50 protein-coding genes (1 of these 50 cut by a window edge) are annotated in these 56555 nt (G+C 70.6%); 22 read left to right on the top strand and 28 right to left on the bottom strand.

The window, feature by feature from the left end:
- The 3 genes from ACWDRB_RS40950 to ACWDRB_RS40960 all read left to right on the top strand — a co-directional run.
- Window positions 1-385, top strand: the 3' portion of a protein-coding gene (locus tag ACWDRB_RS40950; RefSeq protein WP_449903151.1) for a hypothetical protein. It extends 113 nt beyond the left edge of the window; 385 of the gene's 498 nt are visible here — the last part of the coding sequence; the start codon falls outside the window, past its left edge; it ends in the stop codon at window positions 383-385.
- Between the two features lie 314 nt (window positions 386-699).
- The gene (locus ACWDRB_RS40955; protein ID WP_449903153.1) at window positions 700-1005 is read left to right on the top strand and encodes a hypothetical protein; all 306 of its coding nucleotides are present in this window, start codon (window positions 700-702) and stop codon (window positions 1003-1005) included.
- Between the two features lie 86 nt (window positions 1006-1091).
- On the top strand, window positions 1092-2735 hold the full coding sequence (locus tag ACWDRB_RS40960; RefSeq protein ID WP_449903156.1) for a hypothetical protein: 1644 nt from the start codon (window positions 1092-1094) through the stop codon (window positions 2733-2735).
- On the opposite strand, the gene ACWDRB_RS40965 is transcribed toward ACWDRB_RS40960, so the two are convergent.
- Together ACWDRB_RS40965 and ACWDRB_RS40970 are read right to left on the bottom strand one after the other, a co-directional pair.
- A complete protein-coding gene (locus ACWDRB_RS40965; RefSeq protein ID WP_449903158.1) occupies window positions 2736-2918 on the bottom strand; it encodes a hypothetical protein in 183 nt (60 codons plus the stop codon).
- Window positions 2915-4111: an MFS transporter gene (locus ACWDRB_RS40970; RefSeq protein WP_449903160.1), complete on the bottom strand. Its 1197-nt coding sequence runs from the start codon at window positions 4109-4111 to the stop codon at window positions 2915-2917. The genes ACWDRB_RS40965 and ACWDRB_RS40970 overlap by 4 nt, the downstream gene beginning before the upstream one ends.
- A gap of 69 nt (window positions 4112-4180) precedes the next feature.
- Here ACWDRB_RS40970 and ACWDRB_RS40975 point away from each other — a divergent pair, with 69 nt between their 5' ends.
- On the top strand, window positions 4181-4663 hold the full coding sequence (locus ACWDRB_RS40975) for a MarR family winged helix-turn-helix transcriptional regulator (RefSeq protein WP_449903162.1): 483 nt from the start codon (window positions 4181-4183) through the stop codon (window positions 4661-4663).
- Window positions 4664-4715: 52 nt separating this feature from the next.
- Here ACWDRB_RS40975 and ACWDRB_RS40980 read toward each other — a convergent pair whose 3' ends face one another.
- Both ACWDRB_RS40980 and ACWDRB_RS40985 read right to left on the bottom strand, forming a co-directional pair.
- A complete protein-coding gene (locus ACWDRB_RS40980; RefSeq protein ID WP_449903165.1) occupies window positions 4716-6890 on the bottom strand; it encodes a discoidin domain-containing protein in 2175 nt (724 codons plus the stop codon).
- Between the two features lie 45 nt (window positions 6891-6935).
- Entirely contained in the window at window positions 6936-9896 is a 2961-nt protein-coding gene (locus tag ACWDRB_RS40985; protein ID WP_449903167.1) for a discoidin domain-containing protein, read from the bottom strand.
- Between the two features lie 341 nt (window positions 9897-10237).
- On the opposite strand from ACWDRB_RS40985, the gene ACWDRB_RS40990 reads away from it, so the two are divergent.
- From ACWDRB_RS40990 to ACWDRB_RS41000, 3 genes are all read left to right on the top strand, one after another.
- Window positions 10238-11587 (top strand): DUF1996 domain-containing protein, encoded by a 1350-nt coding sequence (locus ACWDRB_RS40990; RefSeq protein ID WP_449903169.1) that lies wholly within the window; start codon window positions 10238-10240, stop codon window positions 11585-11587.
- A gap of 90 nt (window positions 11588-11677) precedes the next feature.
- Window positions 11678-12289 carry a DUF305 domain-containing protein gene (locus ACWDRB_RS40995; protein WP_449903171.1) on the top strand — a complete coding sequence of 204 codons (612 nt, stop codon included), beginning with the start codon at window positions 11678-11680 and terminating at the stop codon, window positions 12287-12289.
- Between the two features lie 130 nt (window positions 12290-12419).
- On the top strand, window positions 12420-13466 hold the full coding sequence (locus ACWDRB_RS41000) for a LacI family DNA-binding transcriptional regulator (protein ID WP_397370485.1): 1047 nt from the start codon (window positions 12420-12422) through the stop codon (window positions 13464-13466).
- Window positions 13467-13480: 14 nt separating this feature from the next.
- Here the strand turns inward: ACWDRB_RS41000 and ACWDRB_RS41005 are convergent, their stop codons facing one another.
- The 12 genes from ACWDRB_RS41005 to ACWDRB_RS41060 form a co-directional block, all read right to left on the bottom strand.
- Window positions 13481-15139 carry a beta-N-acetylhexosaminidase gene (locus ACWDRB_RS41005; protein WP_449903174.1) on the bottom strand — a complete coding sequence of 553 codons (1659 nt, stop codon included), beginning with the start codon at window positions 15137-15139 and terminating at the stop codon, window positions 13481-13483.
- 135 nt (window positions 15140-15274) lie between these two features.
- A complete protein-coding gene (locus tag ACWDRB_RS41010) occupies window positions 15275-16522 on the bottom strand; it encodes a carbohydrate-binding protein (RefSeq protein WP_449903176.1) in 1248 nt (415 codons plus the stop codon).
- Between the two features lie 14 nt (window positions 16523-16536).
- Window positions 16537-17139 carry a GNAT family N-acetyltransferase gene (locus ACWDRB_RS41015; RefSeq protein WP_449903178.1) on the bottom strand — a complete coding sequence of 201 codons (603 nt, stop codon included), beginning with the start codon at window positions 17137-17139 and terminating at the stop codon, window positions 16537-16539.
- Window positions 17140-17148: 9 nt separating this feature from the next.
- On the bottom strand, window positions 17149-21006 hold the full coding sequence (locus ACWDRB_RS41020) for an alginate lyase family protein (protein WP_449903180.1): 3858 nt from the start codon (window positions 21004-21006) through the stop codon (window positions 17149-17151).
- Window positions 21003-22073 carry a dihydrodipicolinate synthase family protein gene (locus tag ACWDRB_RS41025; protein ID WP_449903182.1) on the bottom strand — a complete coding sequence of 357 codons (1071 nt, stop codon included), beginning with the start codon at window positions 22071-22073 and terminating at the stop codon, window positions 21003-21005. Before ACWDRB_RS41025 ends, ACWDRB_RS41020 begins: the two co-directional genes overlap by 4 nt.
- Entirely contained in the window at window positions 22073-23092 is a 1020-nt protein-coding gene (locus ACWDRB_RS41030; protein ID WP_449903184.1) for an NAD-dependent epimerase/dehydratase family protein, read from the bottom strand. The genes ACWDRB_RS41025 and ACWDRB_RS41030 overlap by 1 nt, the downstream gene beginning before the upstream one ends.
- Complete coding sequence (locus ACWDRB_RS41035; RefSeq protein WP_449903187.1) at window positions 23089-23865, bottom strand: sugar phosphate isomerase/epimerase family protein; 777 nt, start codon at window positions 23863-23865, stop codon at window positions 23089-23091. The genes ACWDRB_RS41030 and ACWDRB_RS41035 overlap by 4 nt, the downstream gene beginning before the upstream one ends.
- A complete protein-coding gene (locus tag ACWDRB_RS41040; RefSeq protein WP_449903190.1) occupies window positions 23862-24881 on the bottom strand; it encodes a Gfo/Idh/MocA family protein in 1020 nt (339 codons plus the stop codon). The genes ACWDRB_RS41035 and ACWDRB_RS41040 overlap by 4 nt, the downstream gene beginning before the upstream one ends.
- A gap of 25 nt (window positions 24882-24906) precedes the next feature.
- Window positions 24907-25752, bottom strand: coding sequence for a carbohydrate ABC transporter permease (locus ACWDRB_RS41045; RefSeq protein WP_449903192.1), 846 nt, complete (start codon window positions 25750-25752; stop codon window positions 24907-24909).
- Window positions 25745-26635 carry a carbohydrate ABC transporter permease gene (locus tag ACWDRB_RS41050; RefSeq protein ID WP_449903195.1) on the bottom strand — a complete coding sequence of 297 codons (891 nt, stop codon included), beginning with the start codon at window positions 26633-26635 and terminating at the stop codon, window positions 25745-25747. The genes ACWDRB_RS41045 and ACWDRB_RS41050 overlap by 8 nt, the downstream gene beginning before the upstream one ends.
- A 35-nt stretch (window positions 26636-26670) precedes the next feature.
- Window positions 26671-27993, bottom strand: coding sequence for an ABC transporter substrate-binding protein (locus ACWDRB_RS41055; protein ID WP_449903197.1), 1323 nt, complete (start codon window positions 27991-27993; stop codon window positions 26671-26673).
- A gap of 64 nt (window positions 27994-28057) precedes the next feature.
- Complete coding sequence (locus ACWDRB_RS41060; RefSeq protein WP_449903200.1) at window positions 28058-29125, bottom strand: GntR family transcriptional regulator; 1068 nt, start codon at window positions 29123-29125, stop codon at window positions 28058-28060.
- Window positions 29126-29313: 188 nt separating this feature from the next.
- On the opposite strand from ACWDRB_RS41060, the gene ACWDRB_RS41065 reads away from it, so the two are divergent.
- The 3 genes from ACWDRB_RS41065 to ACWDRB_RS41075 all read left to right on the top strand — a co-directional run bounded on the left by ACWDRB_RS41065 (window position 29314) and on the right by ACWDRB_RS41075 (window position 31980).
- On the top strand, window positions 29314-30453 hold the full coding sequence (locus ACWDRB_RS41065; protein ID WP_449903202.1) for a mandelate racemase/muconate lactonizing enzyme family protein: 1140 nt from the start codon (window positions 29314-29316) through the stop codon (window positions 30451-30453).
- A 180-nt stretch (window positions 30454-30633) separates the two neighbouring features.
- The gene (locus ACWDRB_RS41070; protein ID WP_449903205.1) at window positions 30634-30981 is read left to right on the top strand and encodes an STAS domain-containing protein; all 348 of its coding nucleotides are present in this window, start codon (window positions 30634-30636) and stop codon (window positions 30979-30981) included.
- Between the two features lie 144 nt (window positions 30982-31125).
- Window positions 31126-31980 (top strand): hypothetical protein, encoded by an 855-nt coding sequence (locus tag ACWDRB_RS41075; protein WP_449903208.1) that lies wholly within the window; start codon window positions 31126-31128, stop codon window positions 31978-31980.
- A gap of 56 nt (window positions 31981-32036) precedes the next feature.
- Here the strand turns inward: ACWDRB_RS41075 and ACWDRB_RS41080 are convergent, their stop codons facing one another.
- Entirely contained in the window at window positions 32037-33506 is a 1470-nt protein-coding gene (locus tag ACWDRB_RS41080) for an MFS transporter (protein WP_449903210.1), read from the bottom strand.
- A gap of 65 nt (window positions 33507-33571) precedes the next feature.
- Between ACWDRB_RS41080 and ACWDRB_RS41085 the strand changes: the two genes are divergently transcribed.
- Window positions 33572-34552 (top strand): helix-turn-helix transcriptional regulator, encoded by a 981-nt coding sequence (locus tag ACWDRB_RS41085; RefSeq protein ID WP_449903213.1) that lies wholly within the window; start codon window positions 33572-33574, stop codon window positions 34550-34552.
- A gap of 2 nt (window positions 34553-34554) precedes the next feature.
- On the opposite strand, the gene ACWDRB_RS41090 is transcribed toward ACWDRB_RS41085, so the two are convergent.
- Window positions 34555-36255, bottom strand: a complete 1701-nt coding sequence (locus ACWDRB_RS41090) for a sensor histidine kinase (protein WP_449903215.1) — start codon at window positions 36253-36255, stop codon at window positions 34555-34557.
- 562 nt (window positions 36256-36817) lie between these two features.
- On the opposite strand from ACWDRB_RS41090, the gene ACWDRB_RS41095 reads away from it, so the two are divergent.
- Both ACWDRB_RS41095 and ACWDRB_RS41100 read left to right on the top strand, forming a co-directional pair.
- Window positions 36818-37459 (top strand): response regulator transcription factor, encoded by a 642-nt coding sequence (locus ACWDRB_RS41095; protein ID WP_350735980.1) that lies wholly within the window; start codon window positions 36818-36820, stop codon window positions 37457-37459.
- A gap of 403 nt (window positions 37460-37862) precedes the next feature.
- A complete protein-coding gene (locus tag ACWDRB_RS41100; protein WP_449903218.1) occupies window positions 37863-38927 on the top strand; it encodes an LLM class flavin-dependent oxidoreductase in 1065 nt (354 codons plus the stop codon).
- Between the two features lie 276 nt (window positions 38928-39203).
- Here the strand turns inward: ACWDRB_RS41100 and ACWDRB_RS41105 are convergent, their stop codons facing one another.
- On the bottom strand, window positions 39204-39641 hold the full coding sequence (locus tag ACWDRB_RS41105) for a hypothetical protein (RefSeq protein ID WP_449903220.1): 438 nt from the start codon (window positions 39639-39641) through the stop codon (window positions 39204-39206).
- 210 nt (window positions 39642-39851) lie between these two features.
- On the opposite strand from ACWDRB_RS41105, the gene ACWDRB_RS41110 reads away from it, so the two are divergent.
- Both ACWDRB_RS41110 and ACWDRB_RS41115 read left to right on the top strand, forming a co-directional pair.
- On the top strand, window positions 39852-40136 hold the full coding sequence (locus ACWDRB_RS41110; protein ID WP_449903223.1) for a hypothetical protein: 285 nt from the start codon (window positions 39852-39854) through the stop codon (window positions 40134-40136).
- Window positions 40137-40278: 142 nt separating this feature from the next.
- Window positions 40279-41184: a TNT domain-containing protein gene (locus ACWDRB_RS41115; RefSeq protein ID WP_449903225.1), complete on the top strand. Its 906-nt coding sequence runs from the start codon at window positions 40279-40281 to the stop codon at window positions 41182-41184.
- A 73-nt stretch (window positions 41185-41257) separates the two neighbouring features.
- Here the strand turns inward: ACWDRB_RS41115 and ACWDRB_RS41120 are convergent, their stop codons facing one another.
- The 4 genes from ACWDRB_RS41120 to ACWDRB_RS41135 form a co-directional block, all read right to left on the bottom strand.
- Window positions 41258-41464, bottom strand: coding sequence for a hypothetical protein (locus tag ACWDRB_RS41120; protein ID WP_449903227.1), 207 nt, complete (start codon window positions 41462-41464; stop codon window positions 41258-41260).
- A 366-nt stretch (window positions 41465-41830) separates the two neighbouring features.
- The gene (locus tag ACWDRB_RS41125) at window positions 41831-42355 is read right to left on the bottom strand and encodes a DoxX family protein (protein ID WP_449903230.1); all 525 of its coding nucleotides are present in this window, start codon (window positions 42353-42355) and stop codon (window positions 41831-41833) included.
- Window positions 42356-42465: 110 nt separating this feature from the next.
- Window positions 42466-43134, bottom strand: coding sequence for a CBS domain-containing protein (locus ACWDRB_RS41130; protein WP_449903233.1), 669 nt, complete (start codon window positions 43132-43134; stop codon window positions 42466-42468).
- A gap of 96 nt (window positions 43135-43230) precedes the next feature.
- Window positions 43231-44073, bottom strand: coding sequence for a universal stress protein (locus tag ACWDRB_RS41135; protein WP_350735998.1), 843 nt, complete (start codon window positions 44071-44073; stop codon window positions 43231-43233).
- 125 nt (window positions 44074-44198) lie between these two features.
- Between ACWDRB_RS41135 and ACWDRB_RS41140 the strand changes: the two genes are divergently transcribed.
- The gene (locus tag ACWDRB_RS41140) at window positions 44199-44867 is read left to right on the top strand and encodes a helix-turn-helix domain-containing protein (protein ID WP_449903236.1); all 669 of its coding nucleotides are present in this window, start codon (window positions 44199-44201) and stop codon (window positions 44865-44867) included.
- Window positions 44868-44871: 4 nt separating this feature from the next.
- Here the strand turns inward: ACWDRB_RS41140 and ACWDRB_RS41145 are convergent, their stop codons facing one another.
- Both ACWDRB_RS41145 and ACWDRB_RS41150 read right to left on the bottom strand, forming a co-directional pair.
- Complete coding sequence (locus tag ACWDRB_RS41145; RefSeq protein WP_449903238.1) at window positions 44872-46284, bottom strand: WS/DGAT/MGAT family O-acyltransferase; 1413 nt, start codon at window positions 46282-46284, stop codon at window positions 44872-44874.
- A gap of 109 nt (window positions 46285-46393) precedes the next feature.
- Window positions 46394-47272: an EamA family transporter gene (locus ACWDRB_RS41150; protein WP_449903240.1), complete on the bottom strand. Its 879-nt coding sequence runs from the start codon at window positions 47270-47272 to the stop codon at window positions 46394-46396.
- 68 nt (window positions 47273-47340) lie between these two features.
- Between ACWDRB_RS41150 and ACWDRB_RS41155 the strand changes: the two genes are divergently transcribed.
- The 6 genes from ACWDRB_RS41155 (at window position 47341) to ACWDRB_RS41180 (ending at window position 53822) form a co-directional block, all read left to right on the top strand.
- Complete coding sequence (locus ACWDRB_RS41155) at window positions 47341-48210, top strand: LysR family transcriptional regulator (protein WP_449903242.1); 870 nt, start codon at window positions 47341-47343, stop codon at window positions 48208-48210.
- A 282-nt stretch (window positions 48211-48492) separates the two neighbouring features.
- Complete coding sequence (locus tag ACWDRB_RS41160) at window positions 48493-50001, top strand: ABC transporter substrate-binding protein (RefSeq protein WP_449903244.1); 1509 nt, start codon at window positions 48493-48495, stop codon at window positions 49999-50001.
- Window positions 49983-50960, top strand: coding sequence for an ABC transporter permease (locus ACWDRB_RS41165; RefSeq protein ID WP_449903246.1), 978 nt, complete (start codon window positions 49983-49985; stop codon window positions 50958-50960). The genes ACWDRB_RS41160 and ACWDRB_RS41165 overlap by 19 nt, the downstream gene beginning before the upstream one ends.
- Window positions 50957-51826: an oligopeptide ABC transporter permease gene (opp4C, locus tag ACWDRB_RS41170; protein WP_449903248.1), complete on the top strand. Its 870-nt coding sequence runs from the start codon at window positions 50957-50959 to the stop codon at window positions 51824-51826. Before ACWDRB_RS41165 ends, opp4C begins: the two co-directional genes overlap by 4 nt.
- The gene (locus ACWDRB_RS41175; RefSeq protein ID WP_355199696.1) at window positions 51823-52803 is read left to right on the top strand and encodes an ABC transporter ATP-binding protein; all 981 of its coding nucleotides are present in this window, start codon (window positions 51823-51825) and stop codon (window positions 52801-52803) included. Before opp4C ends, ACWDRB_RS41175 begins: the two co-directional genes overlap by 4 nt.
- The gene (locus ACWDRB_RS41180) at window positions 52800-53822 is read left to right on the top strand and encodes an ABC transporter ATP-binding protein (RefSeq protein WP_449903252.1); all 1023 of its coding nucleotides are present in this window, start codon (window positions 52800-52802) and stop codon (window positions 53820-53822) included. Before ACWDRB_RS41175 ends, ACWDRB_RS41180 begins: the two co-directional genes overlap by 4 nt.
- A gap of 3 nt (window positions 53823-53825) precedes the next feature.
- On the opposite strand, the gene ACWDRB_RS41185 is transcribed toward ACWDRB_RS41180, so the two are convergent.
- From ACWDRB_RS41185 to ACWDRB_RS41195, 3 genes are all read right to left on the bottom strand, one after another.
- Entirely contained in the window at window positions 53826-54947 is a 1122-nt protein-coding gene (locus ACWDRB_RS41185; protein WP_449903255.1) for a CU044_5270 family protein, read from the bottom strand.
- Entirely contained in the window at window positions 54944-55480 is a 537-nt protein-coding gene (locus ACWDRB_RS41190) for an RNA polymerase sigma factor (RefSeq protein WP_350736030.1), read from the bottom strand. The genes ACWDRB_RS41185 and ACWDRB_RS41190 overlap by 4 nt, the downstream gene beginning before the upstream one ends.
- Window positions 55481-55558: 78 nt before the next feature.
- On the bottom strand, window positions 55559-56500 hold the full coding sequence (locus tag ACWDRB_RS41195) for a LacI family DNA-binding transcriptional regulator (RefSeq protein ID WP_449903257.1): 942 nt from the start codon (window positions 56498-56500) through the stop codon (window positions 55559-55561).
- Window positions 56501-56555 lie beyond the last annotated feature (55 nt).

Below are 56555 nucleotides of genomic sequence, written 5' to 3' on the forward strand. Positions count from 1 at the left end.
CGGCAGCGGTTTCCGCAGGGTGGCGCTGGGCACCATGCCGGTGGCCGACCAGACGAACACCGTCCGGGGCCATGTCCACCTGCTCTACAACGCGTCCACCGGGGAGCACTGCGTCGTCACCGGCAAGTCGGATTTCGTGGGCACGCCCACCAGCACCACGGCGACCCTCCTCGTGAAGAACATCGCCTTCGCCGGCCCCCTCAAATACGAGGATTCGGGAAACTTCAAATACTATGCGGGGCCGGTGAAGGCGAATGCCCACGGCAAGTGCGTCAGGTTCCAGGGGACGATCAGCTCTCCCGGGTCCGCGATCCGAGCCTCCGGCGGTTGGGGATCGTTCGGCGACTGCGGCAGGCAGCCCAATCGTCAACGAGGCATCCGTTAGTGGCCATGAACGGCCGGGCCGCACTTCGTCCCTGTACGGGGGCGACGAAGGCGGGCGGCAGGCCCGGGACGGGGATGGGGCGGTCGAGAGCGCCCCAGCGTGCGCCGGGGTGCCGGGGCCCGGATCGGCAGGTGACCGGACATGACGAACCCGATCACCCTCCGCCACGGACCCTCTCGATCGGGTCGGCGGCGCGGCGTCTCGTCGGCGGCATGGCGACCGACCAAGGCAGGTGACGCTGCCCGCCGCCGGGCCGTCTCTTGTCGAGCTGGACGACGACCTCTCGGAGCGTCGCCTGGCCGCGCATCGCCTCCGTGGAGATCGTCCCCGTCACCGGTTCCAAGCCCCGTCTCGCCCTGGTCCTGCGCCCGGTGTTCGACTACACCGCCCCTGATCCCTTCGCCGGGCAGCGCCCGTCGTGGACCACCGCCCGCTCCCCGTGGCGCGACAAGGGCACCGACACCATCGGCCTGTGCTGCCTGGACGAACTCAACACCACTCCCGGCCACTTCGCACCCCGGCCCGCGACTCCTGGCCAGCGACATTCAACAGATAGTCGATATCTTCAACCGGACGTGGCTAACTTCGTACCATCGCGCTGCCCCAAGCAGGAGAACTAGGGCGGAGACTTATCAGTCTTGTAGATCCTTGCAACAGGTCGTATAGTTCCCATCCAAACGAGCGCCGGAGAAAGGACCGATCCCCCTTGGCAGAGCCGGAGGTCGCGCTTCACCTCACCCTCGCCCCCACCGCCGACACGGTCACCGTGACGGCCCGCTTCGGCGGCCTGGACGGCTCCGCCGGACGTCCCTTCCTCCAGGTGCCGAGGATCATCGCCAGCGTCAGCGGCCAGGACTACCACGCGGAGGACGTGATCGCCCGCGACGAACGCGGCGAGTTGCACCTGACAGAGGGCACGAGCGACCCGGAAGACGTCGGCGCGCTCTTCTCCGCACGGACCTTCATCCCGGCCCGGGACACGGTCGGGGAGGTCACGCTCACCTACCGCGCCACCATCGTCCCGGCGTTCTCCCCACGGCGGCCGGGGCCGTCCTTCGACCTGCGGGGCATCGACGGCGGGTTCGCGGGCGCGTTCTCCACGTTCCTCATCCTGCCTGCCGACCTGAGCGTTCGCCTGCGCCTCGCCGTCGCCTGGGCGTTCGAGGACGGGGAGGCGCGGGGCTTCACCACGCGCGGGGCAGGCGACTTCACGGCGGACCTGACGGTGCCCGAGGTGCTGATGACGTTCCTGATCGCCGGACCCGTGCGGACCCTTCCGGAGAAGGCGGGGAAGGCGCCGTTCAACGCGTACTGGATCGGCGAGCCTCCGTTCGCCGTGGAGGACGCCATGGCCTGGTGCACTCGGGCGCACGAGGCGCTGACGGCGTTCTTCCGGGCACCGTCTCCCGCGCCCTACCACTTCATACTCCGGCCGCACCCCAACCGCCGCGACGGAGGCGCCGCCACGAACGACGGCTTCATGCTGGAGTACGGCACCGGCCCGCACACCGAGGCGGCCCGGCGCTACATGTTCCTCCACGAAATGGTCCATCACTTCGTCGGCACGCTCGACGGGCCGCCGGGCAGCACCTCGTGGTACAGCGAAGGGCTCGCCGAGCACTACAAGATCAAGATCGCGGCCGAGGCGAAGCTGCTGGACCGGCACGCGCACGAGGCCGAAGTGCGGACGATGACCCATGCCTACTACACCAGCCCGCGCCTCGGCCTGCCCTACGCGGAGGTCCCCGGGCGCTACTGGTCCGATTCGCACGTCCAGGGCATCGCCTACAACCGCGGGTTCATGTACTTCGCCGACCTCGACGCCCTGATCCGCGAACGGAGCGGCGGGAGCCGGTCGCTGGACGATCTCGTTCTCGCGATGGTCGAGGACCGCCGCGCCGGCCGCCCGTGCGACGAGGCGCTCTGGCGCGCGAAACTACGGGCCGAGCTGGGCGAGGCCGGCATCACGCACTTCGAGCGCATGCTCGCCGGGGACGTGATCGTGCCCCCGGACGAGGCCTTCGGAGCGGACCTGACCCGGGTCCGGCGGCGGACGGAGGTGCGCAGGCTCGGCTTCACCGACCGCTCGCTGACGAACCCGCCCCTCGTCATCGCCGGTCTCGAGCCCGCCTGCCCGGCGGCTGCCGCCGGCCTTCGTGAGGGCGACGCGGTGATCGCCTTTCACGGCGCCGAGCCGTCGGTCCTGCACAGCACCGAGGCGCTGGTCCTGGAGCCGGAGGTCACGATCGTGGTCGCCCGGGAGGGCGGGCCTCAGCCGATCACCTTCGCCACCTGGGCGGGCGGCGTACCCGAGCACGTCTGGGAGCAGCGGGAGGTCGAGCACCGCTGATCAGCTGCCGACAGCGCGCAGGCCGCTGCGCACCACCGGGTGCTCGTCGGCCGGCACGATCCTGATCATGCGGCCACTGCCGGCGTCGGGGCCGCCGCCCGCCCGTTCGGGCCGTGGCGGCGGACCTTCGGCCGTGACCGCGCCCTCGCGTCCTGCCGCCAGAGCGACTCTTTCGGACCTCAACCCCGACGGACGGTCACGTGACCACCCGCTTCGGACGTTCTGGGGCCGCGGCGGGGAATGGTGGCGATCGCGGCCAGGTTCGCCACGGCGACGGCTATGGCGCCGGTCAGCAGCAGCCCCCGCGCGCCGGCCACCCCCGCCAGCGGCGCCGCCATGGCCAGCCCGAACGGCCGGGTCGCGAACGAGATGAGCTGGTCGAACGACCGTACTCGGCCCAGCGCCGCTTCGGGGATCTCGTCGGCGATCACGGTCTCCCACAGCGGGCTGAGCACGCCGAGCCCGAACATCGCCACGAAGTACGCCCCCGCGATCATCCACGCGCTCGCCGGCAGCGCCAGGGCCGCCATCGGCAGCACGTACAGTGCCGCACCCACCTGCACGGCCACCAGCGGCCGCCGGATGGGCAGCCTCGGCGCCGCGAACACCCCCGCGACCAGCCCCACCGTGCCACATTGCACGATCAGCACCCAACTGGCCTCACCGCCCAGCTCCTTGACCGCCGCCAGCGGGCCGAGCGTGAGAAAAAGCCCGGCCATGAAGTGCCACACCCCGTGGGCCAGGACCGTCGCCAGGAACCACGGCCGCCGCCGTACTTCGCCCCATCCCTCTCTCAGGTCGTTGAGAAACGTGGCGTTCTGGGCGCTGGGGCGCTTGGCCGTACGTACTCCGCCCAGGGTGAGCGCCGAGCAGGCGAACAGCGCGGCCGTGAGCAGCGCGGCACAGCCGGGGCCGGCCAGCAGCACCACGCCGCCCGCCAGGGCGGGAGCCAGCACGGCGGCCAGGCTGGTCGCGACGCCGAGCCGGGCGTTCACGCGTAGCCGCTCCGGCCCGGGCACCGCGGCCGCCACCAGCCTCGGCACCGCCGGCAGCCCGAACGCGACCGCGACGCCCGCCAGCACGGCCAGCACAGCCAGGTGAGGCACACTGGCGGCACCGGTCAGCAGCTCGATCGCGATGGCGGCCTGCGTCAGGCCGCGCACCAGGTCGGTGACCAGCGCCAATCGCTCGGGTCTGACCCTGTCGGCCACCACCCCGCCCACCGGCAGGAACACCAGCAACGGAATCGCCTCACACGCCAGCACCATGCCGACGGACCCGGCATCACCGGTGGCACGCAGCACAGCGAGGGTGATCGTGGTCGGGATCAACGCGGTGGCCAGGGCGGACACGGCCCGGCCGATCAGCAGTCTCATGGTCCGCCAGATTATTTCGCCAGCTAATATTTCGTCAACTAAATACTCGCTGGCGTATCGTTGCTGTCTGTGGACTCAGTGGATCGTCATCTCGCCCGGTGGCGGGGCAAGGCGCCGTACGACGAGCGGGTCGAGGCGGTCGTGACGCGGATGCAGTTCCTCGTCAAGCACCTGCGCCAGACGAAGGAGGCGGCGCTGGCGCAGGTGGGGATGCAGGACTTCGAGTTCGAGACGCTGCACCGGCTGGTCGCCCATGGCGGGGGCGCGACGCCGTCCGAACTGGCGGTCGAGCTGATGCTCTCGCCCGCCGGGATGACCGGACGGCTCGACACGCTGGAGAAGTCCGGGCTGGTACGGCGGCTGCGCAGCGCGGAGGACCGGCGGCGGGTGGACGTGGAGCTGACCGACAAGGGCCACGAGCTGTGGCTGGAGGCCATGCGGATCCGGGCGGAGGTGGAGGCGGAGATGGTCTACGTTCTGGACGCGCAGGAGCAGGAGACGCTGGACGGGCTGCTCAGCCGCCTCTTGGAGAACGTGGAGTCGAACCGCTGACCCACACTTCCCCGCGACGTGCCGGGCCACCCCGCCCGGCACGTCGCACGGGTCACGGATAGGTGGTGACCGTCGAGGGGATGGTGTCGGGTCCGTAGGCCGGGGCGCCCGTGTCGTTGATGACGTGGTTGTATCGCCCCTTGCCGCCGAGGGAGACGACCAGGATGCTGTGGAACTTCACGCCCGCCTTCACCGGGACCTCGAAGCCGTGGTCCACCTGGATGCTGGGGTCGCCGGTGAACACGCAGTAGCTGCCCAGGCCCCAGCCCTCGTGGGTGTTCACCGAGGGGGCGACCTTGTAGGCGGCCCAGCCCTTGACGCTCCCGTTCATGTACGCCGCCTGGTTCGGCGGGTCGTACGGCAGCTCGTTCTGGAAGAAGATCGTCCGCCCGCGCTCGCCGGACCACTCCACGTTGTACTTCTTGAAGTGCTCCACGAACAGCCCGGTGGCCAGCACGTCGTCGCCGTACACGCGAAGGCCGTAGTCGGCGGCGTTGACGTCCCAGCCGACGCCGTCGCCGTGGTCGGCCCGCCAGATCCAGGTGTGGTCGATGACCGTGTCGTCGGCGTACACCACCACGCCGGCCGTCGCCTTCCCGGCGAACTGCCCGCCGATCCGGGCGAACACGTCCTGCACGGTGATCGGATTCGCCGAGTGGTCGGTGTGGACGCCCTGGCGGCCGATCTCCAGGAGCGTCGGCGAGTTGACCGTGCCGGCGTCGATCAGGAAGCCGGACAGCTTCACCCCGTCCACGTCCGCCACCCGCATGGCGGTGACGCCGTTGTCCGGCACCAGCGTCGCCAGGCCGAGGCCCATGACGATGGTGTCCGGCCTGGTCACCTCGACGGTCTGGTCGAGGTGGTAGATGCCGGGCGTGAACAGCAGGTGCAGCCCCTGCGCGATCGCCTGGTTGAGCGTGGCGGCGCTGACCCCGGGCTTGGCCACGTAGAACTGCGTGAGCGAGACCGACGTGCCGGGGGTCGGGCCGTTCGCCCAGGTCGTGCCGCGGGCGTTCGTGCGCTTGCCGGGGACGAACACTGCGGGGTCGTTCCCGTTCAGGTAGAGGTACGGCTTCTCGCGGCTCACCGGGGTGGTGTCGAGCGTGGTGTAGCGCGGCTCGGGGAAGCTGGTGGCCGGCGCGCCCTGCACGCCGGAGAACACCATGTTCCACACGCTGTTGGACCAGCCGCCGATCGAACTGTCCCGGGTGTACCACTGCTGCTGGGAGTACGACCCGACAGTGCCGTCGATCTTGCTGTCGGAGATGTAACCACCGGACGCCCAGCCGTACCCGGACGGCGCGAGGTTGAGCCCGCCGCGGATGTGCATGCGGCGGAACGGCGCGGCCTGCGCGACCGCCCACCGGTTGGTGCCGTCGTACGGCGTGACCGCGAGGTTCTCGGTGGAGCGCCAGAAGTTCTGGGTGGCGTTGCCGTTGAACCAGCCCGCGTCCACGCTCACGCCCTTGACGGTGACGTCGTCGGGGTTGCGCCCGAGGCCGTGCACGGAGGTGTAGAAGCCGGTGTTGACGTTGACGTCGTAGCTCCCGGGCTTGAACAGCAAGGCGTACCGGCCGGTGCCGAACTGGGCGGCCTCCTGCTGCTTGAAGATCTGATCGATCTGTCCCTGGATGGTCGCCGACGACATGGACGGGTCGAAGACCTTGACGTTCGGGCCGAGGTCGCCGCCGCCGGGCAGCTGCGTGCCGCCGCCCGTCACGTGCACGGCTACCTCCCACAGCGAGTAGCCGTAGCCGGTGCCCCGGGCGGTGCCGTTGATCCGCAGGTAGCGGCCCGAGCCGGTGACGTCGTAGGAGGCGTTGCCGCCGGTGCCGCCGGTCACCGTCTTCAGCACGCTCCAGGTGGTGCCGTCGGCGGACGCCTGGATGGTGAAGTCCTTGCCGTAGGCGGCCTCCCACGACAGGTCGACCTTGCAGATGTCGCGCACCGCGCCCAGATCGACCTGGATCCACTGCGGGTCGCTGAACGCGCTCGACCAGCGGGTTCCGGGGGCGCCGTCGAAGGCCGCCGAGGCGGGGGTGCCGGCGCCCTCGATCGACGAGGCGGTGGCCGGCCTGTTCAGCGCGGCGTTGGCGGACTGGCAGTCGGCGAGGACGGCAGCGCCGCCCTGGGAGATCGAGGAGGCGGACGCGGGCGTGACCACCGCGGGCGTGACCAGCAGGGCGGCCAGGATCGCGAGCCCGGCCGGGTTTGACCTGTGTCTCATGTCCTTCGCTTTCATCGGAGGTGGTGGAGCGGGTCACCGGGCGCGTCAGCTGTAGACGCCGAACTCCCACAGCGAGTAGCCGTACGCGGTGCCTCGCTGGGTGAGGTTCAGCCGTACGTACCGGGCGGAGGCGTTCAGGGGGATCTGGTCGAAACCGCCGTCGCCGGTGGTGGTGCCGTAGGCGGTGGCCCAGTCGGTGCCGTTGGCCGAGGTCTGGATCTGGTAGGCCTTGCCGTAGGCGGCCTCCCAGCCGAGCTGGACCTGCTTGAGCGCGGCGACCTGGCCGAGGTCGACAGTGATCCACTGGGGATCGGCCCACTCGCTGGCCCACCTGGTGGTGAAGCTGCCGTCGGTGGCGCGATCAGGGGTGAACGGCCCGCCGTCGCCGGTCGGCTGGAAGCTGGAGGCGGTGGTGGGCTTCCCGCGTGCCACGTTGGTCCCGTCCACGACCGGCGGGACCACGCGGAACGAGCGTTGCTCGATGCCGACGCCGCCCTGGCCGTCGTAGGCGTAGACGTAGACCTTCCACACGCCAAGCTGCTCGGGGGCGGTCACCGAGAACCGTCCCGGGCCGGTCTGGGTGAAGGAGACGTGCCGCAGTCCCCGGTTCCCGGTGACGTGCTTGTCGCTGAACATCAGGTTGTAGCGGATCGGGTCGCCGTCGGGGTCGGTGGCCACGGCGTCCACCGTGAAGGCGCGCCCGGCGGGCACCTCGGTCTGCGAGCCGACGGCCATCGAGGTGATCCGCGGCGGGGTGTTCGCGGAGGACTGCCCGGTGTAGGCCTGCTTCAGCGCGTGGTACCCCAGCCGCCGCCACCCTCCAGTGAGGACGTTCAGCCAGACCCCGCCGAAGTCGTTCTCCAGCCCGTAGTTGAAGGCGGTCATGCCGAGCGCCACCCCGGGATGGCCGCGGATCGCGGTCCAGCTCGCGCTGTACATGTCGCGTTTCTGCAGGTCAGTCGGCTCGGTGGGTTGCCCGTTGACGTCGTTCGCGACCTCCCACTCGCCGTCCGGGCCGGCCTCGGTGACGATGTACGGCTTGGTTTGGCCGCCCTTGGACCAGTCGTCCTTGACCCTCTTGAGTGCGCCGTAGGCGTTGACTGCGAGCAGGTCGAGCGCCGGGGAGTACGCCTTGTAGTACGGCCAGGCGCCGGTCCAGGCGTCGGTGGAGGTCACCGGATGGTTCGGGTCGGCGGCGTGGACCGCCTCGGCCACCTCGTCGACGAACCTGGCGTAGGCCACCCGCCGCTGCTCGACGACGTCCGCGGGCAGCCCGTGGTCCTGCATGGTGAGGATGACCTCGTTGCCGACGTCCCACATCAGCACGCCCTGGCGGTTCTTCAGCGCGTTCACCCGGGCGACGATCTCGTTCTTCACGCTCGTCTTGTAGGCGGTGTCGTTCACGTAGTCGGCACCCTGGTTGAGCCAGTGACCGACGATGACCTTGATGCCGTACCGGGCGGCGGTGTCGAGCAGCGCGGGGGTGGCGGTGTCGTCGACGCCCCAGATCCGGATCGTGTTGACGCCCATCGCGGCCAGGTCCCGCATGTACGCGTCGGCCGCTCCCTGCGGCGGGCCGTAGGTCACACCCTTGACCAGGTAGGGCGACCCGTTCACCTGCAGCTGCCAGTTGCCCTGCGAGCCGGTGACCTTCACCGTGCTCGGCCCGGCGGGAACGGGCGGGTCGGTCATGGCGGTGGGCGTCGTGCCGGACCGCCGTTCGACCGCGACGCGGTCCACGCTCAGCACGCCGCCGGAGGTGGTGGCGGCGACCGGCGTGGTGCGGCCCGCGATCGCGTCGGGCAGGGAGCCGCCGATCGCCAGGTCCAGGCGCAGGTAGAAGCCGTGGTGGACGGCGGCGTTCCAGGCTGCCACGCCGACCTGGCTCTGGCGCACCACCCAGGTCTGCCTGCCGTCGAGGTAGAAGCGGATCTCCTCGTCCGTCATGGTGCGGTCGATGACCTGCGCGTAGTCGTGGTAGTCGCTCTGGCAGCCGCCGCAGGTGGCGAAGCCGCTGGTGCGGCCGTCGTACTCGTTGCAGGCTCCGCCGGGGGCGGTGCCGCAGTGCAGGGTGTTGGCGAGCTGGTCGCGGCCGTTGACGTCGGTCATGATGTCGGTCTCGCCGATCGACGGCCAGTTGGTGTGGTTGCCCCGGAAGGCGGCGCCGGTCGCGCGGAAGCCCGGCCAGTAGCCGAGCGCGCCGGGGACGTCGGGCTGTTTGACGCGGGCGCTGAACCTCAGCATCTCCCCCGGCCTCGGCTCGAAGTCGGTGCGCTGCGTCTCGACCCGGCCCGAGGTCCAGGCGCCGGAGGCGTCCCTGATCGCCTTGATGTTCAGATGGCCGGAGCCGTCGAGGGACACGTTCGCCGTTGAGGCGCTCATCGTCTCGACCTCTCCGGTACCCCACTTCGCCGGGCCGCCCGGATACTGGGTCCCGGTGCGCAGGATCCAGTCGCCGGCCGCGGGGGAAGTGCCGGCCTGGCCGGTGAAGTCGTCCTTCCACACCTCCGTCCAGTCGCCTCCCGGAGGTCCGCCGGTCTGGCCGTAGACCTGGAACTCCCACAGGGAGTAGCCGTAGCCGGTGCCGCGCGCCGTGCCGTGCATGCGCACGTACCGGCCGCTGCCGGTGACGGCGAGGGTCTGCGTGCCGCCGGCGCCGGCGGCGGTCTGGTAGACGTCGGTCCAGTTCGCGCCGTCGGGCGAGGTCTGGAGGGTGAACGCCTTGCCGTACGCGGTCTCCCAGATCAGGACAACCCTGCTGATCGTCGCCGGGGCGCCGAGGTCGACCTGCAGCCATTGGGGGTCGCTGAACGAGCTCGACCACCGGCTGGCGGTGTCGCCGTCGACGGCGGCCGCGGCGGCGTAGGCGGCCCCCTCCGACGAGGACGCCGTCGCCGGCTTCCCCTGTGACAGCAGGGTGTCGGCCGCGGCGGCGGGGCCGGGCCAGGCCAGGCCGGAAAGGAGCAGCCCCACCAGGGTGACGACGACCAGGGCCGGTCGCGACAAGCCGGGACTTCGAGCTGGACGCACTGTCTCTCCTCCGAACATGGGGGTGGTCGCCGCACCGGCGACAGAGGGAGAGCGCTCTCCGTACCGGCGAGAGTGCCCGGCAAATCGGACCCAGTCAAGGCCCATTTCCCGCGATCTGGAAATCCGCCGCTCACTCGTGCGAAACATCCAACTCGAATGTACGCAGGTCGTGGCTTTGAGCGGATGCCAGTGTGCCGTCCGGGTGAACTTCTCCTTCCGGTCGGAGTCATCGCGCCTTGACAAGCGCGACCCGGCGTACGACTCTCGTTGGAGAGCGCTCTCCTTGCCGGTCCGACGGTTCCCCCCAAGGAGAGATCATGAAATCCTCCCGAAGACCCGCCAGGCTCAACCTGGCCCTGTTCGCCGGCGCGCTGGCCACGGTCGTCGCCACCGCGCTGCTCGTGATCGCGCCGGCCCGCGCGGCGGACGCCCTGCTCTCGCAAGGCCACGTCGTCACCGCCTCCTCGGTGGAGGGAGCGGGATACGGCCCCGGGGCCGCCGTCGACGGCGACACCGCGACCCGCTGGTCCAGCCTCGCGGCCGACCCGCAGTGGCTGCAGGTCGACCTCGGCGGTCCGGCGACCATCTCCCAGGTCCTGCTGGTCTGGGAGGGCGCCTACGGCAAGGCGTTCAAGATCCAGACCTCGCCCGACGGGCAGAGCTGGAGCGATGTCTACTCCACCACGTCCGGCACCGGAGGCAGCCAGACCCTCCAGGTGTCCGGCACCGGCCGGTACGTGCGGATGTACGGCACGGCGCGCGGCACCGGCTACGGCTACTCGCTGTGGGAGTTCAAGGTGTACGGCGCCGGAGGCGACGGGACCACCCCCAGGCCGAGGCCGACCTTCACCGACCAGGTGACGCACCACGAATTCCAGGCCAACTGCTCCTGGACGGCCAACCGTCCCGACGACCCCATCGTCTACCCCGGCCTTCCCGGCGCGTCCCACATGCACACCTTCGTCGGGAACAGGACGACGAACGCCGCCAGCACGGCGACCTCCCTGCTCGCCGGCGGCACGTCCTGCACCAACCCGCACGACCGGTCCGCGTACTGGTTCCCCAGCTTCTACAAGGGCGACCAGTTGATCCAGCCGACGGGGAACCAGGTCATCTACTACAAGTCCGGGATCCTGGAGTACTGGCGGGTCCAGCCGTTCCCGCAGGGGCTGCGCTTCGTCGTGGGCAGCCCGACGGCGACGCTGGAGCAGTTCCGTGACTCCCCTGGCGCGGTCGAGGGCTTCGAGTGCGGGGACATCTCACACAGCTGGGACATCCCGCAGTCGTGCGCGGCGGGTACCCAGGTGAACGTCCGGTACCAGGCGCCGAGCTGCTGGGACGGCGTCCACCTCGACAGTGCCGACCACAAGAGCCACATGGCCTACCCGGCCGGCGGCTACTGCCCGGCCAGCCACCCGGTCGCGGTGCCGATGCTGGAGTTCAAGATCGCCTTCCCCGCCGGCGGCGACCTGTCGCAGGCGCGGCTGGCCAGCGGGCGCGGTTACACCTGGCACTACGACTTCTTCAACGCCTGGGACGACCCCGCCATCCTGGACGCGCTGGTGACGCACTGCATCAACGGCGGCCTGCAGTGCGACCCGCGGGGATACGACCAGTACAAGCCGCACCGCGGCGCCGCCCTCACCGAGAACTTCGAGCTGCCCTGACCCCCGCCCGGCTCACCCGGGGACATGATCACCGTGCCGGGCGCCGTGACCCGGTGCCCGGCACGGCCCGACCCGATCGAGGGACTTCGCATGAGACACGGCCCCGCGGTCCTGCTCCTGGTGCTCGGGGCGGCGGTCGCCCTGGTGGGAGGCTGCCTCGCCCGTTCCGCCGGACCTGGATCACACGACCGGCATGCCTCGCATCCGCCCGCTGCCGGCGCCGTCCTGCCCGCCACGGCCGCCGGGTTCAACGCCACCGACACCGCCTGGCTGCAACTGATGATCGCGATGGAGGAGCGGGCGCTGCTCCTGCTCGACCTCGGTGCGGAACGCGGGGGTTCGCCCGCCGTGCGAGGGCTGGCGGGCCGTCTCCGGCAGGCTCACGCAGCGGAGTTGCGACGCCTGCGGGCCGAGCTCGGCCGTACCGGACTGCCTGCGCGGAACCCGCACGAAGGGCACGACATGCCGGGCATGGCCACCCCGGACGAGCTGGCGGCGCTCGGGGCCGCCACGGGCGGCGCCTTCGACCGGCTCTTCCTGACCCGGCTGCGCGAGCACGTCGAGCAGACGGCCCTGGTGTCCCGATCGGAGCAGGTCTCCGGGGCGGACCGCGCCACCAGGGACCTCGCCGCCGCGATCGTGCGAAGCCGGACGGCCGAGCGCGGCCTGCTGACCGAGATCGAGACCGGGTCCGGGCATTGACGCTCTCCGCCACGACGGGGAGGCCGGTGCCGGGTTCGAAGGTCGCTCTCCCGGATACGAAGGGAACCTGTGTGACCGACGACGACATCGCATTGGAGAGCGCTCTCCCCCTCTCTGCTATAAAGCCCACATGACCCCTCGTCTCCCGGCATCGCAATCCCTCCCCACCCTGGAAGACGTGGCGCGCGTGGCGGGGGTCTCGCGCGCCACCGTCTCCAGGGTGATCAACGGCATCCGCAACGTCGACCCCGCGATCCAGGAGAAGGTGCGCCACGCCATCAGCGCGATCGGATACGTGCCCAACTCGGCGGCGCGGTCTCTGGTGACGAGGAGGACCGGCGCGATCGGGCTGGTCGTCTCCGGTGCCGGGGACGGCGACGACGATCAGCGCTTCACCGTCTTCACCGACCCGTTCTTCGGACGTGTGGTGGCCGGCGTCGTGAGCTTCCTGAGCACGCGCGGCGTGCATCCCACCCTGATGTTCGCCGAGACCGACCAGAGTCGCGACCAGATCGTCACCTATCTTCGGCAGGGCAACGCCGACGGGGCCGCGCTGGTGTCCACCCACGCCGAGGACCCCCTTCCCGCGCTCCTCGTCGAGGCGCGGGTGCCGACGGTGCTGTTCGCCAAACCGGCCCGGCCCATCCCCATCAGCTACGTCGACGTCGACCACCGGGCCGGGGCGAAGCTCGCCGCCGACCATCTGTGGGCACTGGGACGGCGGCGGATCGCCACGATCTCCGGCCCGCTCGACGTGCCCGCGAGCCAGGAGCGGCTGGCCGGCTTCCGCGACGCCATGGCGGCGCACGGCCACTCCTACATCCCCTGCGCCGAGGGCGGGTTCACCTACGGCAGCGGGGAGGCCGCCATGGAACGACTTCTGGCCGAACATCCCGACCTCGACGGCCTGTTCGTGGGCAACGACCTCATGGCCCAGGGGGCCCTTCCCGCGCTGCGGCAGCACGGCCGCCGGGTCCCTGAGGACGTCGCGGTCGTGGGCTTCGACGACAGCAGCGTGGCCACCGCCTGCCGTCCGCCGCTAACCACGGTCCGCCACCCGGTGGAGGACATGGCCGCCGAGATGGCCCGCCTGCTCCTGGCCCGCATCGAGGAGCCGGGCCTTCCGCCGACCTCGGTGATCTTCGATCCGGCTCTCGTCGTCCGCCAGTCCGCCTGACCTCCGCCGCGGCCCTACGGGGTGTGTCCCGTCAACGACCGTACAGCCGTGATCCCCGGAGGGTATGGCCGGCCGGTGATGCGGGCGATGTGGGCGTCGCGTTCCACCTCGGTCCTGGGGCGTCCGGCGATCCCGGGCCGTTGTTGCCAGGGTTCCGGGCCCTGCGGCCGGCGGAACTCGATCCCCATGGCTTCCAGGCGCAGCAGGTGGGTTTCCATGCGCTCGCGGAAACCGGGCAGGTCACGCAGGCGGGCCGGAGTCCACAGGACTTCCGCGATCGCCGCCAGGCGGGGGAAGGCGAAATAGTCGACCACACGTCCGGAGTCCATGTACTCCGTCCAGACGTTGGCCTGGCCCCCGATCACATGGCGGGCCTCCTCGGGAGAAAGCTCCGCGGGCACGGGCTCGAAGGCGTAGACGCGGTCGAGGTCCAGGACGACGGACTGCGGTATCGGCTCGGTGTCCAGGTCGGACTGCCGGTAGTCGAGATAGGCGTGGTTGTCGGGGCAGCTGATCACGTCGTGTCCCCCGCGGGCCGCGACGACGGCGCCGGACATGCCGCGCCAGGACAGGAGCGTCGTCCCGGCCGGCAGGTCGCCTTCGAGCAGGTCGTCCCAGCCGAGCATGCGGCGGCCGTGCCCGGCCAGGTGGCGGCCGATGCGTCCCAGGAACCATCCCGGCAGCCGCTCCACGCTGTCGAGCCCGAGCTCGGCGGCTCTGGCCCGCGAGGCGGGATCGTCGCGCAGGCGGGTCTTCGGGGCCTCGTCGCCGCCCACGCAGACGTACGGCGACGGGAACAGGTCGATCACCTCGTCCAGCACGTCGCAGAAGAACCTGACGGTGCGCTCCTCGGCGTTGAGCACATGATCGTCGATGCCCCAGCGGGTCCACACCGGCAGTCGCTCCGCCCCGGCACCCAGTTCGGGGTAGGCGGCCAGGGCGGCGCGGACATGGCCGGGCATCTCGATCTCCGGCACGACGGTGATGAAACGTCCGGCGGCGTAGGCGACGATCTCGCGGATGTCGTCATGGGTGTAATAGCCGCCGTGCGGCCGGCCGTCGGTGCCCGCGTCCGGCCCGGAACCTAGCTGCGTCTCCGTACGCCACCCTCCCACCGAGGTCAGACGGGGGTAGCGGCCGATCTCCAGACGCCAGCCCTGGTCGTCGGTGAGGTGCAGGTGGAGCCGGTTGAGCCGGTGCGCCGCCAGCTGGTCGATGAACCTGAGCACGCCGTGCACCGGCATGAAGTGCCGTGCGACGTCGAGCAGGACGCCGCGCCACGGAAACCGCGGCGCGTCGGTGACGGTGGTCGCGCCGATGACCCAGTCCGTGCCGGGGGTGATGGGTGAGCGGCGGTGTACGGCGGGCGGCAGCAGTTGCAGCAGCGTCTGGCAGCCGTAGAACACGCCTGCGGGGTCGCCGCCCTCGATGCGCACGTGGTCGGGGGTGACCCGCAGCCGGTAGGACTCGGGGGCGAGATCGGGCTCGAGTTCCAGCCGGATCGATCCGGACGCCGACTCGCGCAGGGGCAGCCCGGTCCCCGCACGCAGGGCGCCCTGTAACCACGCCAGGACTCCGTGCAAGGCGTCCGGCGCCGTCAGGCCGGTTTCCGTGGTGAGGGTGAAGGCGCCGCGGGCCGGGACCACGGCGGCGGGCAAGGGGACGAGGCTCATGCGGCTTCCTCACAGGTCGCGGGAGGGCTTGACGGCGGCGCGCGGACGACGTCGACGGTCGTATGGCGTGGACGGGTTGCGGCCCGGACAGGCCGCGCACCATCACGGCCTGTCCGGGTGCTCCCTTGTAGCGGTTCAGTAGAGCCGGGTGATCTTCCACCTGTTGAGGTTGAAGCCACCCGTCACCGCGTAGACGCCGAACTGGTGTGTCCCGGCGGGCAGGTCGACTTCACGGGAGATCGTCCGGTAGCTCGACCAGCTCCCGGTGTTCGGCACGTCGATGTTTCCGAGCGGGGTGGCGCCCTCGTTGACGTCCAGCGAGATCACCCCGCCGTTGTTCGGCGACGCGACGCGGTACTCCACCAGGTAACGCCCGGCCGACGGGATGGTGACCCCGCCGAAGGCGATCCAGTCGGTGCTGTCGAAGGAGCCGACGTGCTGCCCGCCGCCCGTGTCGGGCGTGGGCTCGGTGATGACGCCCTTCATCGCGCTGTAGTTCTCGGCCTCGAAGGTGCGGGTGTGGCAGCCGCCGGGCGCCAGCTCGCAGATGTCGGCCCGGTTGGTCGACACCTTGAGGTCGTCGTACCAGATCCAGGAGTCGTTGGCGGGCGCGAAGGTGGTGTCCGCCCCGCCGAAGAAGGAGGAGAAGTAGGCCCTGTCGATGAGGTCGCCGTTGCGCACGAAGCGCAGCCCGGTGACGGTGGCGGCCGAGACGCCGTTGTAGAAGATCTCGATTTCGCCGTCGGGGTTGGCGTTGCCGTTGGTGACGGTGTTGACCTTGAGCCTCTGGACGACGTTGAACCACTCCCCGCGCGGATAGAGGATGTCGGCGCCGTTGCGCTTGAGCACGGCGTAGTCGCCGTATTGCCCGGCGTGACCCATGTGGTAGTAGTAGATCGCCGCTTGGCCGTTGTTGCGCCGCCAGATCATGCGCGAGCTGAAGCCGTTGTAGCCGTCGCAGACCTGGCCTCCCGAGCACGCGGCGCCGCCCGCCAGACCGAGTCCCAGCTTTCCGGCGAACTCCGTGGTGCCCCAGCTGAAGTCGCTGCTGTAGCGCGCCCAGTAGGACAGGTAGTACTCACGGGCCGGGGTCAGCGCGAGCGGCGCCTGGGCGCCGGAGTCGGCCGGTCCGATCTTGCCCTTGGGGTAGAAGACGCGCAGCGACTTGCCGCCCGAGTGGTTGAAGTTGTAGCCGTCGATCCAGGTACGGGTGTCCATGCCCTCCTGCCAGGGCGCGCTCCAGCCGTCGGCCGCCCACTGGCTCAGGGTGTAGGCGGTGCCCCGCTCGGGCCGTTCGAAGGTGTTGACACGGGGCGCGGCCAGGGCGGTGCCGGGGATGATGGCGAAGAGGGAGACGAGTGCGGTGAGGACCTTTCCTCTCATGGGCTGGCTCCTGTTCAGAGATCGAGGACGAGCGTGCGTCCCCAGGGGTGACGCTCGGCTTCGGTGAAGCCGAGCGCGGCATAGAAGGCCAGGGCCCGGACGTTGGTCTCGGCGACGCCGAGGTGCAGGCCGGGCACCCGCCGCTCCCGCAACGACGTGATCAGGGCCGACATGAGGCGGTGGCCCCAGCCCTTGCTCCGCAGTCGCGCGGTGAGCTTGATGTGCGCCTGGGCCGGGTGGCCGGCGAACCAGGGCCGAGGCGCGTCCGGGTAGTCGTGGATCACATCGACGTAGCGGTGGTCGAGGGTGCCGTCGCCGGGATCGGGACGGCGGGGGTACTGCTCGCGCAGCACCGGCCACCAGTGCTCGCGGGCCCACCCGAGGAACTTCTCGGTGCACGCGGTGGCGACGACGTAGCCGCCGATCCCCTGCTCGTCGGCGACGACGAAGGCCAGGCCGGGATCGGCGACCGCGTACGGCCCCGCATAGAGGTGACCGGGCAGGTCGGGGGCGTGGAAGCGGGGCGCCTCCGCCCGGCCCGCCCCGTCGACGAGCAGGCACACCCGGTAGATTCCGGCCAGGTCGGCAGGATGGTAGGGCCGCAGGAGCGCCGCCATCGCGAGCTCCTAGGAGACCGTGACGGCGACGGTGACCCTGTCGCCGGATCGGACGAATTTCACGGACTGTCCATTCAAAGTGACATCTCGTACACCTGGCGCGTGGACCGAGATCTCATACCGCCCGGTCGCTCCGCGCGGCACGGTCAGCCGCAGCTCGGACCCGGCGTAGGCCACCGACGCCCGCTCGATCGGCTGCGAGACCTTGACCCAGTCGACGCCGTCCACGGAGACCGTGGCGCGGCGCATCAGGTCCACGCTGACCGGTGCGCCGTTCGCGGCCCGTCTGAGCAGCGCGTAGCCGGAGTCGAAGAGCACGTCGTCGCGGAGGCCGGCGGTCAGGTCGACCCGCACGTGCCCGTCGGCGATTCGCCGGGCCTCGCTCACGGCCGGCCGATCCGCCAGTGAGCGGGTCTCGATCAGCGTGGTGAACCGCGTCCGCGCCGTCCCTTCCCGTCTGGCCAGCAGGAACGGGATGGGCTTGCCGGTGGTGGCCTCGCCCGGCCCGCTGGTGTGCAGGACCCCGGTCGAGGCCGGCTCCAGCGACCGCAGCGAGAGCACCGCCGTGTCGGAGGTCCACTGCGCCTGCCACCGCCCGTCCGCCGCCGTGCCCTCGGCGACCCGCTTAAGCCGGTGGTAGCCGAAGTCGGTGTCGGCCGGGTCGAGCACGCAGTCGCCGCAGGGCGGCGGCGTCATGGCGGGCCCGCTCACCTCCAGCGTCCCCTGCCCGTGCCACGACTGGTCGTAGCGGTGCGCGGTGGTCCCCGAGGCGTCGAACACGTCGAGTGTGTAGCGGTCGGTCATCAGGTCCGCGCGGCGGATGGCCACGTCCCCGTCCTTGGCTCCGGCGTCGGCCACCCGCAGCCCGGGGGTGGTGCCGAAGAAGTTCAGCGAGCCGCGCATGGTGCGGTCCTGGCTTCGGCCGTCCACGACGACCGTGTTGTGCGAGACGCTCTCGCGGTACCAGTTGTTGGTCAGGTCGGCGTTGTCGGAGCCGTAGACCATGCCGAGATCGGTCGACTGCAGCCCGCCGCCGGTCACGTCGACGTGCAGCTTGTCGGCGTGGCCGTGGCTGCCGCCCGGGATGCCGTGGTCCATCCTGATCGCGTCGGCCTGGAAGGGGTCCACCGCCGAGCCGTACAGCAGGGCGACGTCGTCGAAGAAGCCTGCGCCCCGGTCCGAGACGAGTGACACCCGCGCCGCGACCGCCTCACGCGGAACCGCGCCGTGCACCCCGGCGGCCTTCCAGGTGCCTGCGAAAGCTGTGGAGACGGGCTCGGTGGTCGTGCCGTCCTTCTTCACGAACGACAGCTCGATCCGGCCGATCCCCTGGACCCGTGCCTTCAGCTCGACGGTGCCGACGAGGCCGCCGGTGACCGGGATGTCGCTGCTCCAGCGCCCTTGCGTGGCCGTCGCCGCCGAGCCGCCTCGATAGGCGAGCGGCGAGATCGCCGTGCGGCCCTCGCGGGCCCAGGACGTGCCGCCGTCCTCGAAGCCGCCGTCCCGGGCCAGGTCGGCCGGCCACAGGTCGAGCCGCTCGAAGCCGCCGTCGATCGCCAGCCGTACGGCACGCGCCTTGACCGGTACCTGGAGCTCCTTCTCTCCCTCGGTTGCGCTGATCTTCCTGCCCTTCCGGTCGAGGAAGGTCAGCTTGACCGATCCGCGGCCCAGGACCGACAGCCGCAGGTGTGACAGGCGAGTGCCGTCCACCGGGAAGGTCTGGGTCGCCTGGCCCGTCACTGCGCCCTTCTTCCAGGTCCCGGTCAGCGCCCAGAAGGCCGGCTTGCCCGCGTCCTCCAGTGCCGCCTCCGTGAAGTCCCCGTTGGGGACGAGGTTGGCCGGCTCGCCGCCGCGCAGCACGGTCTCGCCCAGGCCGCGGAAGGTGGTGCTGCGCTGCCGTACACCTGGGCTCTTCGGGATCTCGTCGGCGCCGTACCGCAGCGCCCACCGGTCGCCCCGCGGCTGGCCGAGATTGTGGTAGGCCAGTCCGAGCCCGGCGGCGAAGTCGGGGTCGTCGTAGGTGGCATAGGCCCATTCGGCGAACATTGTGAAGTTGGGGCCGAACCTCCGTCCCCAGGTGCCGCCGTCACCGGCCGCGGGGACGGTCAGGTCCGGATACAGGTACGGCAGGAGCGTGGTGTACATCGACTTGAAGCGTGGATCGTGCGGGTAATCCTTCTCCCGCGCCGAGATGGCGACCTGGGTGAGCGCCTGGAGCGCGTACAGGTGGTAGCTGGCCGAGCCCTCCCACCACCAGCCGTCGCTCACGATCGCCTTGTCCAGCAGGAACTCGGTGTCCTTCAGCGCGGCATCGCGCAGCCCGGCGTCGTCGATCGCCGCGCCGACCCCGTGCACCGCCGCGGCCGTCCAGGCCTGGAAGTTGGAGGTCGCCATCGGGCTGGAGATCAGCAGCTCGGCCAGCGGGCGCAGCAGATTGCCCTCGATGTTCACCCGCTCGGCCTCGGTGAGGCCGTCGCGGATCAGGTCGTAGGCGTCGATCAGCCCGATGGCCGCGACCGCCTCGTCCAGCGACTGGTAGTGGATGCGCCCGTAGAGCGGGTTGAGCGGCACGGACAGGAACCGGTCGGCGTAGTAGAGCAGGATGTCACGCGCTTTGGCCGCGTACTGCTCACCGCCGGTCACCCGGTAGGCGAGCGCCAGGTCGGAAGCGCCCTGCGCGGCGTTGTTGTGCCAGATCTCCACCCATGCGCTGTCGTACGGCTCGCCGCTGTAGGTCTTGCCGTCGAGCGGGCACCGATGGCTCGTGGGGCTGTCGTAGTCGAAGGTCAGCATGGTGTTGGTGCCGGGGCATTTGAAGTTGCCGCTCCAGCCGCCGTGGAAGACCGTCTTGTCCAGCGGCCTGCCCAGCCAGGCGTCGGCCTCCGCCTTGACGGTGGTGTCGAAGGCCTTGGCCGCCCACGGCCACCCCGAGATGCGCCCGCGCAGGGTGTCCAGCTCCGCGGGCGTCGCGTAGACCCGAGGTTCGCCGCCCTTGGCGGTGGCCTCCTCCACCGTGAGCGTGGCCCGCTGTGCCAATGCCGCGTCACCACTGGGCGTGGCGGTCAGTACGGCGGAGCCCGGAACGGTCACCGTGACCAGGGTGGACTCCCCCGGCTTCAGTGGCGCGGTCACCGCCGGGCTCACCGTGCCGCGGTCCACCGCGAGCCGCAGGGTGTCGGCCACGGCGCGCCGGTTGGTGACCGTGACCAGGAATCTGGCGTCGCTGCCCGGCGCGGCCTTCTTGGTGGCGCGTTCGGGGTAGAGCCAGGCCGATCCCGGCGTCACCCGCACGTCGTCCACCCACATGGTGCCCGTGGAGGTCTGCACGGTGTTGATGATCTGGACCCGCGTGGTCAGCGGCGGCACCTTGAAGGTGCCCTCCACGGCGCTCCAGTCCCTGGTGCCGGTGAGGATGCCGCCGAGCAGGCCGGAGCCGGTGTAGACGGTGGTCCCCGCGCTGTCGACGTAGCTGAAGTTGAGCGAGACGCGGGCCGCGCCGGGGAAGTCGGTGTAGTCGGCCAGGGTGATCGCGTCGAGCTTCACCTTGGCGGAGATGTGCACGATGGGGGTGGTCGTCTGGTTGAGCGGGACGGTGACGTACCCGCCGATCTTCCTGGTCGGCGAGCCGTCGATCCGCATCGACCGGCCGCCCTCCGCGGCCACCGTGGAGTCGATCGCGTAGGTGGAGCTCTGCCACGGCGTGCACCAGGCGGGTGCCGGGCAGGCTTCGGTGGAGGGAGTGGTCGTCTCGAACCCGGGGTTCGGCACCAGGTTGGGCCCGTCGGCGGCGGCGGCGGTGGCGGGCGTCGCCTGAAGCGGCGTCGAGGCCACGATCAGCGCCGCCAGTAAGGCGGTGATCTTCTTCATGCCGCCTCCAGCCACGCGTCGCGGTGCCGGGCGACGAACTCGTCGTCCACCAGCTCGGGGTAGGCGGCGATGACGCGGTCGAGCTCCTCGGCCTGGCCGGGCGACAGGCCCTCGGCCGGGTCGAGCAGCCGTACCTCGGCCAGCAGGCCCTGGCGGCGCAGCACCTCGTGCACTCCGGCGATGCAGCCCGCGAACCCGTGCGCCACGTCGAAGACCGCGCCGTTGGCGTCGGTGAGCCGCGCGGCGAGCGTGAGCAGCTCGGCGTCCACGTGACCGCTCCTGACCGCCTCGTGGGCGCGGTGCAGCAGCTCCACGGCCCGGTGGGTCCACACCGCCGTCTGGCCGAGCAGCCCGCCGACGATGCGCTTGACCACCGGCTTGCCTTCCACCTCCACCGAGAACTCGGTGAGCAGGTCGACCAGGATGTTGTCGTCGTTGCCGGTGTACAGGGCGATCTCCTCGGCCCGGCCGGACTCACAGACCGCCCGGACCACGTCGATCGTGCGGTAGCGGTCGAACGGCGCGATCTTCACCGCACGTAACGCCGGGAGCTGGGCCGCCCGGCGCCAGAAGTCCACGCCGAGGACGCGGCCGCCCACGGCCGGCTGCAGGTAGAACCCGCAGAGCGGCAGCACCTCACCGATCTCGGCCAGGTGGGCGACGAGCTCGTGATCGGGCAGGTGGTCCAGGCCGCGCAGGATGACCATGGCCAGGTCGTAGCCCAGGGAGGCGGCCAGCTCGGCCTCGCGGACGGCCTCCGCCGTACCGCCTGCCACGCCCGCGACCAGCACCGGGGCCGGGCCGCTCGCCCGGGTGCCGGCCGTGGCGGCTTCGTCCGCGGCCAGCCGCAACACCGGCTCCAGCAGACCCGCCGCACGGATGCCGAACTGGGTGGTGTGAACGCCTACGGCGAGGCCACCCGCTCCGGCGTCGAGGTAGTACCGGGTCAGCGCTCGCTGGCGGCGCTCGTCGAGCGTGCCGTCGGCGGTGATGACGAGGGGGTGCGCGGGGATGATGACGCCTTCCAGCAGGGTGCTTGCTGCGGAGGGCGCCAGGATGGCTGGCATCAGAAGCGTCCTTCTCGTTCTTGGAAGTGGGTGGCCTTGCCGTGCACCGCTCCCCCGGAGGCCACCCAGCGGGCGGTGGCGTCGAGCAGGCGCATCAGCGGGACGGTCGGGTAGCCGAACAGGGCGTGCGAGCGTGCGGCGTTGGAGAGCAGGGCCGTCGGTTCCTCGCCACCGGTGAAGCGCGGCGTGACCCCGAGGCGGGCGGCCAGCTGTCCGGCCAGCCAGCGGACCGACGCGGTCTCGGGTCCGGCCATGTTGAGGATCAGCGGTGGGGTGGCGCAGTGCTCGAAGAGGCGCAGCGTCATGGCGTTGACGTCGCCCTGCCAGATGACGTTGACGCTGCCCGTCGCCAGGTCGATCGGCTCGCCCCGGTGGACGGCCTGCGCCAGTTCGAGCAGGACGCCGTAGCGCATCTCGACGGCGTAGTTGAGGCGGACGATGGCGGCCGGGGTGCCCTGGACGCGCGAGAAGTGCTCGATGATGCGTTCGCGGCCGAGGCAGGACTGCGCGTATTCACCGGCCGGGCTCGAAGGGGTGGCCTCGTCGGCTCCGCCGCCGGCCACCGGGACGAGGGGGTAGACGTTCCCGGTGGAGAAGGCGACGACGCGGGATCCCGGGAAGCGCTGCATGACGCGTCCCGGCAGGTAGGTGTTGAGCGCCCACGTGCCGTGTTCGGAGCCGTGCGTGCCGAACTTGCGTCCGGCCAGGTAGACGACGCGCTCGGCCTCGGGCAGGCGGGCCAGGTCGGCGTCGTCGAGCAGGTCGGCCCGGACGATCTCCACTCCGGCCTGCTTCATGAACGCCTCGTCCTCGCCGGAGAGGGTGCGCGCGACGGCGATCACCCGGGCGGTGGAACGGCGGGCGTCGAGGGCCCGGCGGGCCATCACCGCGAGGCCGGGGCCGATCTTGCCTCCGGCGCCCAGCAGCATCAGGTCGCCCGTGGTGCGGGCGAGGCCGTCGGCCACGGCCTCGGACGGTGTGGAGAGCGCTTCGAGCGGATCGTTCAGGTTCTCGATCATCGGATGTCCTCCGACATCAGCGAGCGGAAGGCGGACAGGGCCTCATGCAGGGGCGCGGCCTGCGGGTACCAGGCGGCCTCCCACTCCAGGCAGGTCCAGCCGCCGTAGCCGAGACGGGCCAGTTCCCCGGCGAACGCGTCGAGGGGCACGGCTCCGGCGCCCGGCAGCACGGGCGCGAGGTCGGTGGTGGAGGTGACGTCCTTCACCTGTACGTGGGCCAGCCAGGGGCGCAGCGCCTCGGCCGTGACGGCCGGGGGCTCACCCGCACGCCACGGGTTGACGACGTCCCAGAGGGCTCCGACGTGCGGGGAGCCGACCTGGGAGAGCACGTCGGCGACGGCGCGTCCGGTGAGGAAGGCGTCATGGGTTTCGAGCAGGATCCGCACCCCGGACCGTGCGGCGCTTCCGGCCTCGGCCCGCAGGGTCGTGACGGCGCGGCCCGCCACCCCGGGGTCGTCCGGGTCTCCTCCGAAGACCCGTACGAACGACGCGCCGGCCAGCCGCGCGAGCTCCAGATGCCGGGCGAGCGCGGCCCCCTCGCCCGGCATCCCGACCCGCACGTAGGAGGCGAGGCAGATGATCTCGATGCCCGCTTCCGCGAACCGGGCCCCGACCGTCCGGGCCTCGGCATCGGTGGCCGTGGGCGGCAGGATCTCGCCGGTGGCACACCGGAGCTCGAGGCCTCCGCAGCCGTGCTCGCGTGCCAGCTCGATCACCTGCTCGACCGGCGCGCCGGGGCAGCCGAGGGTGCTGAAGGCCAGGCGGCCGCTCATGCCGGGTTCCTCAGCAAGGCGGAGCCGACCGTTTCCGGGCGGCCGCGGACGGCCGACTCATAGATCGTCAGGACCGCGGCCACGACGGACCGGCCGTAGTCACCCCCGACCAGCGGCGGGCGGCCCCTCGTGCAGGCATCTGCGAAGTCGGCGAGCTGCTCGGTGAAGGCCGCCTCCGGGTGGTCCCCGCCCGGCGTGATCTGCCGTTCGGCACCGCCGTCGCTGACGAAGGTGCCCTCGGTGGCCGACCAGCGCAGCGAGCCCCGTTCGCAGATCACGAGCGTCTCGTCGGTGTAGGGCAGGCCGGCGCTGGTGAACAGGAAGCTCGCCTTGACGCCGCTCGACAGGCCGATGACGCCGACCGCGTCGGTCTCGATGTCCAGGCCGCGCCGCCTCCACAGGTGGGCGTGGACCGACTCGATCTCGCCGGCGCCGAGCCACTGGATGCGGTCGAGACCATGGGTGCCGACGTTCATCACGATGCCGCCGCCGGCCGCGACCGGGTCGAAGAACCAGTCGGGACGCGAGCCACGCTCGTAATGGGCCGTTCTGCGGTGGCTGATCGCGTGCACCGGGCCGAGCTCACCGGAGGCCAGGAGCGCCGCGACCTGACGGGCATGGGCGCTGAAGCGCAGCACGTGCCCGACGGCGAGCGTCACCCCCGCGGCCTCGCAGGCTTCGATCATCGCGGTGCAGTCGGCGACCGTGGTGGCCATCGGCTTCTCCACCAGGACGTGCACACCCGCGCCGGCCGCGTCCACGGTCATCTCGGCGTGCAGGTTGTGCGGCGAGGTGATGATCACGCCGTCCAGCCGCTCGCGGGCGAGCATCTCCCGGTGCGAGGTGTAGGCGGTGGCGCCCGCCTCCTCGGCCGCGCGCCGCGCGGCGTCGGCGCGGATGTCGCAGACCGCGCCGACCGTGACCTGGGGCAGGTTCCGCGCGGCCCGCAGGTGCAGGTCGCCGACGATGCCGGTGCCGATGAGGCCGAGCCGGAACGAGGGCTCGTTGGTAAGCACAAACAACTCCTTGGCTTGGGAGAGGTCAGCCCTTGAGACCGGAGGCCGCCGCGCCGCGCACGAAGTAGCGCTGGGCGACGATGAAGACCACGAGGATCGGGACGAGCGACATCAGGGCTCCGGCGGTCACCAGTTGGTCGTTGCCGACGAACTGACCGCGCAGGCCCATCACCCCGATGGGGAGGGTCAGCTTCTCCGGGGAGATCAGGTAGACCGTCGGTTCGAGTACCGCGCCCCAGGACGTCATGAAGGTGAAGACGGCGAGCGTCGCCAGGGACGGCTTCACCAGCGGCAGGTGGATCCGGGTGAAGATCTTCCAGAGGCCGGCGCCGTCGAGGGCGGCGGCCTCCATGAAGTCGGTGGGGATGGCCAGGAACGCCTGACGCATCAGGAAGATCCCGAAGGGGGTGGCGAGCCAGAACGGGACGATCAGCGGCAGGAATGTGTCCAGCCAGCCGAATTCGCGGAACATGATGAACGTCGGGATGATCGTCACCACCGTCGGCAGCATGAGCGTGGCGAGCGCGGCGGTCAGCAGAGCATTGCGCAGCGGCAGGCGCATGCGGGCCATCGCGTGCCCGACCATCGCACTGCTGATCACGGCTCCGGCCGTCGCCAGTCCCGCGATGACGAAGCTGTTGATCGCGTACGACGCGAATGGGGCCCGGGCCCACACATCGGTGTAGTTCGACCAGACCGGCGGGTCGGGCAGCAGCGTCGGCGGGATGGCGATGAAGTCGGCGTAGGACTTGAGCGAGTTGAACAGGGACGTCACGAACGGCAGCAGCATGATCACGGCGCCGGAGACGACGAGCACGTAGGCCGGCAGGCGGCCGGGCCGCACCCGGCGCTTGAGCGCGCGGCTAGGCATAATGCACCCACTTCCGCTGCAGCCAGAGCTGGACGAGGGTGAGGACGAGGGTGATGCCGAACAGCACCCAGGCGACGGCGGCCGCATAGCCCATCTGGAAGTACTCGAAGCCCTGCCGGTACATGTACAGGACGGTCACCTCGCTGGCATCGCCCGGCCCGCCGCCCGTCATGACGTAGACCTGCTCGAAGGCCTGAAGGACCGAGATCGTCGACAGCACCAGGACCAGGAACGTCGTCCCGGACACGGCCGGCACGGTGATGTGCCGGAAGCGGCGGACGGGCCCGGCGCCGTCCATCTCGGCGGCCTCGTACAGCGACTTCGGAATGGACTGCAACCCGGCCAGGAAGAGCACCATCATGTAGCCGACGCCCTTCCAGACCGCCACCAGGGCGAGGGTCGGGATGACCAGCGCGGGGCTGTCGAGCCAGTTCTGCGGGTCGACGCCGAACCAGCCGAGGACGGTGTTGGCCGAACCGGTGCGCGGGTTGAACACCGCGTCGGCGACGTAGGCGATGACCACCCAGGACGAGACGACCGGGACGAAATAGGCGCCGCGCAGCAACGGCATGAACGTCAACCGCTGGTTGAGGCCGACGGCCAGGACCAGCGCCAGGACCGTCTGCGCCGGCACGTACAGGAGAGCGAACAGGCCCGTGTTGAGCAGGCTGTTCCAGAAGTGCTCGTCCTTCAGCAGCCTGGCGTAGTTGTCCAGGCCGATCCAGTTCGGCGGGGAGACGGTGTCGTAGTCGGTGAAGCTGAGATAGCTCAGGGCCAGCACGGGCCAGGCCGTGAGCAGGACGAGGTGGGCCAGGTAGGGGGAGGCGAACAGGCTCGCCCACAACCTCTCGGCGATCTTTCCGGATCCGGTCGTGATCGTCACTTCTCGCCCCCCTTCCCGTTCCTTGATGTGCCGGGTCATCCGGCCGGCTTGAACCGGTCGACGACAGCCTGGGCGTCGGTCTGCGCGGTCTTCAGCGCGTCCTCGACCCCGGCCTGCTTCGACAGCGCGCTGGTGACCTGTTTGGTGATCGCGCCGGTGTACTCGCTCCACACCGGGCTCAGGCCGATGTCATCGGCGTCCGCGAGGGCGTCGGTGAAGGGCTTGCGGTCGGTGGGAGGCGTGCCGGGGTGGAGGAACGCCGGGGTCTGCGCGACCTTCTTGTTGATCGGGATGGCCTCACCGGTGGACATCCACGCGGCCTGCGGCCCCTCGCCGGCGAAGAACTTGATCCACTTCCAGGCGGCCGCGGCCTTGGGCTCGGACGAGGCGCGGTTGACCACCCAGGAGTTGATGTTGGCGAGGTCGCCGCGCTGCCCGTTCGGCCCCTTCGGCAGCGGTACGACCCCCATGTCGATCTTGCCCTGGGCCGCGGTCTGGATCCGGGCGTAGATGCCGAACTGCATCGCCACGATGCCGCTCGGGAAAAGGATCTGGGACTTGCCCAGGGCCTCGGTCGTCACCGGGTCGGGGGCGACCTTCTCCTCATGCATCGCCCTGTTCATCCAGGTGAGGGCGTCGCGGCTCTGCGGGCTGTCGATCGCGATCCGCCCGTCGTCGGCGAGGACGTCACCGCCGAAGGCCTTCACCATCGGCCACCAGCTCTCCACGAAACTGGGCGAGTAGGCGCGGAAGCCGTAGATGTCGGTCTTGCCGTCGCCGTTGGTGTCCTGGGTGAGCTTCTTGGCCGCGGCGAGGAGGTCGTCGTAGGTCCAGTCCGCGGTCGGCGGCTCCACCCCGGCCTTGGCGAAGATCGCCTTGTTGTAGAACAGCGCGGTGGACTGGGCGCCCTGCGGGAAGCCGAACAGGCGTCCCCGCGGGTCGCCCTTCTTGATGATGTCGATGCCGTAGTAGTCGGCGGGGTTGATATCGGAAGCGTACGCGGTGAGGTCGCGCAGGCTGTTGCGGCCGCTGAACTCCTGGACGAGGACGCCGTCGGACAGCCATACGTCGGGTGCCCGGCCGCCGGCGAGCTGGGTGCGCAGGCGCTTGTAGAACTGGTCGTAGTCGGCGGACTCGATCTTCACCTCGATGCCGGGGTTGGCCTTGGTGAACTGGTCGACCAGCTTGCGCATCAGGCCGTCCGCGGGGCCGCCGACTTCGGCGTAGTAGCCGAGCGTCAGGGCGACCTTGCCGCCGGCCGTCTCGTCGCCGCCTCCGCCGCAGGCCGCGGTTGTGGTCAGGGTCAGGATCAGGGCCGTCCCGAGCGCGGCGATTTTGGAACGTTCTCTTTCAGGCATGGGGGTACCTGCTCTCCGTGGGGTGACGCGTCGTCTGAGGCGACGAAAAGGTCGTTCTGGGTGGCTAAGAAGTCGTGGGGGTCCCGCCGCAGGACCCTCGCACGACCAGCCGGGGCTGCAGTTCGATCCGGTGGGCCGGGGCGGCGGGGTCGTCGATGCGGCGCAGGAGCAGCTCCGCGGCCAGCGCTCCGACCTCCGGCTTCGGCGGGGCCACCGCGGTGAGCGGAGGGTCGGTCAGGTCGACGACGTCATCGTCGTAGGCGACGAGCGCCAGGTCCTCCGGCACCCGCAGGCCGAGCCTGCGCGCCTGGACGACGAGCGACGCGGCGTCGCGGTCGCCATGGCAGAACACGGCGCTCACGCGGTGGTCGCGGCAGTCCCGGGCGAAGGCGAAAAGTTCCCCGGCCGGCCACTCCGTGCGCCTGACGACCGCCTCGGCGACCCGTTCGACGCCCAAGGCCCGGATCGCGCGCTCGAATCCATCGGTGACGACGTCGGCCGTCCCCGTTCTGACCCGCCCGACGAAGCCGATCCTGGAGTGGCCGAGCCCGACCAGGTGCCGGACCGCGGCGTGGACGCCGCCGACATGGTTGGTGACGACGTAGGAGGTCGGGTCGTCCGGCTCCAGCACCGTCGGACGGCGTTCGACCAGCACGTACGGGACGGGCAGTTTGCGCAGGGCCTCGATGTGCGCCTGAGGGTCGTCCATGACGTTCAGGTTCGGCACGAGGATGAGCCCCTCGACTCCGCTGTCGAGAAGCCTGCGGGTCTGGGCGTGCTCCAGGCCGGGTTGATTCTCGGAGCTGGCGAGAATGACTCCGGCGCCGGCCGCGGTCAGCGCCCGCTCGATGCCTTCGATGACTCGCGGGTAGTAGTACGAGGTCGAGGGGACGAGCACGCCGATGAGCCTGCGGCCCGTCGGCGCGGGCCGGCTCGCCACATAGGTGCCCGAACCCTGCCGCCGCACCACGACGCCTTCGTCCACGAGGATCCCCACCGCCCGCCGGACGGTGTTGACCCCGACGCCGAAGGTCGCGGCCAGCTCCCGCTCCGTCGGCAGCCGGCTGCCGACGGACCAGCCCTCGTCGGCGATCCGCTCCCGCAGTGCGGCCGCCACCTTTTCCGATTTCATTCCCTGAGAGAATGAATTTGATCCGATCGGCGGTGTCATGGCCGGAATCATGCCTGAGCAGAAAGAGACGGTCAAGAGTTGTCCAGCCGTTTATTTCGTGATTTCCTCCTGCCTATCACCCCCTCTGAAGTGCGACTTCATGGAATGAATTCATTCCTTTTCGAAGGAGGAAAGTGCCCGGCCCGAGAATGACCGTGGATTCGGTCGAATGCTTCGTCCTGCACCTGCCCGCGCTCCGCGACTTCAAGATCTCCGGTGGCACCGTCACCCGTGCGGGCGGCGCGCATGCCCGCGTCCTGGTCCGCGTCGGCGCGGACGGCCTGGCCGGGTGGGGCGAAGCCACTCCGGCCCCGACCTGGACCTACGAGACGACGGAGAGCATCGTCTCGACCATCCGCGGTTACCTGGCCCCCGCCCTGGTCGGCCATCCGGTCTGGGACCTCGACGGCGCGATCCGCCTCTTCGAGCGGGCCATCAGTCCCGGATACACCCTCGGTGCCCCATTGGCCAAGGCGGCGGTCGACGTGGCCCTGCATGATCTCGTCGGCCGGGCCCTGGGCGTCTCCATCGGCGAGCTCTGGGGCCAGCGCCGGGTTGACGAGATCCCCCTGGCCTGGATCGTGTCGGGCGCCGACCCCGAATCGGCGGCCAAGGAGACGGAAGAGGGCCTGGCGGCCGGATATCGGGCGTTCAAGACGAAGGTGGGCATCTCTTCGCCCGAACACGACGCCGAACGCGTGGCAGCGGTCCGCGCCCGCGCGCCCGACGCGCCGCTCTGGATCGACGCCAACCAGGCCTACACCCTCGACCAGGCTCTCCGCCTGGCACGCCGCATCGAGCCGCTGGCGGTCAGCCTGCTCGAACAGCCGCTCCGGGCCAACGACCCGATCGGCCTGAGCCGGCTGCGCGACCGGAGCCCGATCCCGATCGCCCTCGACGAAAGCCTGGTCCACCCGTCCGACCTGGCCACCTTCATCCGTCTCGGCGCCCTCGACCTGGCCGTGGCCAAGGTCCAGCGAACCGGCGGCCTCCTGCTGTCCCGCCGCCTCTGCTCTCTGGCCGAGGACAGCGGCATCGGCCTCGTCGGCTCCGGTCTCACGGACTCCGTCCTGGGCCTGGCGGCCTCCCTCCATCTGTTCGCGGCGTTCGGCATCACCCACCCGGCCGACCTCAACGGCCCCCAGTTCGTCCGATCACCTTACGTACGCGGTCCAGACGTCGTGATCAGCGACGGCACCGCTCACGTGCCCTCCGGTCCCGGCCTGGGCGTGGAGGTCGACGAGGACGCGGTCCGGGCCCTGGCCGTCCCTCAACCGGCTTGGTCATAGGCCGTACGCGACCAAGTGAGCGCGGGCCGGATCGCCCACGATCTCTTCGTCGTCCACATCCGCCCTGGTCAACCGCCGTGCCAGAGGACCATCGGAGGACCAGGACCGGGACTTTCGGCCCTACTGCGGCCGTCGGAGCCCCGACAGCATGGAGCTAGGGGGATCCGGCTGGAGGCGGATATGAACGGGAAACAGGCCAATCCAGGCCTATATATGGAACATTTCCAACTTTCCGAGCAGGCGGTGAACGGCGCCGCGAAGATCATGGTCAGTGGAGAGGTCGACCTGGCTGCCGCGCTGCCTCTGCAGGAGCTGCTCTTCGGCACGATGAACGGCCCGAGTTCGACCACCGAGGTCGACCTGGGCGACGTGTCGTTCATGGACGCGTCAGGACTCACAGCGCTCATCCGGGCCGATACCAAGGCCCGAGACGTCGGCGGACAGCTGCATCTGTCCCATGTTCCCGATCGCGTCTTCCGTCTCCTCAGGATCTTCGATCTTGATCAACGATTCTCCATCCTGACCTGATCACCTGTGTGACAAGCGGCTCGCCCACCGTGCGAGTGCGCGCCAGGTGACGCGATCGAGACCGCAGCGTCGTGGGCCCAGTCCCACAGTGCCCCAGCAGGCGCGGCTGCGGGTTGTCCGCGTTTCGTGGTGTGATGCTGCGCTATGAGATCACTGAAAGGCGCAGTGATAGGGCTCATGGTCGGGGCGGTCGTGGCCTTGATCTACGCCGATACGATCGCACAGGAGCACGAGCTCGGCACGATGCTGAACAGTGCGCTGATGCTCTTGGTTCCTTTCCCGATCGGTGCGGCGGGCGCGGCGCTGCTGCGGATGCCGCGCTGGGGTGCCGTGGCGATCGCCGGGCCGATCGCGACGCCCGTGCTGGGATCGGCGCTGATGCAGGTCATCCCCGACTTCTACCTCTTCGGCTTCGACGAGATGTGGACCACTGGGGTGTGGGTCGTCGCCGGGCTGCTCGGGTACGTGGCGGCAGCCTGGTGGGCCCGCGACCGGTGGGTCGCGATCACGGTCACCGGCGTGCTGTTGTCGGTGACCGTGATCTCGGGCCAGGTGCGGGATCCGCTGAACGAGTGGCAGGAGGCCCTGGCCTTCCGGCGGTCGGGCATCCCGCTGCTCGCACCGAAGATGCCGGGCTACTCCATCAGGCGAGCCGAGCTGTGGACCGGCGAGGAGGACGGGACGGCGATCCTGCTCGAGTACACACGCCCGGACCGGACGGACGTCCAGGTTTTCCTCCGTCCTGCCACGGCCGCCACGCCGAAGACCGCGTGCGGCTCGCCGTTCCCTGTCCTCACATGGGGCACAGACGGCGTCTCCTGCACTCCGTCAGGGGGTGACCGGTGGATTCGTGAGGACTCGAGCGGGGAGGTCACGGCGTTCGCCTGGCACGGGAGCGCTCTGGTTCAGGCTTCCGGCATAGCCATGACCCCTCAGGAGCTGTTCGCGCTCCTCGACAGCCTGCGTCCCATCACGGCCGCCCGGCTCGCCCGGGTGTAACCGGTTGTCATGCGGCCTGGGCTACCGCCGTCCGCGTCCATGACCGAGCGTTTGGGTCACCTCGGTCCGGCAGTGGCATGCGCGGCTTTCGGGAGTGCCAGCATCACGAGCGCCGTGATCAGGTAAAGCGCGGCGGAGGCGATCAGGACGATGCTGAGCGCGTGACCGTAGTCGGGCAGTTCCGGTGCTCCGGTGGCTGAACCGGTGACGGAGGTGAAGAAGATCGTGCCGAGCACGGCGATGCCGACGGCGCCGCCGATCTGGTTGACGGTGGAGAGGACCCCGCCCGCGGCGCCCGCGTTGCGTCCGGGGACGCCGGCGAGGACGACGTTGACGAGAATGGGTGCGGCGAGGCCGAGCCCGAGGCCACCGATGAAGAGCGCGAGGGCGAGGGGCCAGTATCCGGGATCGTTGCCGTCCTTGACGATGTACCACAGGACGAGCTGAGAGGCCGCGATGGTGAGCGAGCCGGCGATCAGGAGCGTTCTGCCCGCCTTGGTGGCGAGAGCGACGCCGAGGCCGGAGGTGATGATCGAGCCGAGCGCGTACGGGAGGATCACCAGGCCGGTCTCCCATGCGGTTCGGCCGGTTCCGTTCTGGAGGTAGACCGAGAGGGTGAGGAAGTACGACCCGATGCCGCCGAAGAAGAGCACCGAAGCGCTCAGGCCGACTGCGAAGGCGCGGATTCTCAGCAGGGCCGGGTCGAAGACAGGTTCGTCTCCGCGTCCGGTGAGGCGGCGCTCGTGGGCGAGGAAGATCGCGAGCACGATGATTCCGGCTGCGAGGAGGACGGAGCCGGCCCAGGTCCATCCCCATGTCCCGGTCTGGATGATCGGCAGCAGCAGGAGAAGGATGCCCGTGGCCGCGAGGAGCGCGCCGGGGAGGTCCGGTCGCGCGGTCAAGGCGGAACGGGACTCCGGCAGGACCTTCGCACCGATGATGAGCGCCAGGATCGAGACGGGCACGTTGATCCAGAAGATCGTGCGCCAGCCCAGGTTGAACAGGTCGATGTCGACGAGCAGCCCGCCCAGCAGCGGGCCGGCGACCGAGGCGAGGCCCTGGACCGCTCCGTAGGCGCCGAACGCCTTGGCACGCTCTCCCGGAGCGAATGACGCCCGGATGATCCCGAACACCTGCGGGACCATGATCCCGGCGGTCAGTCCCTGCCCGGCCCGCATGCCGATGAGCATCCCCGGATCGACGGCCAGCGCGCACAGCGCCGAGGTGACCATGAACCCGGCCAACCCGATCATGAACAGCCGCTTGCGGCCGTACTGATCACCGAGCCGTCCCCCGGTGATCAGGCCCGCGCCCAGGGCGAGGGTGTAGGCGGCGATCGTCCACTGGATCTGAGCGTCGCCGGCGCCCAGATCCTGGGCTATCGCCGGGGCCGCGACGGTGACGATCGTCGCGTCGAGAAGGTCCATGAAGGAACCGAAGAGCACCACCAACAGCGCCATGGTCGCGCCCGTCCGAGATGCGTCAGTGGTGAGGGTGCCCTCTCGGGGGCTCGGTGAATCGGTCATGCCGGTCACCATGGCGGGCGTAGTTGCCATCGAGTGACCGCTATCAGTGGGAGAATCGGACAATCATGGCTGCCACCTCCGCGCGGACGCTCAAGCTGCTGTCCATCTTCGGGATCGGTGCGACCCTGACCGCCGAGGAGCTCGCCACCCGGCTCGGCATGTCAGTGAGAACCGTGCGTCGCGATATCGATACGCTCCGGGACCTCGGGTACGAGATCGAGGCCGTCCGCGGAGCGGGTGGCGGATATCGGCTCGGTCGTGCTACCCGCCTGCCGCCGGTCGTCTTCGATGAGGACCAGGCCGTCGCCACGGCCGTCGCGCTCCAGACCGTGCCGACGGTCCTCTCGGGCATCCGCGAGAACGCTGCCCGTGCTCTCGCCACGCTGCACCAGGCGATGCCCGCGCGCAGCCGCGTGCACGCCGAAGCGTTCACCGTCCTTACGGCCCGCAACTACTGGGAGTTTCCCGCGCCACCGATCGACGCCGAGATCGTCCGCGCCGTCGGCAGCGCGATCAACCGGCAGCACCTCGTTCGCGTGGACTGCACCGGTGACGGCGAACCCGTCACGCTCACGCTGGAGCCGCACGACCTCGTGGTCTGGGCCGCACGCTGGTACCTGGTCGCCTTCGACCCGGATGCGGACCGTTGGCGCGCGATGCGCATGGATCGCATCGAACCACACATGCCCACGCACACCCCCTTCGACCGACGTGACATCCCGCACGGCGATCCCGTCGCCTTCGTCATGACCGCACACGACCGCGGAGACGCCGCCGCCGAATGGCCATGCCGCGGCTCAGCCATCCTCGCCTTGCCCGCCTCCACCGTCGCCCGGTTCGCCCCCGGCGGATCAACAGTCGGGTACGTCACCGAAACCACGTGCCGGCTCACCCTCGGCGCATGGTCATGGCCAGGACTGGCAGGACTGCTCCTCACCTTCGACGCCGACATCACCGACATCGAACCGGCCGAACTCAGGCAGGCCCTGCGCTCCGTGCGCACCCTCATCACCAAGGCAATCCGATCCGACCGACCTCACCAGTGATCTCACAGAGGGACATGCCAGCGTAGCCGCGTGCCTTTCCCGTCCGGGCCCGGGCTCTCCAGCTCGGCGGCGCCGCCCAGGCGGCCTGCCCGTTCCTCGATGTTGCGCAGGCCGCTTCGGCGTCCGCCCTCCCCCAGGCCGACGCCGTTGTCGGAGACCACGAGGGTGACGCCGTCTCTCGCCACCTCGGCCGAGACGTCGGCGCGGGTGGCGTGGGAGTGGCGTACGACATTGGACAGGGCCTCGCGCAGGACGGCCAGCAGCTGCTCGGCGACGCCTTCGGGCACCAGCGTGTCGATCTGACCTTCCATCCGCAGGCCCGGCATGAACCCCAGATGGCTTCCGGCGCCCTCCACCAGGTCCACGATCTGTCCCCGCAGGCTGGGCGCGGCCTGGTCGTGGGAGACCTGGAGGGCGAAGATGGACGAGCGGATCTGCCTGATCGTCTCGTCCAGCTCGTCGATGCCGCGCTGCAGCCGTTTGGCCGCCTCCGGATGGTCCACCAGCCGCACCGTGCTCATGAACGTCATCGCGGTCGCGAACAACCGCTGGATCACCACATCGTGCAGGTCCTTGGCGATCCGGTCGCGGTCCTCCAGCAGGCCGAGCCGCTCCGCGTCCCGGCGTGCCTCGGCCAGTTCCAGCGCGATCGCCGCCTGGCCCGCGAAGGCATGCAGCATCTGCCGGTCCGCGGCGCTGAACGGCAGCCGCCCGTCCCGCTTGGCCAGCGCGAGCACCCCGCGTACCTTTGGCGGGGCGCCGAGCGGGATCATGAGCCCGGGGCCGTAGCCCAGCCGCCGCAGCGGCGAGTCCAGGTAGGGAGCGCTCTGCAGGTCCGCGTCGGTCAGCGGCTCCCCCTGGGCGAACACGTCGCCGGCGAGCGTGGCCGACATCTCGAAGGCGGTTCCCAGCACTTCCTCGGCGCCCTCTCCTTCCACGACCTGCGCACGCAGCGAGTCGCCGACCGGGTCCGGCAGCAGCACCTGGACGAGGTCGGCGTCACTCATCTGGCGGGCGCGGGCGGCCACCACGGCGAGCACCTGACCCGGTTCGGCGCCGGACAGCAGGCTCGTGGTCACCTCCGAAGAGGCCTGCAGCCAGGTCTCGCGCCGCCGCGACTCCTCGTACAGGCGGGCGTTCTCGACGGCGACGCCGGCCGCGGTGGCCAGCGCGATCACGATCGCCTCGTCCTCCTCGTCGAACTCGCCACCGCCGCGCTTCTCGGTCAGGTAGAGGTTGCCGAACACCTCGTCGCGCACCCGTACGGGGACACCGAGGAAGGTGCCCATCGGCGGGTGGCCGGCCGGGAAGCCGTACGACTCCGGGTGATCCGAGATGCGGCGCAGCCGCAGCGGCCGGGCGTCCTTGATCAGTAACCCGAGCAGGCCGAGCCCATGCGGCCAGTGCTCGATGCGAGCGATCTCCTCCTCGCTCAGCCCGACCGGGATGAACTGGATGAGGGTGTTCTCCTGGCCCACCACGCCGAGCGCGCCGTAGCCGGCGTCGACCAGCTTGGTCGCGGTCTCCACGATGCGCCGCAGCACCGTTTCCAGGTCGAGGTCGCTGCCCACGGACACGACGGCCTCGAGCAGCGCGTGCACCCGGTCCCGGGTGGCCAGCACGGCGTTGAGCCTTACCTGCAGCTCGGCCAGCAGCTCATCGAGCCGCATGTGCGGCATCAACGGACGGTGCTCGCTTTCCATATCGATCAGTCTGGCATCCCACAAAAACGCTTCCTACCCTCCGTTCCCGGGGTCCCCAGGCCGCCTTGGATAGCGGCGCCACGGGGAAACGGAGTCCGGCCTCCGACGTCAGGGCCACCCGGTTCACGGACGAGAGCGGCGTCGAACGGCCGGTCGCCGTCGTCGTCGCCAGCCGCCTGGACCCGCACGACGATGACGAGCCCAGACGCCGCACGCCCTCATCCGGGAACGGTGGCAGGGACCAGCAGACCGCCTGTCGTCCTGTAGTTCACCGCGACAGCCTGCTGTACGGGCGAGGCCAGGAATAGGGTCCAACGTCCCTTCTTGGCGCTTCTTCTCTGGACTTCCGCCGCCGCAGTGCGATGAGCCCGTGAGGAGGTCGCCTACGTGACAGGCCCAGCCCGGAAGCGGGTGCCGCCCGGCCCCTTCGGTGTAGCGGCCGGTCTCGTACGCCCACCGCGGCATGGCGTGCGCCACCCTCGACGATCGAGCGCCTCGGGTGCGCCCGGCTAGGGACTTTGGCCTCTTTGTGATCGTGGATCGTGTGACTAGCGTCGGGCGCATGATTCGTGTGTTTCTCCTTGACGACCATGAGGTCGTACGGCGTGGGGTCGCCGCCTTGCTGGACTCCGAGGACGACATCGAGGTCATCGGCGAGGCCGGCTCGGCCGAGTCGGCCATCGCCCGCATCCCCGCGCTCAAGCCCGACGTCGCGGTGCTGGACGTGCGGTTACCGGATGGCAACGGCGTCGACGTGTGCCGAGAGGTCCGTTCCCGGGTGCCCGGACTGGCGTGCCTGATGCTGACGTCGTTCGCCGACGACGACGCGCTGTTCGACGCGGTGATGGCCGGGGCGTCCGGCTACGTGCTCAAGCAGATCCACGGCTCCGACCTGGTCGGCGCCGTACGCACGGTCGCCTCGGGCCAGTCCCTGCTCGACCCGCAGACCACCGCCGCCATGCTGCAACGCCTGCGCGACCAGGCCGCCCGCAAGGACCCCCTCGCCGCGCTGACGGAACAGGAACGCCACATCCTCGACCTGATCGGCGAAGGCCTGACCAACCGGCAGATCGGCGAACGACTGTTCCTGGCCGAGAAGACGGTCAAGAACTACGTCTCCAACCTGCTGGCCAAGCTCAACATGCAACGCCGCACGCAGGCCGCCGCCCTGTCCGCCCGCCTGCGGGCCTACAAGCCAGAATGATCACTTCAGCGTGCCTGAGCAGACGTCAGTCACGCCCGCCTGGCCGCAGCGGATGCCGTTCTACGGGCCGCCGGGCCGACACAGCGGTGGCGGTGTCGAACAGTCGACCCATGACTGCCGAGTGGCGCGCCCTTGGCCTGCTCACACGTAACGGCGGCGGGCGTACCCTCGAGGTTCTGTGTCGTCGCCTCGGGTTCGGGTCGGCGAGCGCCATCGGTTCGGCTGCCGGTTGCAGTTGAACCTTTTATCGATGTTCAGGCTGAGTTATCGGGTTCCACCTTCGATGTCGCTGAACGACACCCGCAACCACTCCGTGCCGACTGTCCGATCGACCTCGACGTGCTCGATCCACCGTCGGGTGTCAGGCTGAGTACGTTCGATTCTTCGCGCCTTGGAGGTTTTGATGCGTGCAGGCGTCGTGGTCACCGCACATACCGGCGTGGAGGACCTCGCTGTACAGGCCGAGGAGTTGGGCCTGCACAGTTTCTGGCTCAACGACACCCCGATGGTCCACGGCGACCCCTTCATCGCCCTGGCACTGTGCGCGAAGGCCACCAGCCGCATCAGGCTCGGCATCGGCGTGACCTCACCGGCGCTGCGCTCGGCCCCGGCCGCCGCGAGCGCGTTCGCCAGCCTCAACGCCCTGGCACCAGGCCGGATCATCTGCGGAATCGGCACCGGAAACACCGCCCGGCGCACCCTGGGCATGCGGCCGACCACAGCGGCCACGATGGAGAACTTCACCACCGCACTGCAGAACCTGTGCGCCGGACGCACCATCGAGTACCGCGAAGGCGACCGAGTCCGCAACGTCCGATTCCTGCACACCGGGGCGCACGCGAACACGGCCGACCCGATCGAGTTCGTCGTGGCCGCGCTAGGACCGAAGGCCGCCGCCGTCGCCGGCCGCCGCAGCACCGGCCTGATCTCCTTCGGCCTGCTGGACCCCACCGCCTGGCAAGCACTTCATGACGCCCGCCGCCACGCCGCTCACGACACGCCACGCGACCCCGACTCCCGCATGGACTCCTACGTGGTCACCGCGCTGCACATACTCGACGAGGACGAGGACCCCCGCGGCGACGCGGCCCGGGACGCGACGGGCCACATCGTCCTGTCGCTGCTGGCCTTCGCCGCCGACACCGCCGCCGACGCCCGCGCTTTCGCCGACCAACTCGGCCCCGAGGAACGCGAGGCGGTGCGGCGACTCCTCGACCGGCGCGGCACCACCGCCACCGCACCCGACCGGCACACCAAGCTCTACCCCAGCTACCTCGAACGCATCGCACCGGAGGACCGGGACCTGATCCTGCCCTCACTGATGGACACCCTGGCCTTGGTCGGCACCCACAACGGCCTCCGCGCCCGCATCACCATCCTGGAACAGGCCGGCATCGACGAACTGCTCATCCAGCCGGTGATCGACCCACCAACAGAGATGGCCCAGCTCGCGAAACTCCTCACCTGAGCGGACCCGCCAACCATGCGCACGCGGTTCACCGACAACAAGACCTGAATGACCTTCAGCCGAACCCGTTCGGATCAACATGACGGGCCGCAGGCCGGCACGTGTCCCTCCCGCCAACCTCATCCGGAAGGGACATCGGCAGAGCGGGCGGCGCAGCCGGCGGGCGCTGCTGAGCACTGACAGCGAGGACAGAGCCACTGCGGCGGCCGGTAGAACGGCCCGCAGGACCGACTGGCGAGTCCGGACCGAGTGCGTGACCCGTCCACGAGGTGCGGCTCAGCTCGCGGGCAGGGCGGTGGCCAGCAGGACGACGCCGAGCGACCCCACCAGTGAGGCCACTGCCATGGTCCGCGCCAGCCGGGGACGGGCCGCGCTCGAGGCCCAGCCGTGGAGAGCGGCGGCCGCCATGACCGCGCAGAAGAGCAGCAGCTTGGCGGCCAGGATCCGGCCATAACCGGGATCGGCGAGCGAGGACCAGGTGACGCCCTTGCGCCAGGCGAGCGCGACGCCGGTGCCGATTTGGACCGGCAAGAACGCGGCCACGGTGATGATCCCGAAGCGGCGACCGACCGCAGTCAGCACGTCGGCCCGCGGTTGATCCTCCAGCAGGCGACGGGCCAGGGGCAGCACCACCAGCGACACCGTGAGCTGCCCGCCGACCCACAACGCCGCGGACAACACGTGCAGGAACCGGACCATCGTCCACCAGGTCATCGTCGTCCGCGCCTCCTTCGGCTTCTCGCATCCTGAAGTCCACCGTCGGCATGGTCCAGCCACATCGGCGCGTGACCCCCGTGTGGCCGCATCAAGGGGAACCACATCGCGCGCCCCTTTACAGCGTAGATCAACTGCTTGTGGCCAAGTGGGCCGAGCCGCGCCGCTTGATGGCTCTCCTTCGCCTACCTGGCCGCGATCTGCGCCAACGTGGCGCTCGGCCACACGTCGGCCTTCCTAGATATCCACCTAAAGCGCGACCTCGCCGAAGGACAGGCCGACTCGCCCTGGGTGACGAAGTCGATCGGCAGCATCGGCAGCGACGATCGCCCGCGCCAGTGGCCATTCGCCCCCGGGCGCCAACCCGATGAACAACCGCAACAGCCTAGGCATGATCGCCTTCGCCATCTCGACCGCCAAACTCCCCCACGACGGCGTCGCGAGATCGGCACATATCCGACAAAGACCAACATGGGCAATAAATTCAATGAATGACAATCCTTACCACTTTTGTCGCAACATCTTTACCTTTTCCTTATAACGCCGAAGATGCGCCACAGGCGGCACTGGGAATGTAGAACCCGATCACCGCCGGTGATCTATTTTTCACTTCCCAAGTGCAACCAACGGATAAATTATGCGATTTCATCGACGAAGCGCCGTACTGGCTGCCGCGATATGCGCGCTGGCCGGCACCCAAAGCGGCGTGGCCGCGCATGCTGACAATGCCGCCCCGCCAGCAACCCAACTCGTCCAACCCATGGCCTTCCGCCCCACGGCGCCTCCGGACAAAAGCGAGACCGAAAACGGGATCACGCAGAGCAGCGGCCAGGTATGCGGATCACCGTACATAACCGGCGACCCGGATCTGGGACCGACGCTCCTGCCCCAGACCGGCTACATCAGCAATCTCCTGCGCGGCTACGTGCCGTTGGGCGGTCTGAGTCCCCAGCATTTCCTCGGGCGTTACTGGGACTACATCGTGAACAACTATCGTTTCCCGCCCGACGCCGGATTCGCCCGTTCCGGCGATTACCCCAACGGCAGACTGCTGCTCAAGACGACATTTCTCCAGCCTGGCATGAGAATCGACCGTTTCGGCGGCTACACCGGGTCATTCTTGGCGCCACTGGGCGACCTGTACACCAGGCGCGCGTTGCCACCGCGGAATCTCAACACCAACCCGCAGGATCCCGAGCACCTGTGCAATTATCATGCGTTCCGGGTGCTCAAGTCGTTCCGCGTCGACGTGGGCCCGGCGGCGCCCGCCTTCGAGCAGCCAGGCGGCGGCACGCAATATCACGTGCTCAGCAAATACATTCCCGAAGCTCCTCAGACAAGCGACGAAGTCCCGATCAGCTGGTTGCTGCAGAACGGTTATCTGGAAGAGATCGAGCCGGTCATCCTGACCGACCTCAGGACCGGCTCTCCCATCACCAAAAACGGCACGGTAAGCAACCTGACCACCGCCATAAGCCCTCGGACCACGAGCGACAAGGCCGGCGGGCAGCAGCTGAGCCGAACAACCGCCGGAAAGACGTGACGGGAAAGGCTCTCCTGTCCGCTGAGGCCGGGCAGGCACCGGCAGCGCTCGCCTTCAGCGCGATTGGCGCCTCTCACTGAAGGCGAGCGGCGGCGCAGCCCGGAGGCCGGGATCGGCGGTGTGTGCGGTCGCACCCGTCCGGCCGCCTGGTCGCGGCGCAGACCCGCACGTGGCGGCGCTCGTGCGGGACGGCCAGGTCCGCGTAGAAGGTGGCCGGACCCAGCCCCGCCTCCGCGGGCAACCCGACGCGCCGCCGCCAGGGCCGGAACGCGGTGCTCATCGACGATCGACTCGATCAGCTCGATGTCCGGGTATTTCTCCCGCCAGAGCACCAAGTGCTGCCCGATCTCAGCGACCTCGTCAACGGGCAACGGCCCGTAACCCGGCGGGCGCAACGGCAGCTCTCTGCGTCCCGGCGTCGTCGGCGGCCCAGGCGAGCGCCGACCACGCGGTCCGCGAACCATCGACTCCCATGACGACCGCTCTGTTCGTCGCCGCCCTTTCCCCGGTCCTCGTACCCACATCTCCAGCTCACGTCCGGCGGGACCACGCCTCCAGGGAAGGCGAGAGACCATCGGGCTCCGCGACCGCTGCACGAGCAGCGCGACGCCCACCCCTTCCGAGGGGTGGGCGTGGAGGTCGCCGGTTACTTGAGGTAGGGGTTGTGCCGGACGATGGGGAGGTTGCCGAGTCCGAGGGTGGTTCCCGCATCGGCGAGGGCGAGGCCGGCCAGGACGACTGCGTAGACGATGTGCTCGTCCATGAACGGGTTGTTGGCCAGGGGCAGCTCGGCCGCCCACATGAGAGCCAGCATCAGGCCGCCGGCGACCGCCGCGATCCTGGTGCCGACGCCCAGGACCAGCGCCAGGCCGATGCCCAGCAGACCGGCCATGAACAGCCAGTCCACCCACGCCTGCCCGGCCAGCGAGCCGAAGAAGCCGCCCAGCGCGTTCTCGCCGGTGCCCTTGAGGAACCCGGTCGTCGGGCTGCCGCCGGAGATCCAGGCGCGGGCGGCCGGGGTGGCTAATCCCCAGCCGAAGGTCTTGTCCAGGAACGCCCACAGGAAGATCCAGCCGATCGAGATCCGGGCGATCGCCCAGACGTAGTCGACGGGACGGCGGGTGGTGGCGGTGCCGGTGTCCGTGCCGGGCCTGTTGACGGTGGTGTTCATGACGGCCCCCTTTCGGTGGGGATCGGTCGTCCTTGTCACACCCCAAGCACACCGTTTTCGCTCTCTTCGAGGCAGTGCCGTACGGCCTGCGGCGTCGGGACCTTCGTCCCTCAGCCGCCGTCCCGGAAGGCCCCCTGGACGATGAGGAGGTCGTCCTTGTCGAAGGTCACCTCGGATCTCACGTCCACGACCCCCTCGATCAGCCGGATCTGCTCCGTCAACGCCAGGGCCTGGGATTTCCACTCGACCACGCCGCTGATCGTCACCACGCCCTGGTGGATGCCGACGGTGAACGCCTCGGGATCCGGCAGGACGGCTCCGACGTCCGCTGCCAGTTCCTCGGCAGGCCGGGTGAAGACGCGCAGCACATCGCGCTGGTGGAGGGTGCCGACGATGCGTCCGGTGTTCATGTCGATCACGGGGAGCTGCTTGACGCGCTCGGCGTGCATCAGCCGGGCCGCGTCCCGCACGGAGGTGTCCGGTGTGACAGTGATCGCCGGGGAGGTCATGAGCTGAACGGCGGTCACGCCCGCGGCCTTCCGGTGCTCCTGCTGCCACCGGCGAGACTCGAAGATCGGCACCCCGTGCCTGACGGGGCCGGCCTCCTTGAGGAGGAGATCGTCTTCGGAGACGACCCCCACGGGCCGTCTGTAGGCGTCGATCACCGTGACCGCGCCCACCGCGAACCGTTCCATGGCCTCCACGATCTCGGCGAAGGAGGCCTCCTTCAGCACGGCGATGGCCACCCGGCCCATGACGTCCTTGACTTCGAGCGACATAACTCCACCTCCGCTTTCACGATCCGCCGGCCCGGCCTCCTCCGGCAGTGGCCAACGTCCCCGATGCCGGGTGACCAAGGTCCTGACCGGCGATTATCAGGCGCGGACCACCGCCACCGGGCAGTGCGCGTGGTGCAGGACACCCCGGCTGACCGAGCCGAGCAGCATCGAGCCCAGAGCCCCGCGCCCGTGCGAGCCCACCACCAGCAGATCCGCCCGCTCGGACGCGTCGGTGAGCGCTTCGACGGGATGGGCGGATTGGACGTCCTCGACCACCTTCACCTCCGGGTGGTCAGCGCTGAGGATCTTCACCCGGTCGCGGACGACCTGATGCTGCGCCGTACGGATCTCGTCCATGTCGTAGCTGATCTCCGGCGCGAAGGCGTGCACCGGCAGTTGCCAGGCGTGCACCACCCGCAGCGCGCTCCCGCGCAGATTCGCCTGCTCGAAGGCGTAGGCCAGCGCGGGCTCACACGCCGGCGAGTCGTCCACCCCGACCACGACCTCCTGGCACACCGGCCGCCGCTCGCCGCGTACGACCACGACGGGACAGGGCACGTGGCCGGCCACGTGCATGCTGACGGAGCCCAGCAGCGCGCCGGTGAACCCGCCGAGCCCCCGGCTGCCGACCACGACCTCGGTGGCGTCCTTGGCCTGCTCGCGCAGGACCTCGGCGGGCGTTCCCTCGAGGTCCTCGGTCGTGACCTCGATGGTGAGCTGGCGCGCGCACACGAGCACTTCCGCCTCACGCAGGATCCTCTGCCCCTCGCGCCGCAGCGCATCGGGGAGAGCGTCGATGGGGTACTTGCGGATCTGGTACGGCGAGCGGTCCATGGCGTGCACGATCCGCAGCGGCACCCGCATGCGGTACGCGTCGTCGGCCGCCCATTCCAGCGCGGCGCGCGAGTTCTCCGAGCCGTCGGCTCCTACGATGATCACGATACGCCTCCTTCGTCACCCTCCATCCGACCCGCTCGCGCCCGCCCGCAGCAGGGCCGGAGGTCGGTCCGGCAAGGGCCGAAGGACCCTGGCCGCCGCGCGGGTGACTGGCTAGCTTCGTGGACATGACCAGGGAGGACACGCTCATGACCGGCACCGGCGACTTCGCGCGTCGCATCAGCTATCACCGTCATCGGCTCGGCCTCACCACCGAACAGGTGGCCGACCGGGCGGACATGTCCGCCGGATACGTCCAGCACCTCGAAAGCCATCTGGGCACTCCTGACACGGGTACGGTGACCCGCCTGGCCACGGCCCTCGAAACGACGGCCGAAGATCTGCTGGGCGGTGGGCGCGATCGCCCGCCCGGCCCCGGATCCGGCTCGGCCGACGCGGTCCTGGAAATCCTCGAACCCGAGGAGTGCCTGCGACTGGTCGCCCCGGGCGGCATCGGCAGGGTGGCGTTCAACGGTCCGGAGGGGCCCACGGTGCTGCCCGTGAACTACAAGGTCCACGACGGCGCCATCGTCTTCCGCACCGCCCACGGCGGCCCCATGGACCAGGACCTGCGCAGCGGCGTGGAAGGGGTGGAGATCAAGATCGGCTTCCAGGTCGACCGGATCGACGAGGCCCAGAGGGAGGGCTGGAGCGTCCTCGTCCAGGGCCCCGCCCACCACGTGCCCGAGGACGAGGTCATCCGGGCCGACGTCACCCCGTGGGCGGGTGGCGAGCGTCGCCTCTACATCCGCATCGTCCCGCACCACATCACGGGCCGCCGCATCCACGGCCTCTGAGCCCTCAGGTTTTCCTGCGGGCTCCTGCCCTCCTCGGACTCGGGCTGAGCTCGTCCAGGGCCTCGCGCAGGTAGCCGGGAAAGGCCCACACGTCGGGAACCAGCTCCCCGCAGGCGGTGAACCCGACGTCGAGATGACCGTTGTAGGAGAAGGCCGTGACGTTCACGGCGCCGCTCACGTCGGTGACCACGGACACCGGGTAGTGCGCCAGCAGCCTGACCCCGGCGATCCGCAGCGGGAACTGCGGCCCGGGAACGTTGGAGACGACCACGTTGACAGGCGGCCCCGTACGTCCCAGAAGATCAAGCGCGGCGCGGTCGGCCAGGCCGTTCAGGGCGGCGGGCATGCTCTCGCTCAGGTCACGCAGCAGGCGCGCGGGGGTCAGGGCGAACCGTTCCTTGATCTGCCGCATCCCCTCGCTCACGAGTTCGAGCCGCCGGCGGGGATCGTCCACGTGGGTAGGCAACTGTGTGATCATCATGGTGACCTGGTTGCCCTCGTTCACACCCTCCTGGCCGCGTACGGAGAACGGCACCCCTGCGACCAGCGGGATCTCCGGCAGCGCCGCGTGGGCCAGCAGCCAGCGCCGCAACGCGGAGGCCACGAGCGCCATCACGACGTCGTTCACGGTGACGCCGAAGGCGTTCTTGACCCGTTTGATCTCCTTCAGCGGCAGCTCGGCGAAGGCGTAACGGCGGCGGGAGGAGACCGGGCCGCTGAGCGGGGTGTGCGGGGCCTCCATGTCCGGCAGCTCAGGCCGGGGTGCGCGCCGGATCAGCCGCGCGACACCGCTCGCGCCGGGCAGCCGGGAGATGACGGGGAGCTGGTCCAGAACCGGCAGGGCCTCGCCCGCGAACCGCAGCAGGTGCGCGGGGTTCCCCGCAAGGTGCCAGGCGCTCCTGGCCAGCATGCGCCACAGCCCCGGAGGGGCTTCGAGCTCGTACGAGGCGGCTTCGGGCACGGGATCCATGAGCGCAGCGAGCACCTCCGCCCCCGTCAGCCCGTCGACGGCGGCGTGGTGGACCTTGGCGTAGATGCCGCAGCGGCCGCCGGCCAGGCCGTGGATCAGGTACATCTCCCACAGGGGACGGGTTCGGTCCAGGCGGCGCTCGTGCAGGCGGGCCACCTGCTCGCCCAGCTGCGCGTCGTCGCCGGGAGGGGGCAGGGTGAGCTCCCGGACGTGATGGTCCAGATCCACCTCGCCGTCGTCGGCCCAGTACGGGTGATCCAGGCCGAGGGGCACGCGGACCAGGCGCTGCCGCAGCTGCGGCACCCCGGCCATCCGCTCCGCCAGCCTGCGCTGGATCTTCTTCCTGGACAGGTCCTTGTACAGCACGGCCAGACCGCCGACGTTCGCGACGTTGGTGGCGGTCTCGAAGTTGAGGAACTGCGCGTCCAGCGCGCTGAGCTGCCGCATGTCTCTCCCCTTTCCCCTCATTCCACCGTGCGCCACCGCGCCGCCCCAGGGCCACAAGTCCCCCTTGAACAGGGCCAACGACCTGATCGGCCGGCTCGGCGTACGACGATCAGCGCCTGGGAGCCACGGCGGCGGCGTTGGCGGTGACGATCATGGCGATGGCCAGCCACGCGGCCGCGTCAAGGCGCTGGTCGAGAACGACCATGCCGATCAGGGCGGCGAACACCGGGTTGACGCTCATGAAGATCCCGAAGAAGTGGGCGGGGACCCGGCGCAGCGCGAGCAGGTCGGCGAGGAACGGCACCGCGGAGGACAACACCCCCGCGGCGAACGCGCACAGCAGGGCACCGGCGGTGGGCCGGTGGAGCCACAGGACGGCGACGCCGACGGGCAGGTAGAGCACGCCGGAGACGGCCGCGGCGGCGGCCGATCCCTGCAGCCCGGGCAGGCGCTCGCCCACGGTGCGGTTGAGCAGGACGTAGCAGCCCCAGCAGACGGCGGCGACCAGGGCCAGGACGATGCCGAGGTAGTCGGTGCTGGGCTGGGGGCGGGCGAGGATCGCCACGGCCGCCGCGGCGGCGAGAGCGCACACCAGATCGGTACGGCGGCGCGAACTCGCCAGCGCCACGGCGAGCGGGCCGAGGAACTCCAGGGTGACCGCGAGTCCGAGCCCGATCCGGCCGATCGCCGCGTAGAGCGTCAGGTTCATGGTCGCGAACACCACGGCCAGCCCCAGCACCGGCCGCCACTGCGCGGCACTGAACGAGCGCAGCCTCGGCCGACCGGCGCTCAGCAGCACCGCGGCGGCCACCCATTGGCGCACCGCCACCACCCCCACCGGCCCGAGGACCGGGAGGGCGAGCGCGGCGACCGACGCCCCGACCTGGTTGGACAGCCCGCTGCCCACCATCAGCGCCATCCCGGACCACCGCGTCGGGGTCGGCCGCGACGCGGGAGCGGCCGTCTCCGTGCCTGCTTCGAGTGCCATGGCACAACCATCCGGTACGCCGAAGCATACGCAAAATGCATCCAAGGACGTATCTATACTCTGGACGCATGGATGGTCGTAAGGAGCTGGAGCTGCGGCACCTGCGCTGCCTGGTCGCGATCGTCGACACCGGCAGCTTCACCGACGCCGGGATCGAGCTGGGCCTGTCCCAGGCGGCGGTCTCCCGCACCCTGCTGGCGCTGGAGCGGATCCTCGGGGTGCGGCTGCTGCACCGCACCAGCCGCACCCTCACCCCCACCACCGCCGGTGTGCAGGTCCTGGCCCGCGCCCGCCACCTGCTCGCCGAGGCCGACGAGCTGGTCCACCAGGCCACCACCGGCCACACCCGGCTGCGCATCGGTCACGCCTGGTCCGCCATGGGCCGGCACACCGCCGAGTTCCAGCGCCGGTGGCACGACCGCTACCCCGGCATCGAGCTTCACCTGATCCGCCACAACACCCCCACCGGCGGTCTCGCCGAGGGCCTGTGCGACCTGGCCGTCGTCCGCACCCCCATCGACACCCGCCGCTACGCCCACGCGCTCGTCGGCCACGAGCGCCGCTACCTCGCCCTGGCCTCCGACGACCCCTGGGCCGGACGCCGCAGCATCCGCCTGGACGAGATCCACGAGCGCACCCTGGTGGTCGACCGCCGCACCGGCACCACCACCCTGGACCTGTGGCCCGAAGGCGCCCGCCCCGCGACGGAGTACACCCACGACATCGACGACTGGCTCGCCGCCATCGCCACCGGCCGCCGCGTCGGCGTCACCCCGCAGGCCACCGCCAACCAGTACCGCCGCGACGGCATCACCTACCGCCCCCTGCGCGACGCCGACCCCGTACCCGTCCATCTCATCTGGCGGCGGCACGACCCCCACCCCGCCACGCACGCCGCCGTCGCCCTGCTCGCCGATCTCTACCGCGAAGGCGCCTGACGCTCAAGCGAAGGTCGCCCACCTGGAGGAGAACATCAAGGCCGCTGGGCCAGCCCTGCCCGCCGACGCGATCGCCGGGGTCCGCCCGTCGAAGCGGAACGACCCGGGCAACGCGCGGTCGTCGGAGTCCAGTCCGAGGACTCAGTGGAACGTTACACAAGCCCCGCCCGCTTGCGTCGAGCCTATATTACTGTAAGTATTTTTATCGTCACTCAATGTGCACGATCCTTTCAGGAGGCTCCCCTGAACCGCCTGTCAGGCGCGCTGGCCGTCGTCGTCCTCATGCTCGCCGCCGGCTGCTCCGGCCCGGCCGACTCCCCCGCCCAGGATTCCGCGCACAACGCGATCAACATCCACCTGTACCAGAAGCCCAAGCGATTCTCCCCGCTGGACCCGCCCACCGGCCCCGACCAGCAGGTCATGACGTTGATCTTCGACAACCTGCTGACCGTCGACGACTCCTACGCCTACGCGCCGCGCCTGGCCGAGCGCTGGGAGGTGGACGAGGACCGGATCACTTTCCACCTGCGCGCGGGCCTGAAGTGGAGCGACGGCATGCCGTTCACCAGCGAAGACGTGCTGTTCACCTACAAGCTGCTGGCCGACGCCAAGAGCGGCAGCGCGATGGCGGGCAAGCTGGCCGGGGCCGCCTTCGAGGCCCCGGACGACACCACGTTCGTGATCAGGCCGGCCAGGCCGAACGTCGGCTTCCTCAGCCTGATCGCCGGGCCGTTCGCCTTCATCCTGCCCGAGCACGTGCTCGGCATGGAGCCGGTGGACAAGATCGCCGGCAGCACCTTCTTCAACCACCCGACGGTCGGCATGGGCCCGTACACCTTCGTGACCTACAAGACCGACCAGTACGTGGAGCTGGCCGCCAACCCGCACTACCGCAAGCCTGTCGCGATCCCCAGGATCTTCCTCAAACCCATCGGCTCGGACGTGGCGACCGCGCAGCTCGGCACCGGCGAGATGGACCTGGTCCAGATCTCCCCCACCGACCTGCGGGCGGTGGAGGGGCTCAAGGGCGTCACCGTCTCGGCGAAGGCGAGCCCGGGCTTCATCAGGATCGCGGTCGACCAGAGCGACAAGCGCTTCGCCGATCCCCGGGTACGGCGGGCGATGCTCCACGCGATCGACCGCGAGGCGCTGGTCGCCAAGCTCCTGGCCGGCCGCGGCCGGGTGCAGAACTCCTCGTTCGTCACCCCCTGGGCGCTGCCCGGCACGCTGGAGGAGTACGCCTACGACCCGGCCAGGGCCAGGTCGCTGCTGGCCGAGGCGGGCTGGAAGGCCGGCCAGAAGGTGACGCTGTCGTGGATCCCCGGCCAGCGCGACCGCGACGTGACGGCCACGGTGGTGCAGGGCGCGCTGAGCGCGGTGGGCATGACCGTCGAGCTCAGGCAGGTGCAGGCGGCCGAACTGCTGGAGTCCTACGAGAAGCGCACGTTCGACCTGGCGCTCTTCGGCGGCGGCAGCTACGCCGTGGACCCCTCCAGCAGCGTCACGATCATCAATTGCGCCGCTTTCTACCCCAGCGGGGGAAATGTCAGTAACTTTTGTGACGAGTCGCTAGACACCCTCGCCGCCCGAGCCGACGCCCGCACCGACCGCGACCAGCGCGCCAAGCTCTACCAGGAGGCCGCGAGCAAGGACAACGCCCAGGTCCCGTACCTGTGGCTGTACAACCCCGACACCCTGTGGGCCACCGGCTCGCGGCTGCGCGGCTTCAAGCCCAGCGGCGACTTCACCACCGGCTTCTGGAACGCCGACGAGTGGACGCTGGCCGGCTGATGCTCGCCTACCTCGTGCGCCGGCTCCTGACCAACGCCGCCGTCTTCCTGCTCATCAGCGTCGGCGTGTTCCTCCTGGTCCGCGCCGCGCCCGGCGACCCGGTCCGGATGATGGTCGACCCCGAGCGACTGGCCTCGGGCGGCCCGGCGTTCGTCGCCGCCAAACGCGCCGAACTCGGTCTGGACAGGCCGGTCCTGGTCACGTACGGCATCTGGCTGCGTGACGTGCTGGGCGGTGACCTCGGCCACTCCTTCGTCAGCCGCCGCCCGGTCGCCGAGGTGCTCGGCGAGCGGACGGGTCCCACCGTGCTGCTCATGGGCACCGCCCTGGCGATCGGCCTGGTGCTGGCGGTGGCGGCGGGCACATTGGCCGCGATCCGGCGCGACACCGCGGTCGACCACGCCACCACCGTGGCCGGCCTCGGCGCGATCTCGGTGCCCAGCTTCTTCCTGGGCATCGCCGCGATCTACCTCTTCTCGCTGCGGCTCGGCTGGGTGCCGTCGTCCGGCATGTCCACACCGGGCGACGGCGGCGCGGCCGACATCCTGGCCCACCTGGTGCTGCCCGCGGCCGTTCTCGGGCTGTCCATCGCCGGGCCGTTCACCCGGTACGTGCGCGCCGGGCTGCTGGCGGAGCTCGACGCCGACTACGTGCGCACGGCCGAGGCCAAGGGCGCCGGTCCGGGCCGGGTGCTGATGCGGCACGCGCTGCGCAACGCCCTGGTCCCGCTCATCACCGTCGTCATGATCTCCATCCCGCAGCTGCTGGCCGGGGCGGTCGCCGTGGAGCAGGTCTTCGCCTGGCCGGGCATGGGGCAGCTCGCCGTCAGCTCGATCGGCCAGCTCGACCACCCGGTGGTGATCGGGTTCGCGATGTTCGTCGCGGTGCTCGTCCTGGTCTGCAACCTCGCCGCCGACCTGCTCTACGCGGTGGCCGACCCGAGGATCAGCCTGTCATGACCACGACCGTCGCCCCCGCCTCGCCCCGCTCGCTCGCCGCCCGGCGCTTCCGGCGCAACCGCATGGCGCTGGCCGGAGCCGTGTTCCTGACCGCCGTCGGCGTGCTGGCGCTGGCCGCGCCGCTGGTGGCCGGGCACGACCCGAACGCGGTGGACCTGGCCGCCTTCCGCGAGCCGCCGTCAGCCGCGCACCTGCTCGGCACCGACTCCTCGGGGCGCGACGTGTTCGCCAGGCTCGTGCACGCCGGCCGGGTCTCGCTGCTGGTCGGCCTGCTGTCGTCGCTGGCGGCGGTCGCCTTCGGCACGCTGCTCGGCGCGCTGGCCGGCATGTTCGGCGGGCCGGTCGACGCCGTCGTCATGCGCGCCGCCGACGTGGTGCTCTCCTTCCCGTCGCTGGTCGTCATCGTCGTGCTGGCGGGCGTGCTCGGGCCGGGCGCCGTGATGCTCGTGCTCGTCTTCGCCGCGTGCAACTGGCCGACCGCCTGCCGCGTGGTGCGCGGGCTGACGTTGTCGCTGCGCGAGCGGGAGTACGTCCAGGCGGCGCGCGCCTTCGGGGCCGGGCGGCTGACGGTGATCGGCCGGCACGTGCTGCCCGCCGTCCTGCCGCAGGTCGCGGTGGCCGGCACGCTGCTGGTGGCGCAGATGATCCTGCTGGAGGCGGTGCTGTCCTTCCTCGGCCTCGGCGTACGGCCGCCGCGGGCCAGCTGGGGCAACATGCTGACCGACGCCCAGAACCTGACCCTCATCCAGACCATGCCGTGGTTGTGGCTGCCGCCCGGCCTGGCCATCGCGCTGACCGTGCTGGCCGTGAACTTCGTCGGCGACGGCCTGCGCGACGCCGTGGACCCGAAGGGAGCCCGCGGATGACGCCGCTGCTCACGGTCGACGATCTCGCGGTCGAGTTCCGCACGCGGGACGGCGTGGTACGCGCCGTCGACGGAGTCAGCCTCGAGGTGGGGCCGGGCGAGATCCTCGGCGTGGTCGGCGAGTCCGGCTCGGGCAAGAGCGTCACCGCGATGTCCGTGCTCGGCCTGGTCCGCCCGCCGGGGCGGGTGGTGCGCGGCAGCGTCCGCTTCGACGGCGAGGACCTGCTGGCCCTGCCCGCGCGCCGGCTGCGCCGGATCCGGGGCAGCCGCATCGCGATGATCTTCCAGGACCCGATGACGGCGCTCAACCCGGTCGTCCCGGTCGGCGCCCAGATCGCCGAGGCCATCAGGCTGCACCAGCCGCGCCTCGGCCGCGCCGCCGTGCGGGCCCGTGTACTGGAGCTGCTGGCCTCCGTCGGCGTCGCCGACCCCGCCGCCCGGTACGGCCGGCACCCCCACGAGTACTCCGGCGGCATGCGCCAGCGCGCGATGATCGCGATGGCCCTGGCCAACGAGCCCGACCTGCTCATCGCCGACGAACCGACGACCGCGCTGGACGTCACCGTCCAGTCCCAGGTGCTCGGCCTGATCGACACGGCCAGGCGGGAGGCCGGCGCGGCGGCGGTGCTCATCACCCACGACCTGGGCGTGATCGCCGAGCTGGCCGACCGGGTCGCGGTCATGTACGCGGGCCGCGTCGTCGAGCACGGCGACGTGCACCAGGTCTTCGCCACGCCCCGCCACCCCTACACGCGCGGCCTGCTGGCCGGCCGCCCCCGTCTGGAGCCGGCGACGGTGGACCTGGTGCCGATCCCGGGCAGCCCGCCCGACCTGCTGGCGCCGCCGCCCGGCTGCGCCTTCGAGCCGCGCTGCGCGTTGGCCGCCGGCCGCGCCGCCTGCCGGGCCGAACGTCCCGAGCCGGTCGTGGTGGCCGCCGGTCACCTGTCGGCCTGCCACTTCCACGAGGAGCCGGTGTGAGCGAACCCGTGCTGGCCGTCGAGGGCCTGGTCAAGCACTTCCCGATCCGTACCGGGATCCTGCGCGGGCGCACCGGGGCGGTCCGGGCCGTGGACGGCGTGGACCTGGCGCTGCGCTCCGGCCGTACCCTCGGGTTGGTCGGCGAGTCCGGCTGCGGCAAGACCACGACGGGCCGGCTCGTCGTGCGCCTGGCCGAGCCCACCTCCGGCCGCATCCTGTACGGCGGGCGCGACCTGGCCGCCATGTCGCATGCCGAGCTCCGGCCGCTGCGCGGCGAGATCCAGATCGTCTTCCAGGACCCGTACTCGTCGCTGTCGCCGCGGCTGACCGTGCACGAGATCGTCGCCGAGCCGCTGCGCACCCAGGGCCGCTACCGCCGCGGCGGCCGGGAACGGGTCGGCGAGCTGCTGGAGCTGGTGGGCCTGTCGCCCGAGCACGCCAATCGCTATCCGCACGAGTTCTCCGGCGGCCAGCGCCAGCGCGTCGGCATCGCCAGGGCGCTGGCCCTGAACCCGCGCGTGCTGGTGCTGGACGAGCCCGTCTCCGCGCTGGACGTCTCGATCCAGGCGCAGGTCGTCAACCAGCTCGCCCAGCTGCAGCGCGAGCTGGGCCTGGCCTGCCTGTTCATCTCGCACGACCTGTCGGTCGTGCGGCATCTGTGCGACAGAGTGGCGATCATGTATCTGGGCCGGATCGTGGAGGAGGGCGAGCGGGCGGAGATCTTCGCACGACCCGCCCATCCCTACACCAAGGCGCTCATCTCGGCCGTGCCGATCTCGTGTCCGTCGCAGCGGGGCGAGCGGAGGCGGATCGTGCTCGCCGGTGACGTGCCCAGCCCGGCTGACCCGCCGTCGGGCTGCCGCTTCCGTACCCGCTGCTGGAAGGCCCGGGAGCGGTGCGCCGTCGAGGAGCCGGCGCTGACCGGCGCGGGGCATCGCGTCGCCTGCCACTTCCCCGAGGAGAGCACCGATGCCGGACGGGAGGAGCGGCCGGCCTGGGCCGGCCGCTCCGACCTGTGACGGTCACTCGGGCTTGTCGTCCGTCCAGTCCGCCTTGACCACCGCGATGGAGTTCCACATCGTGCCGGGCTCGAAGCCGGCCTGGAGGCCGCGCGGCTTCACCGCGACGTACTCGCTCGCCAGGGCCTGCCCGGTCGCCTCGTCGATGATCAGCCGGTGCTCCGTGACGCCGCCGTCGAAGGTCGGCTCGTTGATCGCCACGGCCGTGCCCGTGCGCCCTTCGGCGTCCGTGACGTTCTCGATGACCCGTACGTCGCCGAGCTCGGCCAGCATCCGGAACGCGGCACCGCGCACCTCGGGCGTCACCGGCATGTCCATGATCAACCCAGCGCTGATCACGAACAGCCACGCATCACCCTGCATCGGCACGTCGTTGTCACGACCCTTCCAGCTCAGGAGTCGCTTCTTGAGCTGGTCCGGGTCACGGGGCAGCTCGCGCAGGTCCTTCACCGAGACGTTGCGGCCCAGCCAGAACACCTTGTCCCCGTCGGTCAGCGGGCTGCGGCCGGTCATGGCCCGGCCCGGCGACGTCTTCAGAATCATGGGCTTGGGCTTCCTGGGGACCGTGACCTCGATGGAGGTGGGCGACCCGGCCCGCTCCCACGCCTGCCGGTCCTCCTCGGTGGCCGGGCGGGCTCCGAGAGACTGCATGCGGCCCCACTGCTTCTGGTCCGGGCCGGTGGCGCTGGGCGTCCAGCCCTCGTCCCGCCGCTGGTCGAGCACCCGGTAGCCGCCCTTGGCCGCGGCGAACAGGGTCCGGCGCACCGACACGGTGTGCCAGTACTCGCCCTTGCCCTCCGGTTGCCGCTCCGCCCGCGCGGCCGCGGCCAGCAGCACCTCCCGGGCCGACAGCGTCACCGCCTGCCGGGTGCTCGCCGGGGTGTCGGGGCCTCGTGCCGTGGACGCCGTGCCGTTCGTCGCGACGACCACGGCCACGGCGGTGACGGCCGCCGCGGCTCCGGCGAGCCCCAGGCTCCATACGTGCCGCACGGGCCTGCGCCCGCGCCGGGCCGGCCGGGGCTGGGACATGGCGCGGGAGAGCTCGGCGGCCCTGGTGCGCGAGTCGATCGGGCGGTCTCCGAGGTCGGCGGGCCGGGCGGCCCGGAGTTCGTCGACGGGGTTCATGACCACTCCTCGTTGAGGCTCCGCACGTGGGGCAGGGGTTCGCGCCGTGGGCCGGCGTCCGTGGCCTCCATGGCCTGCTTGAGCCGTTTGCGCGCCCGGTGCAGCCGTACGCGGAACGCCGCCGACGAGCAGCCGACGACCCGCGCGCCCTCCTTCGGCGACAGCCCGTGCCAGGCGACCAGGACGAGGATCTCCCGATCGTCCTCGGGCACGGCGGCCAGCGCGCGCAGCACGCCCATCCGCTCGGTCACGTGTTCGGCGACGTCGCCCTCGGCCCAGGCCCGCAACTCCGCGGCGACCGCCTCGCGGCGTACCTCGGCTCGGACGTTGTCGCGCAGGACGTTCCTGGCGACGCCGAGCAACCACGGCAGCGCCGGCTCGGGCACGTCCTCCAATCGCCGCCAGGCGATCGCGAACGTCTCGCTCACCACCTCGTCCGCCACCTGGCGGCCCGCGCGGCTCACGACGTAGGCCCACACCCGTTGTCGGCATTCGTCGTACATGCCGGTGAACCGGTGCTCATCATCTGACACCGCCCAGCCCCTTCGTTCGGGATGCGTTCTTCTGACACCACGAAGTGGCCGCAACCCGCCCGTTGTTACACCTTTCGGTCAGCTGATCGGGACGGTGAGGCGGCGGGTGGTGGGTGACGGCTCCCTGCGCTCCCCGAGGAGGGCCATGAGCTGGTCCATGGCCACCTCGCCGAGCTTCTCGCCGTCCACGTCGATCGCGGGGACGTCGCCCAGGCCGAGGCTCTCGACGATCATGCGCTCCGAGCTGACCACGACATCGCGGACCCCGCGGTGGAGCAGGGCGAACATGAGGCCCAGGCCGATCGAGGTCGCGTACGGGACCACGGCGGTGGCGCGGGCGGCCATCACGGCCTCCGCCGTCTCCACCCCGGCGGCGAACGTCGAGGGGTGGGGGCCGAGCATGGTCAGCGTCGCGCCGCTCGGCCCGGCCGCGGCGCGGATGGCCGCCTGGCGCTGGCGGTCCTGCCAGGAGCCCGCCGGGCCGCCGACGTAGACGATGCGCTCGTGGCCCATCTCGACGAACCGGGTGACGAGCGTGCCGAAGGCGGTGGCCGTGTCGGCGACCACCGAGGTCATGCCCTCGATCTCGCGGTCGATGAGCACGGTCGGCTTGAACGACGCGGCGGCGCGGACGATCTCGTCCGAACCCCGGGGCGCGGTGAGCAGGAAGCCGTCGACCTGGTGCGCGAGCTGCTCGACCGCGGCGACCTGGGCGGCGTGCTCCAGGGAGTGCACGGCGATGGTCAGCTGCATGCCCGAGTCGGCCGCGCGCGCCTGGGCGCCGCCGATGATCGGGGTGAAGAAGGTGTTGTCGAGCGTGGGCACCACGACGGCGACCACTCCGGTCCGCCCGCGGGCGAGCTGCGTGGCCGCCCGGTTGGGGACGAATCCGAGCTGCTCGGCGGCTGCGCGGACGCGGGCCACCGTCTCCGGGGCGGCCAGGTCCGGCCGGCCCAGGGCGCGAGAGGCCGTCGCCTTGGAAACCCCGGCCAGCGCGGCGACGTCCGCGAGTGTCGGCACTGATCCTCCTTGAGTCGTTACACGGATTTCACACAGGGGTTTGTGCGACAGGCCG

The organism is Nonomuraea sp. NPDC003707 (assembly GCF_053587055.1).

Excerpts from the sequence above, each read along its gene's own strand:
- ACWDRB_RS41155 (WP_449903242.1), top strand. The coding sequence starts at position 47,341 with ATGGATGGTCGTAAGGAGCTGGAGCTGCGGCACCTGCGCTGCCTGGTC.
- ACWDRB_RS41030 (WP_449903184.1), bottom strand. The coding sequence starts at position 23,092 with ATGATCGAGAACCTGAACGATCCGCTCGAAGCGCTCTCCACACCGTCC.
- ACWDRB_RS41000 (WP_397370485.1), top strand. The coding sequence starts at position 12,420 with ATGACCCCTCGTCTCCCGGCATCGCAATCCCTCCCCACCCTGGAAGAC.
- ACWDRB_RS40980 (WP_449903165.1), bottom strand. The coding sequence starts at position 6,890 with ATGAGACACAGGTCAAACCCGGCCGGGCTCGCGATCCTGGCCGCCCTG.
- opp4C (WP_449903248.1), top strand. The coding sequence starts at position 50,957 with ATGACCACGACCGTCGCCCCCGCCTCGCCCCGCTCGCTCGCCGCCCGG.
- ACWDRB_RS41025 (WP_449903182.1), bottom strand. The coding sequence starts at position 22,073 with ATGCCAGCCATCCTGGCGCCCTCCGCAGCAAGCACCCTGCTGGAAGGC.
- ACWDRB_RS41140 (WP_449903236.1), top strand. The coding sequence starts at position 44,199 with ATGACCAGGGAGGACACGCTCATGACCGGCACCGGCGACTTCGCGCGT.
- ACWDRB_RS41070 (WP_449903205.1), top strand. The coding sequence starts at position 30,634 with ATGAACGGGAAACAGGCCAATCCAGGCCTATATATGGAACATTTCCAA.
- ACWDRB_RS41125 (WP_449903230.1), bottom strand. The coding sequence starts at position 42,355 with ATGAACACCACCGTCAACAGGCCCGGCACGGACACCGGCACCGCCACC.
- ACWDRB_RS41010 (WP_449903176.1), bottom strand. The coding sequence starts at position 16,522 with ATGAGAGGAAAGGTCCTCACCGCACTCGTCTCCCTCTTCGCCATCATC.
- ACWDRB_RS41145 (WP_449903238.1), bottom strand. The coding sequence starts at position 46,284 with ATGCGGCAGCTCAGCGCGCTGGACGCGCAGTTCCTCAACTTCGAGACC.
- ACWDRB_RS41085 (WP_449903213.1), top strand. The coding sequence starts at position 33,572 with ATGGCTGCCACCTCCGCGCGGACGCTCAAGCTGCTGTCCATCTTCGGG.
- ACWDRB_RS41065 (WP_449903202.1), top strand. The coding sequence starts at position 29,314 with ATGACCGTGGATTCGGTCGAATGCTTCGTCCTGCACCTGCCCGCGCTC.
- ACWDRB_RS41035 (WP_449903187.1), bottom strand. The coding sequence starts at position 23,865 with ATGAGCGGCCGCCTGGCCTTCAGCACCCTCGGCTGCCCCGGCGCGCCG.
- ACWDRB_RS41095 (WP_350735980.1), top strand. The coding sequence starts at position 36,818 with ATGATTCGTGTGTTTCTCCTTGACGACCATGAGGTCGTACGGCGTGGG.
- ACWDRB_RS40990 (WP_449903169.1), top strand. The coding sequence starts at position 10,238 with ATGAAATCCTCCCGAAGACCCGCCAGGCTCAACCTGGCCCTGTTCGCC.
- ACWDRB_RS41105 (WP_449903220.1), bottom strand. The coding sequence starts at position 39,641 with ATGACCTGGTGGACGATGGTCCGGTTCCTGCACGTGTTGTCCGCGGCG.
- ACWDRB_RS40970 (WP_449903160.1), bottom strand. The coding sequence starts at position 4,111 with ATGAGACTGCTGATCGGCCGGGCCGTGTCCGCCCTGGCCACCGCGTTG.
- ACWDRB_RS41150 (WP_449903240.1), bottom strand. The coding sequence starts at position 47,272 with ATGGCACTCGAAGCAGGCACGGAGACGGCCGCTCCCGCGTCGCGGCCG.
- ACWDRB_RS41185 (WP_449903255.1), bottom strand. The coding sequence starts at position 54,947 with ATGAACCCCGTCGACGAACTCCGGGCCGCCCGGCCCGCCGACCTCGGA.
- ACWDRB_RS41015 (WP_449903178.1), bottom strand. The coding sequence starts at position 17,139 with ATGGCGGCGCTCCTGCGGCCCTACCATCCTGCCGACCTGGCCGGAATC.
- ACWDRB_RS41120 (WP_449903227.1), bottom strand. The coding sequence starts at position 41,464 with ATGAGCACCGCGTTCCGGCCCTGGCGGCGGCGCGTCGGGTTGCCCGCG.
- ACWDRB_RS41090 (WP_449903215.1), bottom strand. The coding sequence starts at position 36,255 with ATGGAAAGCGAGCACCGTCCGTTGATGCCGCACATGCGGCTCGATGAG.
- ACWDRB_RS41115 (WP_449903225.1), top strand. The coding sequence starts at position 40,279 with ATGCGATTTCATCGACGAAGCGCCGTACTGGCTGCCGCGATATGCGCG.
- ACWDRB_RS41055 (WP_449903197.1), bottom strand. The coding sequence starts at position 27,993 with ATGCCTGAAAGAGAACGTTCCAAAATCGCCGCGCTCGGGACGGCCCTG.
- ACWDRB_RS41045 (WP_449903192.1), bottom strand. The coding sequence starts at position 25,752 with ATGCCTAGCCGCGCGCTCAAGCGCCGGGTGCGGCCCGGCCGCCTGCCG.
- ACWDRB_RS41080 (WP_449903210.1), bottom strand. The coding sequence starts at position 33,506 with ATGACCGATTCACCGAGCCCCCGAGAGGGCACCCTCACCACTGACGCA.
- ACWDRB_RS41100 (WP_449903218.1), top strand. The coding sequence starts at position 37,863 with ATGCGTGCAGGCGTCGTGGTCACCGCACATACCGGCGTGGAGGACCTC.
- ACWDRB_RS41060 (WP_449903200.1), bottom strand. The coding sequence starts at position 29,125 with ATGAAATCGGAAAAGGTGGCGGCCGCACTGCGGGAGCGGATCGCCGAC.
- ACWDRB_RS41075 (WP_449903208.1), top strand. The coding sequence starts at position 31,126 with ATGAGATCACTGAAAGGCGCAGTGATAGGGCTCATGGTCGGGGCGGTC.
- ACWDRB_RS41130 (WP_449903233.1), bottom strand. The coding sequence starts at position 43,134 with ATGTCGCTCGAAGTCAAGGACGTCATGGGCCGGGTGGCCATCGCCGTG.
- ACWDRB_RS40995 (WP_449903171.1), top strand. The coding sequence starts at position 11,678 with ATGAGACACGGCCCCGCGGTCCTGCTCCTGGTGCTCGGGGCGGCGGTC.
- ACWDRB_RS41160 (WP_449903244.1), top strand. The coding sequence starts at position 48,493 with ATGCTCGCCGCCGGCTGCTCCGGCCCGGCCGACTCCCCCGCCCAGGAT.
- ACWDRB_RS41005 (WP_449903174.1), bottom strand. The coding sequence starts at position 15,139 with ATGAGCCTCGTCCCCTTGCCCGCCGCCGTGGTCCCGGCCCGCGGCGCC.
- ACWDRB_RS41020 (WP_449903180.1), bottom strand. The coding sequence starts at position 21,006 with ATGAAGAAGATCACCGCCTTACTGGCGGCGCTGATCGTGGCCTCGACG.
- ACWDRB_RS41175 (WP_355199696.1), top strand. The coding sequence starts at position 51,823 with ATGACGCCGCTGCTCACGGTCGACGATCTCGCGGTCGAGTTCCGCACG.